Origin of the sequence: Bacillus cereus group sp. MYBK139-1 (assembly GCF_051916915.1) — a bacterium.
Classification (GTDB): domain Bacteria; phylum Bacillota; class Bacilli; order Bacillales; family Bacillaceae_G; genus Bacillus_A; species Bacillus_A pacificus.
In genome coordinates this window covers 1,671,453-1,729,123 of sequence record NZ_JBQAHO010000001.1, presented here as the reverse complement: position 1 = coordinate 1,729,123, position 57,671 = coordinate 1,671,453, and the positions used below count along the sequence as shown (strand labels likewise).

Sequence of the window (57,671 nt, the reverse complement as noted above, 5' to 3'; positions counted from 1 at the left end):
ATCACCAAGCGATGCAGACACTTTATTCTATCACGTTGAAAAAGCAAGATGGTGTTGACTATCCAGTGCCAGTATTAGAGCGAGAATTAACGATGAAAGAGACAGAGCCACCAGTTCAAAATAAATAGACTGAATTTTCTGTTGTTTTTTGTATAAAGAGGGGATCCCCTCTTTGTACGTATTTTTTTCATACTTAAAGCTTTAAAGGGGGGATTTCATGACACATTTGCTAGAAACGAAAAATCTTAGTGTATCTTTTGGCGAGCATCATGTTATTAAAGATGTAAATTTAACTGTACAAAAAGGAAAGCTCATTTCTATTATCGGGCCAAATGGTGCGGGTAAGACAACATTATTTAATTTACTAAGTGGACAGATTTCACCCACAACAGGTGAAGTGTATTTTAAAGGGCAAGATATTACAAAACTATCGATTTCAGATCGAACACGCTTAGGAATCGGTCGCTCTTTTCAGCTTACAAACATATTCCCAGAATTAACGGTACTTGAAAATGTCCGTTTAAGTGTTCAATCATTCGTACAAGATTACTATAGTTTTTTCCCGAGTCCAGCAAAATTAAAGCAACAAGTTGGAGAGGCGAGACGTTTCTTAAAAACAGTATTACTTCAGGAGAAAGAGAATGTATTAGCAAAAGATTTGGCACATGGAGAGAAAAGAAAGCTAGAACTTGCGATGTTATTAGCTTTAAAAACGGATGTGTTATTACTTGATGAGCCGACGGCAGGTATTTCGGTTGAGGAAGTCCCAGCTATATTACAAGTGATTGAAAATATTAAGAAACATCCAGAGAGTACAATTGTACTTATTGAACACAAAATGGATATGGTACTAGGTTTGTCAGACCATCTAATCGTTTTATTTCATGGAGAGTTATTGGCTGAAGGTTTACCCGAAGAAATTATGAAAGATGAGCGTGTACAAAGTGCTTATTTAGGGGGATTATATAGTGGCACTATTACAAGTGAATAATATAGAGACGTATTTAGATCAGTTTCATATTTTACAAGGGGTATCGCTTACTGTTGAGAAAGGGACAATTACTGTACTGTTTGGGAGAAATGGGGCAGGAAAGACTACGACGTTACGTTCGGTTATGGGGTTTCACCATATCGCACATGGTGAAATTTATTATGATCATACACAAGTAAATGGACTATCTACGCATTTAATTTCAAGAAAAGGAATAGGGTATGTACCAGAAAATCAAGGTATTTTTCACGATCTGACAGTAGAAGAAACATTCGCTCTTGCTAGAGGAAAGGGCGAAGAAGCAGAAGAGAAAATCGAGTGGATGCTTGAATTATTTCCAGATTTAAAGCAGTTTTGGCATAAAAAAAGCGGGCTCTTAAGCGGAGGACAAAAGCAAATGCTAGCAATTTCAAGAGCGTTTATTAATAGTGATGGTTTATTACTTATTGATGAGCCGAGTAAAGGCTTGTCCCCCATTATGATAGAAAAGTTAATGATAGCCATTTTAAAAATGAAAGAGAAAACAACAGTTTTACTCGTTGAACAAAATTTTATGATGGCTAGTCAAATTGGTGATTATTTTTATATTATGGATAACGGAAAAATTGTTCATAACGGTTTTATGCATGAATTAAAAGAGGATAAGGAAATGTGTCACAAATATTTAGGAATCTCTTAACATGAATCCGGGGTGAGAAGGATGGATGTGTTAATCAATTTATTTGTAAATGGGATTTCAACAGGGATGCTCATTTTTTTATTAGCATCAGGTCTTTCACTTATTTTCGGTTTAATGAGTGTTCTAAACTTCGCACATGGTGGTTTATTTGCGTGGGGAGCATTTACAGGTGTTTGGCTATTTAATATGACAGGGAGTTATGTATTAGCTTTAATTGGAGCAATAGCTATGGGAATGTTCCTTGGATTTATTTTAGAAAGATTCCTTATTAGACCGGTATACGGAAATCATGTTCGACAGCTTCTTGTTACACTTGGAGGAATGCTTGTACTTAGTGAATGTATTAAAGTATTTTGGGGACCAAATCCAATTGGGGCAAAGTTACCGTTATGGCTACAAGGAAGTTTTACGTTCGGAGGCGTTATATTAATTAAATATCGTCTATTCGTTATCATAATTGGGGTTATCATATACATTGCCTTATTATTATTGCTCAAAAAAACAAAGATAGGTCTTATGATACGCGCAGGTGTAATAGATAAAGAGATGGTTCAAGCGCTCGGTATTAACGTAAAAGCGATATTTTCTTTCGTCTTTTTATTAGGCGCAGGAATGGCAGCGTTGGGAGGCTTCTTATTAGCACCGTATTCAGGCGTTATTTTCGCCGAGATGGGTATGCAGTATGCAATTTTAGCGTTCATAGTAGTAATCATTGGAGGGTTAGGAAGCGTACAAGGTTCAGCCATCGCTTCTTTAATTGTCGGATTAGCTGGTGCTTTTACAGCGTATTTTATACCGGATTTATCACTTGCAATCAATATGTTAATGCTACTATTTTTCTTAATCGTGAAGCCAAATGGACTTGTTGGTGAAAAGGGGTGAAATGGTGAACAGCACATCAAATCGAATTAAAGTATACTTCGGAGTATGTATGCTCATTTGTTTAAGTGTATTTCCATTCGTAAATGATTCACGGAGCTTGTTAATTTTGTTCACTCAAATCTTCATCTTTGCTATTTTTGCAATGAGTTTTGATGTATTGCTTGGATATACCGGAATTGTATCGTTCGGCCATTGTATGTTCTTTGGAATCGGAGCATATGGCGTAGCGCTTTTATTTGATCGGCAAGGAGTATCTATAACAAACTTTTTAATAGGACTAGTAGCTGCAATCATCATTTCAGCAATTGTTAGTTATATAATTGGCTTGCTTTCTTTACGGCTGAAAAGTCATTTTTATGCAATGTTAACACTTGCTATTTCACAGTTGTTTTTCGTACTTGCTGAAAAATGGCGTGGGCTCACTCACGGAGGGGATGGTTTTACATTTGGCGTACCAGACGTACTCCGTGATCGTTTTACGTTTTATTATGTAACACTTATATGTTTACTTATCATTTTTGTTCTCTTACGTCTTTTCACCAAATCTTCTATTGGAAAAGTATTAAAGGCAATTTCACAAAATGAGCAACGTGTTGAAGCACTAGGATATAAAGTTCTTCATTATAAAATTATTGCTAGCATTGTTGCAGGAGTAGTAGCTGCAATTAGCGGTGGTTTATTTGTTATCACTTTACGTTTTGTTAATACAACTGTATTTTCAATTGAAATGACATTAAATGCATTATTGATGACTATGATTGGAGGCGTTGGAACGTTAATAGGAGCCATTGCAGGAGCTGGAATTATTGAATCCCTAAAATATTATTTATCAGAACTAGCTACAGAGTATCCGATCTTTGAACGATGGACGATTATTCTTGGTGTATTGTACATTATCGTATTGCTAGTTTTCCCGAAAGGATTAGTTGGCACGGTTAAGGGACAGAAGAATATGAAACGGAATAAGAAGGAGAAAAGTGCAGAAGTGGAGCAAAATGTGTGAAAAATCAATTGTATAGAATATGAAAATCCCTCTTTTAGATTCGTAAAGGAGGGATTTTTATTGCTGTATGTAAATTTAGTTCGTTTATAGATATTATATTAATCAAATAGTTCATCGGGGATTTGTTTGAAAGAATTTTGATTCGTAAAGAAATGAACAGCTAATTTCTCAATTGGAACATCTTCAATTGGTACTAATTTATCATTTTTAATCGGTAAAAAGGCTATTCCTTTTCCGTCCTGAATAAACTCTTCTATAAGCGAATAAGAATCTAATTGTTGAAGTTGACGCTGAGATAAATTATTTTCTTTTAGAAATTGTATCGTCTTATTCCTAAAAGGGCACTTTTTGTCATTACTAACGAAGAAGAGTTCCTTTGAAAAGTCAATGGTACACTTTTCTTTCGGTTTTAATAAGCCGATAGAAATTAAAGTGGAAAATACTTTTTTGAACGATATGTCTGGGTAATCCTCATAAGTAATGACCATATCAACTTTTTGTTGCTGCAGTAATTTTTGCAAATGACTACTATTTTCTACATATATTTGATAACTCCTAAAATTTTCTTTAATGCGCTTGCTTACATAATTAGTCAAAATAGATTGTGATGTTGCGATTATATAAGAAGACCCACTCGTTTTAATTTTATCTTTTGCTTCTTCTACTAGCGTTAATATTTGATTTGTATAGTCTAATAAAATGTCACCAGAAGGTAATAAAGAAACGCCTTTGTTATCTCTATGTAGTAAAGGTGTTTCTAACTCTTGTTCTAATTTTTTAATTCGCTCAGTTACGTTCGGTTGAACATACCCTAACTCTTTCGCAGCTTTACTAATAGAACCTTCGCTAGCCACAGTTTTGAATATAATAAGATCATTTATTTCCATTTATCACAGCCCCTTATACGATATCATTATAAATGATACCAAACATAATTTATACCTATTTTACGTTAGTCAATCATCGGTTTATCATTGTGTATATAAGATGGAAAGTGAGTGATAAACATGATTGGAATGCAATATAAGGTCATTTTGCCAAAGGATTATGACATGGATATTATTAGAAAAAGGGTAGAGGATAATGGATATAAAACGGACGGGTTTCAAGAATTGAATTTCAAAGCGTATTTAATTACTGAGGCGGGTAAGGAAGGGAATTTCTATAACTGTTATGCACCTTTATATATTTGGAATGGTCATGAAGGAATGAACAAATTTATCTTTGATGGGTATTACGATAATATTTTACAATCTTTTGGATGGCAACAAATAAATATAGGTGTTCCATTAGTTGTTAATGTAAAGGGTAATTTTAAGAAATGTAGATATGTTGTTGAATATGAAGGAAGTATTTCTCCAAGTGAATCATTGAGTGGGATTCAATCTATCATTGTGGATCAAAAGGTAGAAAATTGTTTAGGAAATGTAATAGTATATAATCCAGATAAATGGGGATATAGTCAGTTTAATTTTTATGAAGAGAAGCCTGATATTACAGCGAATAAAGGTGTTACATTATATGAGATTTTGCACATTTCACGATGAAAACTTGTTGAAGTTAAATTAAGAAAAAGGAATGACAATGTATGCCTTTTGTGAACGTCTATTATCATGAAAATAAATTAAATAAAGAAGAAATCAAAAAGATAAGTGAATATATTCATCTTTCATTAATTGAACATTTTAACATCCCTGAAAATGATTTCTTTCAAATGTTTTTACCCTATCAACAAAATCACTTTTTATATAATCCATATTATTTATTAGAAAGAGGAGAAAAGAGAACAGAGAATATGATGTATGTTTCTATCACATGTGGACCGGGAAGAACAATAAAACAGAAAAGTGATCTATATCAGTCGATATCCTCGAAGGTTTCTGAATGTTCTAGTATAAAAAGTGCAAATATTTTTATTACGGTAAATGAGACATCTGCAGAAAATTGGTCATTTGGTCAAGGAATGGCGCAATTGATAAAAGTGAAGGGGGAGTGAAATGATGAATGAATCCATTGGATATTGTATTCAAGAGAAAATGAGAGAAATGGCACCTGTATTTGCACATTATAGTGAAGAGATACTGTTCGGGGAAGTGTGGCGAGATGACACTTTAACATTACGAGAAAGAAGTTTATGTACTGTGTCAGCACTAATCAGTCTTGGTAATACAGAACAATTACCATTTCATCTGAAGCTAGCTAAACAAAATGCGATTATGGAGAATGAGTTGGTTGCATTAATAACACATATGGCTTTTTATGTTGGTTGGCCCAAAGCAGCGGGAGCTTTACATATAGTAATGAATGAAATGGAAAGTTAAGAATAACGATAAGAAAGAATTCATTTAAACATGAATTCTTTCTTATCGTTATTTATGCAATAATTTAATGAGATATTTTTCACGTTTTCTCTTGCTTTTTTATCACTTGTGTAGTAAAGTGATAGTGAGATTCACGATAGGAAGTGATCAAACATGCGTGATAATACGATAGGATCATTAATATGGTTACGTTTAATACGATTTACGAACCAAAGTAATCAGATGTCAAATGAGTTTTTAAAACGTTTTGATTTAACGACTGCTCAATTTGATGTGCTTTTGCAAATACGTACGTATCAACCACTAACACAAATGGAGTTAGCTGAAAAGGTAACTGTTACACAAGGCGGTATTTCTCGAATGTTAACGCGTCTTGAAAAAGAAGGATATATTGTACGAAAACAAGATTGGAAAACGAAAACAATTAGTCTGACAGAGCAAGGGGAAGCGGCCTTAGAGAAAGCATTGCCAGAGCAACTTGCATTTCAATCATCGTTTTTTGATGATGTATTAAATGAAGAAGAGCAGAAAATGTTATACGAGCTAATGACGAAAGTTCATAAGCATAGTGAAAAAAAAGAATTACCGCAAGAGTAATTTTTTTTACAATATCAATTGACTAATCAAGTGATATTGTAAGCAATAGGGAAAAACATTTGACTTACAAATGTTTTTAAAAGAGAAACTAATAATACCTCATCAAAGGAGAGAGTAATGATGGAAAAATACCGTATGAATACAAGTAAAGGAATGGAGTTTGGATTATATTCAATTGGGGATCATGTTTTAAATCCACATAACGGAGAGAAAATTAGTGCTGAACAAAGAATTCATGAATTAATTAAAACAGCAAAGTTAGCGGATGAAGCTGGACTTGATGTATTTGCTGTCGGTGAAAGTCATCAAACGCACTTTACAACGCAAGCTCATACGGTTATTTTAGGAGCTATTGCGCAAGCTACGAAAAATATAAAAATTGCAAGTTCAGCAACGATAATAAGTACATCTGATCCGGTACGAGTATACGAGGACTTTGCTACACTTGATTTGATTTCTAATGGACGTGCAGAAATTGTGGCTGGTCGTGGATCCCGTATTGGGGGATATAGTTTACTTGGTTATGATGTGAATGATTATGAAGAGTTATTTGAAGAGAAGATGGATCTTTTATTAAAAATTAATAAAGAGGAACATGTAACATGGAATGGACAGTTCAGGGCACCGCTTGCGCATGCATCGGTTATTCCAAGAGCTAAAAATAATAACTTACCAATTTGGCGTGCAGTTGGTGGCCCACCAGCTAGTGCGATTAAAGCAGGACGTGCAGGTGTACCAATGATGATAACAACACTAGGTGGCCCAGCTATTAACTTTAAAGGATCAGTAGATGCTTACCGTGAGGCGGCTGCGCAAAGTGGATTTAATCCAGCGAGTTTGCCAGTTGCAACAACGAGTTTATTTTACACAGCAAAAAATTCACAAGATGCACTTAGTGAATACTATCCTCACATTAATGCTGGTATGCTTACGCTACGCGGTGGCGGGTATCCGAAACAACAATTTACAAATGCAATAGATTACCGTGACGCGTTAATGGTTGGTAGCCCACAACAAATTATCGAAAAAATGCTTTACCAATATGAATTGTTTGGGCAACAACGTTTTATGGCAGAAATTGATTTTGGTGGTGTACCATTTGATAAAATTGAGAAAAACATTGAATTAATTGCTACTGAAATTTTACCGGCTATTAGAAAACATACAGCAAAATAAATTAAAAAATACCGAGAGTCTAATGGATTCTCGGTATTTTTTAATTTATTTTAGTTTGAAAAAATGACAAAAAAGTGAATTTTTAATCTGAAAAGAGGAGGTTATTTCCTATTTTTGAATAACAATATTTCATGTTTGAATTTTAGAAATACATTTTTCTCTTGACAAAAAAATAACGAATTTATCCATTGGTTAATAGGACATTTTTTCGTAGAAAAGTCAAGTGTATAAAGAGAGAAACGATTATTTTATTGATGCAAAGATAAGTCTCATATTAAAAAAACACATTTTATCGATGAGAAAAATCTAATTCAAAAAAATACCAAAAGACATATTTCAGACAAAATGATGTCAATAATACGTCAAAAATCAGCTGAATTTACTATGCAGGTATATTATACAATTCGATTAACGAATAAAACACTACAGAAATAGTGAAAAGGTAAAAAATAGCATTACAATAGTTTGAAAAACTGAAACTTCATATTTTTCGACAATACATACAAAATGTTTTTGTCTTTTCATATTTCTTAATAATTGAGTTTGATAAGATTGCTCAATTAACTTTTATTATAAAAACTATGAAGGAAGTGATTGTAGTATGGAAACGCTCGAATTGGCACGAATACAATTCGCATCAACAACGATTTTCCATTACTTTTTTGTTCCGCTGTCTATTGGTTTAGCTTTTATCATTGCGTTAATGCAAACGTTATATGTGGTAAAGGGACAAGAAATTTATAAGAAGATGACGAAGTTTTGGACGCAAATATTCCTTGTTAACTTTGCAGTAGGTGTAGTAACTGGTATTCTACAAGAATTCCAGTTTGGCATGAACTGGTCAACCTATTCACGTTTCGTAGGTGATGTGTTTGGTCCATCACTTGCGATTGAAGGCTTATTAGCATTTTTCATTGAGTCTACATTTTTAGGTTTATGGGTATTCGGTGAGGATAAATTACCGAAGCGCATTCACCTTTTATGTATTTGGCTCCTTTCAATTGGAACAATGTTATCAGCATTTTGGATTTTAACTGCAAGTGCATTTATGCAATCGCCAGTAGGATATGAAATGGCAGCAGATGGACGTGCACAAATGAATGATTTCTTAGCGATTATCCAAAATCCACAATTATGGGTACAATTCCCGCATACCATTACAGCGGCAATTGCAACTGGTGCATTCTTTATTGCAGGTGTGAGTGCATGGAAAATAACGAAAGCGCAAGAAACTGAAGTGTTTAAAAAATCGTTCCGCATTTCTATCATTGTTGGAACACTTACAACGGCGCTAGTATTATTCTTCGGTCATGCGCAAGCACAACAATTAATTAAGACACACCCAATGAAAATGGCAGCAGCTGAAGCGTTATGGAATACGAGTGAAGATCCAGCGCCATTTACAGTATTTGCGAAAATTGATGCGGAGAAGAAAGAGAATTCGTTTGAAATTCAAATCCCGTATATGCTAAGTCTATTATCATATGATAAATTTAGCGGTCAAGTAGAAGGGATGAATCAAATTCAAAAGCAATATGAAGAAAAATATGGGCCTGGAGATTATATACCGCCAGTACACACGATGTTCTGGAGCTTTAGAGCGATGGTAATGAGTGGAACATTTATGCTTCTTCTAGGAGCGTACGGATGGTTCTTATCAAGAAAAGATCGTTTAGCTGAAAAAACTTGGTATTTAAAATTAATGGTGTATGCAATTTCACTACCGTTTATCGGTAATACAGTAGGATGGATTATGACTGAAATGGGACGTCAACCTTGGGTAGTTTTCGGTGTTATGAAAACTGAAGATGCTGTATCTCCAAATGTTACGTTCGGAGAAGTGCTATTCTCTTTAGTTTCGTTCACATCATTATATTTAATTATAGGTGGAATTACAGTTTACTTATTCGTTCGTATTATTAAAGGACATGAGAATAAGAAAGCGAAACAGGATTCTCAAAGCCATGATCCATTTGATAAGGAGGATGAGTATGTTATCTCTTAATGAGTTGTGGTTTATTATCATTGCAGTTTTATTCGTGGGCTTCTTTGTACTTGAAGGTTTCGATTTTGGTGTAGGTATAGTTTCAAGTTTTTTAGGAGAAAACGATTTAGAGAAAAGAATATATTTAAATACAATTGGTCCATTTTGGCACGCGAATGAAGTATGGCTTGTTTGTGCAGGTGGCGCTATGTTTGCGGCATTCCCGCATTGGTATGCAACTTTATTTAGTGGGTTTTACATTCCGTTTGTATTTATGCTTCTTGCTTTAATTATTAGAGGTGTTTCCTTTAAATTCCGTGCAAAAATAGATAATCATAAATGGAAAGGCTTTTGGGATTGGGGTATGTTTTTAGGAAGTTTACTACCGCCTATCCTTTGGGGAGTTGCCATTGCTAACTTTATGGTAGGTATTCCAATTGATGAGACGAAAAATGCTGTAGGTGGATTCTTACAATTACTTCATCCATTTGCATTACTTGGAGGAGTTATGTTCCTTCTGTTATGTATTGTTCACGGATTGCAATTCCTTACTATACGTACAACAGGTAAGTTAAGAGAACGTGCACGTATTGCCGCGTTGAAAATTGCACCACTCGCAATTATAGCACTTCTTATTTTTGCCGGTGTAGGGTTATGGAAAACAGATATTTTCACTGGTCATGGTACAGAGTGGATTATGGTTCCAATCGGAGCTTTTGTAGCGTTATGTGCGTCAACATTATTAAATAAAAGAAGAAGAGATGGTTGGGCTTTCTTTATGACAAGTTTAACAATCATTTTACTAAGTGCGAGTGTGTTTGCTGGCATGTTCCCACGTGTCTTAATTAGCTCGTTAGGGTCAATATACGATTTGACAATTTATAATGCAGCATCAGGAGATTATGCACTAAAACTGATGACGTATTTTTCAATTGCTATATTGCCATTTGTTTTGGGAAGTCAAATATGGAGTTTCTATGTGTTTAGACAACCTGTTAAGTCAGATAAAGATTTGGAGTACTAATGAAAAGAAAAAGAGGACTTCCGTCGTATCCTGGTAGCCGAGTTTTATATGTAGTGTTAACAATCATTAGCATGTTAGAAGCTTTTAGTATTATTGCACAAACAGTGTTTTTAGCGCGAGCTATTACGTTTTTATTTCAGGGAGAAGCAGTGCAATCTGTGTTAAATGAAACAGTTTATTTCGGAATCACGTTTGCAGTACGTCACTTGCTAGTGCGAATATCGCAAATATTAGTGGAACGTTTCGCTGAAAAAACAGGATCGCTACTGCGAAAACAATTAATAGAGGCGTATTTCACATTAGGTCCACGGTATGTTCAAACTGCTGGAACAGGTCATCTGGTTACCTTATCGATAGAAGGTATTGAGAAATTTAAAACATATATTGAATTAACAATTCCTAAAATGATTAGAAGTAGTATCGTACCGGGACTAATTGTACTATATGTTTTTACGTTAGATATTGAGTCTGGAATCATTTTAGTTGTAACGATTCCTATCGTAATTATATTTATGATCCTACTAGGATTAGCAGCGCAGAAAATGGCAGATAGCCAATATGAGTCATATCGAGTACTTTCTAATCATTTTGTAGATACGTTAAAAGGATTAGAAACATTAAAGTATTTAGGTCAAAGTAAACAGCACGAAGGAAAGATTGAAAAAGTAAGTAAAAGGTATAGAAAAGCAACGATGCGTACTTTGCGAGTTGCTTTTCTTTCTTCTTTTGCATTAGATTTCTTTACGAGTTTATCCATCGCATTTGTGGCGGTCGGATTAGGGATACGTTTAATAGACGGGACAATTATACTATTGCCAGCCCTTACGATTTTAATTTTAGCTCCGGAATATTTTCTGCCGATTAAACAAGTTGGAGCGAATTATCATGCTACGTTAGATGGACAACTTGCAATGGAGCAAATAGAAGAGATTTTACAGCGACAAAAAGAAATAGGTAAGAAAGAATCTAATGTAGATCTAATATGGAATTCCTCTAGTAACTTGAAATTACAAGATGTAAAAGTAAAGAATGATGAATCTGAAAAAGGTATATTAGAGGGAATTGATTTTACTTGGAATGGAAACGGTGCTATAGGTGTAATTGGTGAAAGTGGGGCAGGGAAATCGACGTTAATCGATGTATTAGCTGGATTTTTAACTCCTTCTGGTGGAAAGATGATCGTAAATGGTGTGGAAATTGACGGGTCTACTCGTGAAGAGTGGCAAAAGAATATTGCTTATATTCCGCAGCAACCTTATATTTTCCCGCTTTCATTAAAAGATAACATTTGTTTCTATGAAACAAATACAACTGATGAAGAAGTGGAAAGAGTTATGAATGAAGTCGGTCTTCGTTCACTCGTTACATCGCTTCCAAATGGAATGTATGAAAGAATTGGAGAAGGTGGGCGTATGCTGAGTGGCGGACAAGAACAACGTGTCGCTATGGCGCGTGCACTTTTAAGTAAAAAGCCAATTATTTTATTAGATGAGCCTACGGCACATCTTGATATTGAAACTGAATTTGAAATAAAGAAAGCAATGTTACGTCTGTTTGAAGGTAAGTTAGTATTTCTTGCAACACATCGTCTTCACTGGATGAAACAAATGGATCATATTCTTATTTTAAATAAAGGGAAAATGATAGAAAGTGGAACCTATGAAGAACTTGTAAAGAATGAGGCATTACATGTTCACAGGAAAGAGAGGGGATAGAGATGAGTAACTGGATTAAACCGTATATACAGCAAAACAAAGGTAGAATGACTGTAACTATTTTCCTTGGTCTGCTTGGAGTTAGTTCAGGTGCGATGCTACTTTTCATTTCAGGTTATTTAATCTCTAAATCTGCTCTTAGACCAGAAAATGTAATGGCTGTATATGTTCCTATCGTTGCAACACGTGCGTTTAGTATAGGGCAAGCGGTATTTCATTATGTAGAGCGTTTAGTTGGACACGATGTTGTACTACGCATATTAGAAAAGATGAGAACGAAACTATATGGAATAGTAGAACCACAGGCGTTATTTTTTCGTTCACGATTTCAAACGGGCGATATGTTAGGGATATTATCCGAAGATATAGAGCATTTGCAAAACTTATATTTACGTACAATATTTCCTAGCATATTAGCATTAGTTGTATATAGCATATTCGTACTTGTTATCGGTGCATTTGACGTAGTGTTTGCACTTATTGCAGCATGTATGTTAGCTATTATCGTTTTTCTTCTTCCGTTTGTATCATTACTTTTAATGAAGCAAAATCATGTTGCTTTAAAACAAGGAAGAAACCGTTTGTATCAACAACTAACAGACGCTGTTTTTGGATTATCTGATTGGCAGGCAAGTGGTAGAAAAGATGAATTTATTAATAAGTATGTAGAGCAAAATGCTCAGTTGTTAAAAACGGAAAAAAGAATGAAGCGTTGGAATCATATTCGGGACAGTATTATTCAATTAGTAGTGGGTATTGTAGTTATTTCAATGATTATATGGACTGGAAATGAGGCTGCGAGTGAACAAATTGCTCCTACCGTTATTGCGGCTTTCGTCTTAATGACGTTATCTGTCACAAACGCGTTAATTCCTCTGTCAGATGCTATCGATCGAATTCCATCATATGTAGAATCCGCTCATCGTCTCAATCAAGTAGAAGGTAATGGTGTTTTACAGGATGAAAAGGAATTACATGGAGATAAAGATTATGTTGCACCAAAACGTATAGACATTGAATTAAATCATGTATCGTATAGTTACCCACATAGTAATGAAATGATATTGAAAGACGTATCATTGCAAATAAAAGCAGGAAAGAAAATTGCCATTTTAGGAAGAAGCGGAACCGGAAAATCTACTTTATTAAAATTGTTAACAGGTGCGCTAAGCCCGTTACATGGTGAAGTTTTATTGAATAGTGAACATGCTCACACGAATCTTTTATCAAAATATATTTCTGTATTGAATCAAAAGCCGCATTTATTCGATACGACAATTGGAAATAATGTGCGAATCGGCAAACCAGAGGCAACTGATGAAGAGATATGGAAAGCTTTAGAGAAAGCACAATTAGCTTCTCATATTGCTTCTCTTCCAGATGGATTACAAACAAAAATGCATGAGATGGGAAAAAGATTTTCTGGTGGGGAAAGACAACGGGTTGCTTTTGCAAGAACGCTAATGCAAGAAGCACCAATCATTGTACTAGATGAACCTACAATCGGCTTAGATCCAAAGACAGAATTATCTTTAATTGAAACGATGTTTTCTGCAACGGAAGAAAAGACAGTAATTTGGATTACGCACCATCTTGTAGGAATGGAGCATGTTGATGAAGTAATATTCCTTGATCGTGGTCAAATTGTGATGCAAGGTAGTCATGAACAACTTCTGAAAGAAAACGAAAAGTATCGTATGCTTTATGAGTTAGACAAAGGAATATAATTTTATTAAGTATGTAATGGAAAAATAGCTACGCCTAATGGTGGAGCTATTTTTTTGTTTTGAAATGAATATTCTATTCTTGTTTATGATGGATGGCAAATGTATATGATCGTTACGAATGAAAAATGAATTTCATATTATACATATAATGGAGGGGATATATATGAAGGAGCAGTATAAAATTATTGTTTTAAGTGATGAATTATCAAAGGGGAAGATTCAAAATGCATTAGACAAAAATAAATGTAAAACAATCGTTCATGTTGTAGATGTTTCAGCCATTGTTCAAATAGAAAATTCTTTTCAATATATAATCATTTGGAGAGTGGACGCAGAAAAACTTACAAATGAATTGATAAATAGGGGCGTGCAAAGTACAAAAATTATTAATTTAACAAAATACATGTATGAATGGAGGAATAAATTAATTTCTATCTATCAAATAAATCCGGATCTTATGTCTTTATACATTTCTATGAAAAAAGCAAAGGGTGATCCGACGTATGAATTGTTTGCGACGGGCTTGTCTTATCCGCATTGTGGCATAAGTGCGGAGCTCCTCTCAAAAAAGTCAATAAAACTAACACTTCCATCGCAAGATTTATACTATGATTATTTAATAGCATCACAACTTCTATCAAACAATCACTCCTTTCAATATTGTTTGATAGGAATAGCTTATTTCTCGTTTTACTTTGACATGTCGTTATCATCTGAATCATATAGAATTCACAAAGTATATTATCCATTGTTTCAAGACGGCCATCATACTGTAGTTCATTCTCCTCTATCCACTGATGGATTCTCACATCTAGATACCCCGAAACCACTTTTTTCTATTTTTAATTTGCATTTTGAATATATTTTATTAGACGAACTAACAGATGAATCATTGATATTGCCTTGGATAAATGCTGAATGGAATATCACTCCTCTTCACATTCCTTTTGAAGAACACGGAAAAATAAGAGCAGCTTCACATGCTAAATTGTCATATCCTCATACTTTAGTTGAAAATAAAACAATTTTTAAAACATATTTAGAATTACTTTTAAAACATGATATAAAACCACTAATTGTTGTATTTCCTGTTACTTCACATTATTTCAATTGTAGTAGTAAGAAATTAAAAGAAGATTTTTATAACGTTATAAAAGATTTTCAATCTCAATATTCTTTTCAAATTATAGATTTATTTGATTCGCCATTATTTTGCGATGATGATTTTTATGATAGTGATCATATGAATAAAAAAGGTGCAAATAAAATGTCCGTGTTATTAAATATGTTTATTCAGGAACGAAAAGTATGATATTTCGTTTCATGTCTGCATAAAAGTATATAGGCTCCATTCGGTTAAAGTAATGTGATTTTTGTGTCGCGTATATAAATAATATGCGAAGAGGTGAGAGAGTAAAATGAGAACTCGTATTGAAAGAAATGAAGAGGTGGTAGATCAACTTCCGTTGGTAAGTGTATTAATTCCTACATATAATCGTCCACGCTACTTTGAAGAGGCGTTATGTAGTGTGTTGGAACAAACGTACCCTAATATAGAAATTATAGTTGGAGATGATAGTACGAATGATGAAACAGAAAAGGTGTTACAAAAATACTTATGTGATCATTCAAATATTACTTATATAAAAAACAGGTCAACTCTTGGACAGTTTGAAAATGCTCTAATGTTATTTCATGAAGCGAGCGGTGAGTATATAAATTTTTTAATGGACGATGATATCTTTCATGTGGATAAAATTGAAAAAATGATGAAGTATTTTTTCAATGATTTAGATAATGAAATTAAGCTTGTAACATCCCATCGTCAAGTAATTGATGAAAAAGGGAAAGAACTACGACATATTTATTCAACTGTCCGTTTATTTAAAGAGGATACGATTATAGAGGGAACAGAATTAGCAAATAGGGTAATTGTCGATCAAAAAAATTATATTGGAGAACCGACAACAGTTTTATTTCGTAAAAATGATTTACAAGAACCGTATGGGATTTTTGATAAGAGGAGGTATCTTTGTAACGTAGATATAGCTTCATGGTTATCTTTATTAAGTAAAGGAAAAGCAGTATATATAGCAGAGACACTGAGTTACTTTCGATTACATCCAGATCAACAGTTAAATGAATCTAATAAAATGATGGATGGATTAGAAGATTTTTCACATAGTATTCTAGCAGGAGAAAAATATGGTTTCTTATCTAACGAAAAAGAGTTAGATAAAGCGATAACTAATTTTCTAGATTATGCAAGAAGGATAGTTCCATCATCAATATTATATACATTAGACTATTATCAAAAAATTAAAGAAAAGAAAATAAACATGGAAAAGAAAAAACAACATATAAATAATAATTCTCCTTTACCGAAAGTAAGTATACTTATTCCTGCGTACAATAGGCCGTATTACTTGGAATTGGCGCTTAACAGCGCCCTGAATCAAACATATGAAAATATTGAAATTATTATTTCTGACGACAGTACAAATAATGAAGTCAATGCTATGATTCAACCGTATTTACGTGAATATGAGTGTATTACATATGTTAAAAATGAAACTCCGTTAGTTGCTGAAAACTTTAATAAGTGTATAGAACTTGCGAACGGGGATTATATAAACTTTTTATTAGATGATGACTTATTTCATCATGAAAAGATCGAGAGAATGATGAAATACTTTTTGACGTTAGAAAATATTTCATTTGTGACGTCATATCGTGAACTGATTGATGAGAACGGAGAGATATTACCACCTTCAACATTGAATATGAAAATCGCGAAAGAAACTACACTTTTTGAAGGAAAAGAATTAGGGAATTATATGTTAAAAAACTTAAAAAATATAGTTGGTGAGCCGACAACTGTTCTATTTAATCGAGATATGTTTGAAGGGAAGTTTGGGTATTTTAAAGGGAAGGCTTATTCTGCTATTAATGACATTGCAACTTGGTTAGATATGATGAGGAAAGGGAAAGTAGTTTATATAAAAGAGCCTCTTAGCTATTTTAGACAACATAGTGGACAAAATCAAAAACAAATGCATTTTATTTTAATGACAATTGAAGAGTGGATTGAATTAATTATAGATGCATATAATAGTGGGTTTTTAAGTTCTGAGAGGGATTATAAAGAGAGCCTATCCTATTGTTTAGAAAATACGGGATTTATAGTTAAGGATGCAGTAAGAAATGGAGAACTAGATCAAATTTATAATGAAAAGATTAAAAAAGGATTGAACAAGCTAGTTGCTCATCTGTTTGAGAAAGAATCTTGTTATTGTCAATATTGCAATCAACAATTTGAAAAATTTTTACCTTGGCCAGCAGATTATGATTTTCCGAAATATAAATTTGAGATGTGGAATAAAGATACAGGGATATGTCCAGTTTGTAGTTCAATGGATCGTGAAAGATTGTATCGTGCGTACATTGAAACGGAAACGGACTTGTTAAGTAGAAAATATACTATGCTTCATATTGCACCTGAAGCGAATTTAAGGGATTGGTTTAACGAGTATAAAAATATTACGTATGTATGTGGGGATATAGAACCAAAGGATCCATTAATGAAGGAAATTGATGTTACAAGTATTACATATGATAGTAATACGTTTGATGTAATTTTATGTAGCCATGTATTAGAACACGTTCTTGACGACGATAAAGCAATGCGAGAGTTATATAGGGTTTTAAAACCAAATGGATGGGGAATTATTCAAGTACCAATCGTAATGAATGTAGATTCTATTATAGAGAATAAATTAATTGTAACACCACAATTGAGAAAATTAGCTTTTGGTCAAGAAGATCATGTGAGAATTTATAATCAATCGGGATTCATTCAACGATTAACGAATGCAGGATTTAAGGTGGAATTATATAACATAGCTGAAAGACAAGGAATGAAAGGTGCGAGGAAATTTGGATTATCTGAAACAGATATGCTCTATATTGTCCGAAAATGATAGGAAGGAATAGATAGATATGGAGAATATTCCTTTTTTACGTGCTTCAACTGTACCAGTAATTGAGTATTTAGATGAATTGAAGGAAATTGATGCATCGCACATATATACGAATTATGGACCTATAAATCAACGTTTTGAACAAACAATTATGTCGGGATTTTTTCAGAACAGGGGAGCTGTTACAACAGTAGCAAACGCAACGTTAGGGTTAATGACGGCCATTCAACTTAAGAAAAGAAAAAAAGGAAAGTATGCCCTCATGCCTAGTTTTACATTCCCTGCAACTCCATTAGCGGCTATTTGGTGTGGTTTGGAACCTTATTTTATTGATATTGCAATAGATGATTGGTATATGGATAAAACAGTACTCTGGGATAAGATTGAAGAATTAAAAGAAGAGGTTGCAATTGTTGTCCCGTACGCAACTTTTGGCTCATGGATGAACTTAGAAGAATATGAAGAATTAGAGAAAAAGGGTGTTCCGGTTGTCGTAGATGCGGCACCGGGATTTGGATTAATGAATGGAGGGATGCATTACGGTCAAGATTTTAGTGGAATAATCGTATATAGCTTTCATGCAACAAAGCCTTTCGGAATTGGTGAAGGAGGGCTCATATATAGTAAAAACGAAGAAGATATACAACGTATTAAAAGAATGGGTAATTTCGGATTTGATACAAACCGTGAATGCACGATGATGGGGTTTAATTGTAAAATGTCTGAATATGCAGCCGCGATTGGGATTGCAACTATGAAAAAATGGGATGACAAATTAAAAGAACGCACCCGTATTTCTGAATGGTATAAACAGTTGTTACAAAGTAATGGGTTAATGAAAAAAGGGTGGAAACTCCAAAAGACAGAAGCAGTTATTCAGCAATTTATGCCTATTCTTTGTCCGGAAGAAGTTCGCAACAAACAAGTAATAGAAGACCTGAAAAAACAGAAAATAGAAGCTAGATTATACTTTTCGCCCTCTTGCCACCAACAAGTTCTTTTTAGAAACTATAAGTCTACAGATTTAACAAGAACGAATAAAATAGCAAAACAAATAGTAAGTTTGCCTTTATGGGAAGGAATGACGAAAGAAATAGTAGAACAAATTGTAATCTGTTTAGGACAGAAGGTGGTGTCGGCAGATGAATAGTTTTTATAGTCAAGAAGAGCTAAAGAAAATTGGATTTTTATCTGTTGGGAAAAATGTATTGATTAGTAAAAAAGCAAGTATATACAATCCAAGTGTTATATCAGTTGGTAATCATGTAAGAATTGATGATTTTTGCATTTTAAGTGGCAAAATCACAATTGGAAGTTATTCGCATATATCAGCGTATACAGCGTTATATGGAGGGGAAGTTGGAATTGAAATGCATGACTTTGCAAATATCTCAGCTAAAACCTTAGTATATGCAGTACTAGATGATTTCAGTGGGAATACATTAATGGGGCCAACCGTCCCGAATCAATATAGGAATGTGAAAACAGAAAAAGTTATTTTAAAAAAACATGCGATTATTGGTGCTAATTCTATTCTTTTTCCAAATGTAACTATAGGAGAAGGCACGGCAGTAGGTGCGATGAGTATGGTGAAAAAGAGTTTAGAAGATTGGTATATTTATGCTGGAGTTCCCGTAAGAAAAATAAAACCTCGTCAAAGAAAGATGCTAGAGTTAGAAATTGATTTTTTAAAAAACATTCCTTCTTAACAAAAAGAAGGAATGTTTTTTATTTTTATGGTGCAGCAGAGTGTGTATATAAACGTATTATGTTTTAAATTTTGCTGACCAAGGCAATACTGAGCCATAGTGAATGTAAAGTTGGAGGGCGAGCGTATATGTTTGATGAGGATGGGATTGTTTTAATTATGGAACCGGCTGATGAAAGCAATTTGAGGAGATTTATTTTTTCAGTACCAAAGTCAGTGTATGAAAAGAAAGTGCTTACATTACACTATGGAACAGCTATAGGACAAGGATATACGGATATAATTGAAGATATTATTAGCGTACATATAGAAGTAGATGTTGTAATGGTAATCGGGCATGTAAGAGGATAAATAGCTATTTGAAAAAAGGTTATAAGTAATGTAGCTAGAAGTTAGGATAGAGAAACTTACAGACAATTATAAAGATGAAGGGAGCCTAAAATGAAAATAAAATCAATTTTATTAGTATTTATAGTTACAATTGGTTTGATGGGATGTTCACTCGTTGAACAAGGAAAGAACTCCATAGATTATGCTCAAAAAGCGACAGATTATGTAAATGAAATAAGTGCATTTGCAAATGATGCACCAGCATTAGCTGAAAAAGCCGTTAATGATAGCGAAGCCCGGAAAGAATTAGAAACGAAGCTTAGTGAAATTAAACAAGATATACCCGTTTTTAATGAATTAACACCTCCTGATGTAGCAAAGGATCTTCATCAGCAAATCGTCGGATATAACGAAAAGTTAAATACGTTAATTGATACGGCGATGACAAAGATAGAAGAAGGGAAAGTGAATGTAGAAGAGTTTAAAAACTCTGAGCTTATGCAGACGGTAGATCAAGTTCGAGATTTGAAAGATAAGGTGCAAAATTTAGGTCAATAGTAAAAGGCTCCGTTTATCACAAACGGAGCCTTTTACTATTGGATACAATAAACGATTACACCAACGATAATAATCATGTTGCCGATGAGTTTACGTTTCGTTATTTTTTCTCCCAGGAAATACCAACCGAAAATTAATATGATGATATAACTTAAGGATTCTAATGCTGATGCTTGTTTTAATGCCATGCCCTTCATAGCGATAACATTTAATCCAGCGTTAATTACAAATAAAGAGTAGCCGATAATAACATAAGGATTCATATATTCTTTTATTCTAGAATCGTATTGTTGCAAAGTAGCTTTTTTTAATAATATTTGTGAGTAATTAGCTAAAATTATCCCGAAAATAAATAATAACATATAACTATTCATCTTTTGTCACCACCACAATTCCGACGATAATAATAGCTGCACCAAGTAAATGATTCCACTGAATCGTATCTCCAAATAGAAATACTGACCAAAGCATTGACCATAGTATAATAATCCCGCGATGTGAATATGCTTTTGATATTTCGAAATGTTTAATTACTTGTTGCCATAAAATTGCATATCCAAATAAAAGTATAACTAGCCCGAAATAAGCAATAAAAAATGAGATGGAAGCAATGGGAAATTTAGCCGCCCATTTCATGTAAACCATAATGATAGAATATATCAAAAAAGCTACATGTAAAAATAAGTAATTTTTAATAGTTGGTTTCATTTATTCACTCTCTTTTGCATATAAATATATATTTATACCTAATTTTTCTAATGATAGATATTGGAACGTATTTAGTTTAATCTTTCACATTCCAAATTATATAGTATCATGGCTTTTATTGTAAAACAATAAAAGCCATGTATTCATTTTTTCCAAGATTCTATAATATGTATCGTTTTATTTGTTGCATCCAACTCTACTTGAACACCGATAGGTAGGGTAATCATTGGATGTGTATGGCAACAATCGAAGTCTGCTAGAAAAGGAATTCTTTGATTTTGAAGTACTTCTAATAGTATTTCAAAAGGTTTTCGATTTGTACCACAATGATCAAATTGCTCATGTTTTCCAAGAATGATACCTGAAATTTTATCGAATACACCGTTAATTTTAAGGAATGAAAAGCTTCTTTCAATAGTAGCTGCATCTTTTGAACTGTCCTCAATAAAGAGAATGTCACCCTCTTGAATATGTGGCATATAAGGGCTACCCCAAATTCCTTGTATCGTGTTTAAATTCCCGCCAATAATACGTCCAGTAGCTTTGCCATCAATTACTGAAATCCAATCGTTTGGTCGAAGTTCTTTCTCCTTTGTCTTTTCTTCCCAATTAATAAATTCATCTGACCAAAATAATGGTTGTTTTATATGATAAGGAAGAGAATAATCATGTAGTAAAGTTTCAGCAAAATATTTGTATGTGCAATCAACAAAAGGTTCGAATTCGCCAAAAGAAGGGACGAGAGCTGGTCCATAAAATGTAGGGATTCCTGTTTTGGTGTAAATTCCTAGTAATAAAGCAGTTGCATCTGAGTACCCAATCATTATTTTAGGGTTATTTAGAAAAGCATTATAATCAATATAAGGTAATATTGAATTTGAATTCATGCCACCAATTGTTGACATGATACAAGAAACATTAGGGTTTCTTATTAAAGCATTCAGTTCCTCAGCACGCTCTTGTATACTACCCGAACGATAGAAATCATATCGACCTGTTAATGAACCTTCTAATATATAAAACCCTTTCTGTTGTAAGTAAGATTTTGCTCGTTCAAATCTTTTTGGAGAAGTGTAGGTTGCTGGTGAAGAAGGGGAGTAGATCCCGACTGTGTCTCCGTATTTTAATGATTTTGGAAGTAGCATTTGTATGAATCCCTTCTATTAATAGTTTTATTCATAAGGATTTATCATTGAATATTCTTATATTTCAGTATTGTTATTGTAACATACATGCATTGAAATAATAATTGCTGTAGATGAATAAATATGCTTTTTACCTTGACGATATAAAGGGAAAGTTGTTAAGGTTAAATGTGAGTGTATAAAAGGTTTGTTAAAGGAGTTTTGAAATGAAGCGGTTAAAATGGGGAAGGCTGACAGTCCTATTAGTCATTGTTTTAGGGATATGTTGGTTCTTATTCCAAGGAACTCAAAAGAGTGCAACAAGTACAGAGGGACAACCTTTACAAGTGGCAGAACTACCTAAAACAGGATTAGTTGAAAAAGTAGTCCCACCAAAGTACATACCACCGGAAATTGATGCAAAAGCAGCTATGATTATTGATGCGAGTAATGGAGATATTATTTATCAACATAATGAAAATGAGGCTTTTGCGCCAGCAAGTATGTCTAAGATGATGACAGCATATCTTCTATTAGAAAATGTACATAATGGGAAAGTTCGCTGGGAAGATCCGGTGAAAATGAGTGCGAAAGCGGCACAAACAGAGGGAGCGAGAATCCCAGTACAAGTTAATGACACATTAACTGTTAAAGATTTATATCATGCATTAATGATTGAGTCAGCTAATAATTCAGCTGTGGCTTTAGCAGAACATATGGCAAAATCGGAGAAAGATTTCGTTCAGCTTATGAATGCAAAAGCGAAACAGTTAAAAATGTCGGAACATGCTAAATTTGCAAATGCTTCTGGATTACAAGAGCCCGATGGAAGTGAAACAAAAATGACGGCTGGTGATGTAGCAAACTTGGCGTATCATCTTATAAAAGATTACCCAGAAATATTAGAAGTGACTCACTTACGTCAAAGTCAGTTAGCATTTAATAATATTAATGTTATAAGTACAAATGATATGTTAAACAAAAATAATAAAGCTTTATATATAGAAGGAATAGACGGATTAAAAACAGGATTTACAGATAGCGCAGGGTATTGTTTTACGGGTACAGCAAAACAAGGTGATACTCGTATTATTACAGTTGTTATGGGAACAAAAGGTAAAACAAAGCGTTTTACAGAGACGAATAAGCTAATGTCTTATGCATTTGGCTTAGTTAATTAAGTGAAATACTGAGTTGGATCATCATATAAGAAAGGCAATTTGTTGTTACGTACTATCGGTAACAACAAATTGCCTTTTATTTTTTAGCACTAATAAAGTAAAAAGGTAAAAAATGTGAGTGTTATTATTTGAGTTTATTATTGTTTGTTTATATTATAAAGTTAGAAACTTATTAATGATAAGTTTTGAGGGGCATATGATGTGTACATAGGAAAAAGCCTCAAATGAAAATTGGAGGGAATTATGATGGCAAAAGATTTTTACTCAGCAATTGAAGACAGAAGATCTATTTACGCAATTAGTAAAGAACAAGTAGTTTCTGATGAAAAAATTCAAGAAGTAATTTATCATGCTGTAAAACATACACCTTCAGCTTTTAACTCTCAGAGTGCTCGCGTTGTCGTCTTGCTTGGAGAACAACACGATAAGTTATGGGATATTACGAAAGAAACGTTACGAAAAATTGTACCTGAAAATAACTTCGCTTCTACGGAAGAAAAAATGAATGCATTTAAAAGTGGTTATGGAACAGTTCTATACTTCGAAGATAGTGAAGTGGTGGAAGAACTGCAAGAAAAATTTGCATTATACAAAGAGAACTTTCCAATTTGGTCTCAGCAATCCTCAGGAATGTTACAATTTGCAATTTGGACAGCTTTGGAAATTGAAGGGTTTGGTGCTACATTGCAACATTACAATCCATTAATTGATGAAGAAGTGAGAAAAGAATGGGGAGTTCCAGAAAATTGGAAGCTTATTGCGCAAATGCCGTTTGGTAAACCAGTTGTACCTGCAGGTGAAAAAGAATACCAGCCTTTAGAAAACCGTGTGAAAATTTATAAATAATGTAGGAACGAGCGGGGAATTGTTTATCCCCCACTAATTATTATTTGAACCAATCGGGGTTTTGCTACTTATAAAAAGGTGAACAGGGATACAACCTGTTCACCTTTTTATAAGTAGTAAGGATTTTTTTGATAGGAATTTTTCATCTGATCTTTTAATTCGTTTTTACGTGTTTCAACAGTTGATATTTTTTGTAAGGTAATAATTGAAACGAATTGAAAAAAAGCATAGTACAGTTCTATATTTTTATTGATAGGATTATCTATTATATTTTTCATAAATATACCTCCTTTTTGATTTCGCTATTTGCAGGCAATAAGGCTTCCATCTCAAAATTCAATGTTAAGTGGAGAATACCGACCTGTAAAAGTTCGATTGGTTTCCGGGTAGGGTGGATAATATTTGTATGGATTAAGGTACCACTGTATATATGATAATATAAATATCCTGAAAATTCCATATGTAGTGAAAAATAGTTAGTGGAATGTACATTTTCGTCAAATTAGAACAGAATTTTTGAAGTTAAATCTTACAAATCGTCAAATCTTTTAAAAGCGATAGATAGTATCAAAAATAGTTTTCTAAAAATATTATACTATTGATAAAAAAAGTGTTTTTTGTCATGATAAGAGTATACTTCATAGGAAGAACTATACTAGGAAATACATTCTTTGCATTGTGTTAGATGAATAGAATTTTTTTAAGTGGATAGAAAATATATACTAAGATAATGAATGGTATGTCGAATTTTCAATAAAATACATAAGAAATATAAAAAAGCATTGCAAAAAGAGTAAGTTTAATGGTAAAGTTCACATGAAGTTCACACGGATTTCACTTCGCTCGTTTAAAATGAACTCTGTGTGAAAAATAAAACTCTTGTTAAAAAATGGAACTTAATGAATATTTTACTTTGATAATATTGTAAAGTATTAAGTTTATAAGTTTTTTTTAAGAGGATAGTAGGGAAAGGAAGTAAAGACAACTTATGAAAAAAGTAATTGCAGGTTTAGCAGCAGCTTCAGTAGCAGGTGTTGCAGTTCCAGGTATGGATTCTGCTCATGCACAAGTTTCAAACGAAGCGCTAAAAGAAATTAATGGACAAACTCAAACACAAACGACTGTAACTGAAACAAAAACTGTAGAAACAAAATCCGACTTAAAATACACAGTAACTGCTGATGTATTAAATGTTCGTTCAGGTGCTGGTACAGGACATAGCGTTATTTCTAAAGTAAAACAAGGTCAAGTACTACAAGTAATTGGACAAGAAAACGGTTGGTTCAAAGTAACTGTAAACGGTCAAACTGGTTATGTAAGTGGTGACTTCGTAACGACTGGTGGTAAAACAGGAACTACTGTTCAACAAGGAACTGGTACTTACACTGTAAACGTTTCTTCACTTAACGTACGTACAGGCCCAAGTACATCTCATACAGTATTAGGCTCTGTAAATAAAGGTAAAACAGTACAAGTTGTTGGTGAAGTACAAGATTGGTTTAAAATCAACTTCAATGGTGGAACTGGATACGTAAGCAAAGACTTCGTAACAAAAGGTGGTTCTGCTGTATCTAACAAAACACAACAACCAACTACAAACAACAATACTACTACAGTTCAAACTGGTGGTTCTTATGTTGTTAACACTGGTGCTTTAAAAGTACGTACAGGCCCAGCTACATACAACGCTGTAATCGGTGGTGTAACAAACGGTACAGTATTAAACGTTACTGGCGCTGAAAATGGTTGGTACAAAATTAACCATAACGGCCGCACAGGTTACGTAAGTGCAGACTTCGTTAAGTTTGTAAAAGGCGGAGTAAACAACGTTACAAATAACAATAACGTTACAAATAACGTTCAACAACCAGGTAAAGACGTACAAAAACCAACAACTGGTGGAGATACATCTTCAATCGCTGGATTCGCTAGATCATTAAATGGTTCACCATACAGAACAGCTGGTACAACACCTGCTGGTTTTGATTGCAGTGGATTCATTCACTACGTATTAAATCAAACTGGTCATAAAGGCGCTCGTCAAACAGTTGCTGGATACTGGAGCTCTAAAACAAAAACTAGCAATCCACAACCAGGTGATTTAGTATACTTCCAAAACACTTATAAATCAGGTCCTTCTCACATGGGTGTTTACTTAGGAAACGGTCAGTTCATTAGTGCAGAAACTGATGCAACTGGTGTACGTATTAGTTCTGTAAGTAACTCTTACTGGAGCAAGCACCTATTAGGTTACACAAAAGCATACTAAGAAAAAGTAGATTATATACTTTTCGTATAGAGAAAAGGCTTTCCAGGGAAACTTGGGAAGCCTTTTTATAGTTTAATAAATTGGAAGGTAATAGTTTTTACTGTAACTTCCCGTTTAAAAATCGAGCGTATAGATCATGAAAGTAGTTGGGGCGGAATAAGTTTGCTGCATGTCCTGCTAGCGGTATTTCTTTATATAAAACGTTAGGAAGAATGGACTTTAAATCAAAAAGACAAGATTTATAGAGATGATCATGTTCGCCCATTACCCATAGAATAGGGTGGGGAAGTGATTTTAATTTAGATTTTAAATCGAATTCTAACCGATGACGTAATGATTGGGCAATAATTGATGAATGTAATTGCAATCCGAACCGATAATAAATATTTCTTGAAATGACTGCGAACGGATTTGCCTTTAGTATGCCACTTGGAAAAATGGTATTTGCGTATTGAGAGAGCCATTTAGAGTAATCGTCTCCTCGCTTCTCCCAAAACTTTTGAAATACGTTATATAAAAGGGAAGGGTTATTATAATGTCCACCAATATGACAAATGCTCAAAACTTTTTCTGGATGCATTTGTGCAAAAATGGTAGAGATATAACAGCCGTAGCTTAAAGCGCAAATATGAGCTTTTTGAATGCCTTCTTTTTCGTATAAATTCAATAATTGATCAACGAGACGCTGTAATGAAAATTCGATAGCTTCTCCTTTATCATCGCCGTGACCTAATAAGTCATAAGTAATAATGTTGTAAGAGGCGGAAAATCGTTTATGCTCTTTTTTAAAAGCACGACGATTGCCGACTAAACCATGAATAAAAATAATTGTTTCCTTTTTAGAATGTATATTTGTTTGCAAAAAGGATACTCCTTTCAATAACTGGAGATTTATATAGTATTGTAAATTAGTTATCTATCATTCACATAGAACAATATTAAGTACCAGGTAATAATATCAGATATTTATATCTGTTGTAAAGATGAGTTTTTATGTATATTTTGTAAAAACAGAAAAAGTGTGTTTACATTCAGTTTACATTTGTATTGTATTCTATTTTTAGAAAGAACAGTTTTGTTTAACACGAGGAGATGACAGAAATGGAAGTTAGAAATGAAATAAAGAAAAAAGGGAGTTGGAGGCAGTTTTTACGCCTTATTCAAGATACAAATCCTCCGAAAGGGATTCTTGTTTTTGCGTTATTCATGAGTTTGCTTTCTACGGGAGCGAGTTTATTTATTCCAATGTTAACAAAAGGATTAGTAGATAATTTTTCACTTTCGTCAATTAGTACAGGACAAATTGTTGGGCTAGTTGCATTCTTTATTATGCAAACTATAGCTGCAGGATTATCTATATATTTACTAAATTATATCGGGCAGAAGATTGTAGCCGGACTGAGAGAACGTTTGTGGAAAAAGGTACTTATATTGCCAGTATCTTATTATGATCAAAATAGAACAGGCGATACAATTAGCCGAATGACAAATGATACAGGTGTAGTGAAGACATTAATTTCTGAGCATTTGTCAAATTTATTAACAGGCGGTATTTCAATTGTCGGATCATTAATCGTATTATTTGTTTTAGATTGGAAAATGACACTTTTACTTTTAACGGTTATTCCATTATCAGTACTGATCTTAGTTCCACTAGGACGAAAAATGTATAAGATTTCAAAAGCACTTCAAGATGAAACAGCTTCTTTTACAAGTGTGCTAACGCAAGTATTATCAGAAATTCGTTTAGTGAAATCTTCGAACACAGAAAAAAGAGAATATGAAACTGGAAATAAAGGTATCGAGAAGTTATTGCAATTTGGTTTGAAAGAGGGAAAAGTGCAAGCGTTAATTTCACCAGTTATGTCGTTTGTTTTAATGGCATTGCTTGTTATTATCGTAGGATATGGTGGGATGCGAGTTTCTAGTGGTGCATTAACAACTGGGGAACTAGTAGCGTTTATTTTATATTTAGTTCAAATTATAATGCCGATGAGTCAATTATCTATGTTCTTTACACAATTCCAAAAGGCAATTGGTGCAACGGAAAGAATTAATACTATTTTAGAATACGAAGTAGAAGACCATGAAACGGGTGTGAAAGTCACAAATGCTAAGCAACCAATTGTTCTTGAAAATGTACATTTCGAGTATAACGAAGAAGAGCAAGTGTTAAAGAATATTGATTTCACAATTGAATCAGGAAAAGTAACAGCGATCGTAGGGCCAAGTGGTAGCGGGAAAACGACATTATTTTCACTATTAGAACGTTTTTATGAGCCAACTAGCGGTGCTATTAAATTAGGGAAAGATACAATTACGAACTATTCATTACAGTCATGGCGACGTCAAATTGGTTACGTTTCACAAGATAGTCCGTTAATTGATGGAACGATTCGAGATAACATTTGTTACGGCGTTGAGGGAGAAGTGACAGATGAAGAAATTGAAAAAGTAGCAGCGATGGCATATGTGGATGCATTTATTCATGACTTGCCAAAGGGATATGCAACAGAAGTTGGAGAACGTGGTGTGAAACTTTCTGGAGGACAAAGACAGCGAATTGCCATTGCCCGAGCGTTACTTAGAAATCCACAAATTCTTATGTTAGATGAAGCAACTTCTAGTTTAGATAGTAAATCAGAGTCTGTCGTTCAAAAGGCATTAAATAACTTAATGAAAGGCAGAACAACGTTAGTTATTGCACATAGACTTGCTACTGTAGTAGATGCAGATAAAATTATCTTTATAGAAAAAGGGAATCTTACAGGTAGTGGTACACATGATGAATTGTTACGCACACATGACATGTATCGTGAATTTGCAACGCAACAATTGAAAATTAAAGAGGGCGTATTATAAAATGAATCATCAGTGGGGCGTATACTCCGCTGATGATTTATTTTTAAAAGTTATAGAAAAGATGCTACGTAGAAAGGAGAGGTTTTCTTTGCTACCAAAAATTTTAATAGTAGATGACGATCCACATATTAGAGAACTTGTTTCTGTATTTTTAGAGCGGGAAGGATTTCAAACATATGAAGCAATTGATGGTCTAGATGCACTTCAAAAAATAGATGAAGTGAAAGTTGATATGGTTATTCTTGATATCATGATGCCGAATATGGATGGATTTGATGTATGTTTTGAATTAAGAAAATACTATGATATCCCTATTTTGATGCTAACTGCTAAAGGAGAAACATCTCAAAAAGTAAAAGGGTTTCATCTTGGTACGGATGATTATCTTGTAAAACCATTTGATCCGATAGAACTAGTAGTGAGGGTAAAGGCGTTATTGAAACGTTATCAAATTACTGTGTCGCAATCAATTCAAGTTGGAAATGTACTGTTAAACCGTAAAACATTTGAAGTTACAACCGGAGAACAAACGGTTACGTTACCGCTAAAAGAATTCGAATTGCTCTTTACTTTAGGTTCTAAAGCGGGAAGGACTTGTTCGAGAGAGCAATTAATTGAAGATGTATGGGGATATGATTTTGAAGGGAATGAGCGTACACTAGACGTTCATATAAATCGGTTACGTGAGAAGTTCCAAGAAGACAAGTCGAGATTTAGTATTAAAACGATAAGAGGCTTAGGATATCGCTTAGAGGTAAGTAAATGAGAAGAAGAGAGCGAATGAATAAGGTGAAGATATTGAAAATAATTGGAGCGGTACTAGCTCTCTTTTCTTTTCTCACAATAATTTGGTCTATAGCCTTTTATGTATCATCAAGTGTAATAAATGCTCTTGAAATACAAGTATCACCTTTTGTTACTTTTTTAATTAGTGATATGGTCGGCTTTGTATTTATTGTTCTTATTTGGGTGTTGATTGGAGTATTAATGAGACCGAAGCGAGAGGCGATGATTTGGACTATTATTGAACCGATACAAAAAATTGCAAAAGGGGACTTCTCCGTAAAAATACGAAATGAAGAGAAATATGATGGAGAAATTGGTGTGCTCGTAAAAAGTATAAATGATATGACAGATGAACTAAATGCGATGGAGAAAATGCGCCAGGAATTTGTTTCGAATGTTTCTCATGAAATACAGTCACCATTAACTTCTATAAAAGGATTTGCTAGAGCGCTACAAGATAACAATCTTTCCGAGGAAAAGAGAGAGCATTACCTTACCATTATTGAAACGGAAACGACGAGATTATCTAAACTAAGTCAAAATTTACTGAAGCTTACTCTTTTAGAGTCGGAAGAATATACACCAGAAAGAGTAACTTATCGATTAGATCAACAGTTAAAGCAAATTGTGTTAAATAGTGAACCGCTCTGGGCTGAAAAAGAAATTGAATTGGAACTTAATTTAGAGAAAGTACACATTACTGCTGACCAAGAAAGTATGAGTCAAGTTTGGATTAATTTAATTCATAATAGTATTAAATTTACTCCAAGTGGTGGCACAATTACAATTCAGTTAAAAGAATATGAGAAGGTAGTGGAAGTACGTATTCGCGATTCAGGAATTGGTATATCAAAAGAACAGAAGCAACATATTTTTGAGCGCTTTTATAAAGCGGATTCTTCACGAAATCGTGCTTATGGAGGAAGTGGCTTAGGTTTGGCTATCGTAAAAAAAGTACTCGACCTTCATCAAGGAGAAATAAAAGTCGAGAGTGAGGAAGGGAAGGGTACGGAATTTATTGTGTGTATTCCTAAGGATAAAGAGAAATCGTGTTAGGGGCATATCTTCTAACACTATTTTTCTTTATACATACACTTACCATTGCTGCAGCTACACTGATAAGCTTTTCCTTCACTATTCATACGGTATGAGTAATCAGATTCTTTATCTTTTTTAAAGTTAACGTATGCTTCTGCACCGTTTTTATCATCATCAATATCAACGAATTGAACATGGCGTATAGAATAATCTTTCTTTTTACTTAAACTTCTTTCTTGTAAGTTTGTATGAATACCGTCTACTAACTCGTCAAACAATGACCAGTTTCAATTAAGATTTTCAAATGACTCAGTATGTCTTCCTAAAATGCCGTTGCCTTGGATTATTTTATTATTATCGTATGTATAAGAGTATGTAAAATAAGGTTCGTCTTTATATACGACTTCTGCATAATAGCCGATCTTATAAAGAGGAGTATATTTTCCGGTTATGTTTTGTATTTCTTTTTGTTTATATCCTTTTATAGTATGGAGATATTCGCTAGTATCTTTTTCTATTACTTTATAATGTAGTGGATTACCAAATGTAAAGTACATGGCCAAAAATATGATACATAGTCCAACTGCGGTTAGTGACAAGAACCGTTTTTTCTTTTCATACGCATACACTCTCCTGTGTGGGATTTATTTCTATTTTACATGAATTATGGCAAAAACATGAGAATTATAAATAAGAACTTTCGATAGTTACCTACAAGTAACCTACGCACATGAAAGTGCATCATTGCCTTTTTACATAAACATAGATACAATTTTAATATAGTACATAACTGAGATGATTAAGGAGTGTTATACTTGGCAGAATTATTACAAGGCAAAAATGCTTTAATTACAGGAGCAGGTAGAGGGATTGGTCGCGCTGTAGCGATCGCATTAGCGAAAGAAGGCGTAAATGTCGGTCTTTTAGCTCGTTCAGAAGAAAACTTAAAAGCTGTAGCGAAAGAAGTAGAAGCAGAAGGCGTAAAAGCTGTTATTGCGACTGCTGATGTTTCTTCATATGAAGAGGTAACTACTGCAATTGAAACGTTAAAAAACGGTTTAGGATCTATCGATATTTTAATTAATAACGCTGGTATTTCTAAATTCGGTAAGTTTTTAGAATTAGACGTTGCTGATTGGGAAAAAATCATTCAAGTAAACTTAATGGGTGTATACTATGCAACTCGCGCAGCTTTACCAAGCATGATTGAACAACAATCTGGTGATATTATTAATATTTCATCTACAGCAGGACAAAAAGGTGCACCTGTAACAAGTGCATATAGTGCTTCTAAATTTGGTGTTCTTGGCTTAACAGAATCGTTAGCGATGGAAGTTCGCAAACATAACATTCGTGTAACAGCTTTAACTCCAAGTACAGTAGCAACAGACATGGCTGTTGATTTAGGATTAACTGACGGAAATCCGGATAAAGTAATGCAAGCAGAAGATATTGCAGAGTTTATCGTAGCGCAGCTGAAATTAAATAAACGTACATTTATTAAATCAGCAGGACTTTGGTCTACTAATCCGTAAGGGATACATGTATAAACAAAAGAAGGGATATCTATTTTGTAATGAAGTAGATGTCCCTTCTTTATTTTTTGTATATAAGACAGAATTTTCGGTATAATCAAAAGTGGATAGTAGAAAAGCATTGAAAAATTGAAGGGATGGTATTTTTATGAGTATGATTGAGAAATGGACGGCCGTTGATCAATATGTGAGTGATGTATTAATACCGAAAGATTCTATATTAGAAGAAGTTCTTCAAGTAAACGCTGCAGCTAATTTACCAGCACATGACGTATCGCCAACGCAAGGGAAGTTTTTGCAACTATTAGTTCAAATTCAAGGAGCTCGAAACATTTTGGAAATTGGTACTCTAGGTGGATATAGTACGATATGGCTTGCAAGAGGATTGTCATCGGGAGGCCGAGTTGTTACATTGGAAGCAAGTGAAAAGCATGCTGACATTGCGCGTAGCAATATTGAACGCGCTAATTTGAATGATAGAGTTGAAGTGCGAACAGGATTAGCTTTAGATTCTTTACAACAAATAGAAAATGAGAAGTATGAACCATTTGATTTTATCTTTATAGACGCTGATAAACAAAATAACCCTGCTTATTTTGAATGGGCACTGAAACTATCACGCCCTGGTACTGTAATTATTGGGGATAACGTAGTACGTGAAGGAGAAGTTATTGACAATACGAGTAATGACCCTCGCGTACAAGGGATACGTCGCTTCTATGAGCTAATAGCTGCTGAGCCACGTGTAAGTGCTACAGCGCTTCAAACAGTCGGAAGTAAAGGGTACGATGGATTTATAATGGCAGTCGTAAAAGAATAACGAAAGGAGATAAATAGAATGAAAAAGATATTTGAAAAGTTATAACATGTATCGTATATAACGCAGTTAGCTCGTGGACCTCCAACATACTTCAAAATATAAGTTTATATTAAAAATTGGAGGTTAGGAATAGATGAGAACTGAAAAAGAAATGCTGGATTTAATTATAAATACAGCAAAAGAGGATGAAAGAATTCGAGCTGTCATCATGAATGGATCGCGTGTAAATCCAAATGTGAAAAGAGATTGTTTTCAAGACTACGATATTATATATGTTGTAAAAGATATACGCTCTTTTACGTCTAATCATAATTGGATTCATAGGTTTGGAGAAATAATGATTGTACAAATGCCAGAAGAAATGTCATTAGTTCCACCAGATGGAGACGGGAAGTTTCCGTATTTAATGCAGTTCATGGATGGAAATCGGATTGATTTAACATTAGTTCCGGTTGATTTAATAAAAAAGTTCGTTGGACAAGATAGCTTAAGTAAATTACTTCTCGATAAAGATAATTGTATGGAAGAATTCCCGCCAGCAAGCGATAAAGATTACTTAATAAAAAAGCCTACAGAAAAAGAATTTTTAGGTTGCTGTAATGAATTTTGGTGGTGTAGTACGAATGTGGCAAAAGGATTATGGAGAGAAGAGCTTTCTTATGCGAAAGGAATGCTTGAAGGACCAGTACGAGATATGTTCATCGTAATGCTAGAATGGCATATTGGTATGAAAACAGACTTTACAGTTAATGCAGGGAAGTTTGGAAAGCATTTTGAGCAATATTTCGAAGGAGATATGTGGGAGCAATTTAAAAAGACATTTTCTAATGCAGAATATGAAAACATATGGGAATCATTCTTTGTCATGGGTGATTTATTTAGGGAAGTGGCGAATGAAATTGCTAGCGCTTATGGATATCAGTACCCGCAAGGTGATGATGACAGAGTGACGAGTTATTTAAAACATGTGAAAGCTTTGCCAAAAGATAGCACATCAATTTATTAACAATAATAAGCAGTAAGACTGTCCAAATTACGGACAGTCTTATTTTTGTTTATGAATAAGAATTTCTCTAACAAAGTGTAGAGGAATCACATATGAAATTTTAGGGAGGTTTTTATTATGTATTATTTTTATTCGCCACAAATGTTTGCTCCATATCAATGGGGACTAGAACGAGATGTTCCGTATACCTATATGCCATATAACTTATTTTATTACGGAAATTATATAAGCACATTGCCATACACATATACCCCTCAAAGCTATGAAGTACAAATGAAAGCAGATGAACGTGGATCGTGGACACCATTTTCATGGGTCGAAAAATATGCGTACGCATTTTCAGGACCGTACAATAAAGCGGAAGTCGCACTTACATTTGATGATGGACCGGATTTAGAATTTACGCCGAAAATATTAGATAAGTTAAAACAACATAATGTAAAAGCTACTTTTTTCTTACTTGGTGAAAACGCAGAAAAGTTTCCGAATGTCGTAAAGCGTATTGCGAATGAAGGGCATGTAATTGGCAATCATACGTATAGTCATCCAAATTTAGCGAAAGTAAATGAGGTGGAGTACCGTAATCAAATTATAAAAACGGAAGAAATATTAAAACGTTTAGTCGGCTATGCTCCTAAATTTGTACGTCCACCGTATGGTGAAATACTTGAAGATCAATTGAAGTGGGCAACTGAGCAAAATTTTATGATTGTACAGTGGAGTGTTGACACGGTTGATTGGAAAGGTGTAAGCGCTGATACGATTACAAATAATGTGTTAGGGAACTCATTTCCTGGTAGTATCATACTTCAGCATTCAACTCCAGGTGGGCATTTGCAAGGATCCGTAGAGGCGCTAGACAAAATTATTCCGCAGTTAAAAACGAAAGGGGCGCGTTTTGTAACACTTCCAAGTATGTTCCAGACATCAAAAGAAAGAAAATGAATGTGTTATAAATTAGGGAAAACAGGATTATGTCGTATAATGAAGGTGTAGGTTAGGAGGGGATATAATTGATGTATGCACTAATAAACATAGGAATGAGTATTTTAATAGGTATTATATTTATATTTGCGGCAATTATCCTTCAAAAAAATCCACCGACAGATATTAATGCGGCATATGGTTATCGTACGAAACGATCTATGAAAAATAAAGAATTATGGGATGCAGGTAATAGGTATAGTGCGGAAGTCATGAAGCAAAACGGATTCATCATGATGTTCATTGGAAGTGTTATTAGTGTACTGTTTAGATATCCACATACAATGATAGCGATTATGGTGATTATGCTGTTATTAATCGTTCGTTTATTTATACAAGTAGAGAGTAGATTGAAAATGCTTGAACAATAATGAAAAAATAGGACTCCTTGCAGTACGATGCTAGGAGTCCTATTTTATTTATAAACTCTTATTTTCTAGTAAGTCTTTTCCTTGTTCAACAACAAATTCATAGTATGCAAAATCATACGGATAAATATCATCAAAAGTTATCGTTAGCGGTTTATTGCTCAAAACAGAAGTAGCGGTAAAAGATGAAATCTCTCTTTTTAATAGCTGTAGAAAAGAAGTTGCATGTATTTTCATCACATCGTCTACTTCTTCACCTGGTGCGAATGGAAGTGAGTTAATGACATTGTGGAAATACATATGACAAAACTCGCGATCTGTAAGATTTGAAATTTCATAATCTATTTTAAAGATGCCCTTATATGCTAAATCATTCGTTTGAAAAGAAAGCCCCAATTCTTCTTCAATTTCACGAAGACCACCACTTTGTACATCTTCATCATGCATAATATGTCCAGCTGAAGTAATATCCCAAATGTTCGGAGCTTCTTTTTTATTTTTAGAGCGTAATTGGAAATATAAAAACATATCTTCCTCATCTTTTTCTACAAACCAACAATGAAATGTTTCGTGCCAATCACCGTCACGATGCACTTCATCACGTAATTTCTTCCCAAGTATATTTTTTTCAGTATCAAATATTGTTAACCACTCTGTCATTTAAATTCCCCTTTCTGCAAATTTTATTATACAATATCTGTATTGAATTTTGGGAAAATAAAGAAAAAGGAGAGGGTATAAGTGGGTATAGAGAGGACGGAAATAAAATCGATTATTTCAACAGAGGAAGAATTACGGAAAATATTGGGGCAACCAAGTGAGAGAGCGTTAAAGAAAGTTATTTCATCACTAGACCACCACTGTATAGATTTTCTATCCAAATCTCCTTTTCTAGTATTATCTACTGCAAATAAGTTAGGAGAGTGTGACGCCTCACCCAGAGGAGATGCATCTGGATTTGTATATGTGTTCAATAAAAATAAAATCATCATTCCAGAAAGACCAGGCAACCGCCGTATAGACTCCATTTTGAATATTATTTCAAATCCACGTGTAGGGTTACTCTTTTTTATTCCAGGTCTTGGGGAGACACTCCGAATAAATGGCCGAGCGTATATAACAAACGACGAAGAAATTTTGCAAGAAATGCAGGCAAATGGACGCAAGCCGCTACTTGGAATTGTTGTTGAAATAGAAGAGTGTTATATTCATTGTGCAAAAGCTTTTATTCGTTCTAATATGTGGGATCCAGAATCTTGGTTACATAAAAAAGAGTTACCATCAGCAGCGAAAATGTTGCTGGAGCACGCGAAAGTAAATACTTCTGAAGAGGATGTTGCACGTTCTTTAGAAGAAAGTTATACGAAAAGATTGTATTGAAAAATTTTATTGGTATAGTTTTTTGTGGGTATGTATGTGTTTTAGAATGGGATATTTATATGGGAACTGTTGATTTAAAAACTGGAGAAATAACAAAATAGGTAAATTGAGTGGCAGTTGCATAATGATATTGTGAAATATAATAAAAAAATTTCTTGAAAATAGTTAGTAAAAATAGGCTTGCTTTTTAAAAACTTCATAACTATAATAAATTAACAAATAGACATGAACGAAAAAGTAACGATAAGGACACGGAATCATTTTTACGGTTTACAGAGAGGGAAGTCAAGGGTGTGAGCTTCCTAGCACGAGAAATGATTTTACCACCTTTGAACTTCAATAGTGAACGAGTAATCTAGTAATTATTGACGGAATCAGCCGTTATCTGAACTTGAGCAATCTAGAGAGAAATATGTCTAGGTTGGAACAAGGGTGGAACCACGAAAACACATTCGTCCCTTTCCTAGGGATGAGTGTGTTTTTTATAGTTTTAAAGATTGAAAATTAAAAATAAATAAAAAATGGTATTGATTTTGTTTTTTATGCGAGTATAATGAGTTAACAAATAAACATGAACGAAAAGTAACGATAAGGACATGAAATCATTTTTACGGTTTACAGAGAGGGAAGTCAAGGGTGTGAGCTTCCTAACACGAGAAATGATTTTACCACCTTTGAACTTCAATAGTGAACGAGTAATCTAGTAATTATTGACGGAATCAGCCGTTATCTGAACTTGAGCAATCTAGAGAGAAATATGTCTAGGTTGGAACAAGGGTGGAACCACGAAAACACATTCGTCCCTTTCCTAGGGATGAGTGTGTTTTTTTATTACTTTGAAAGGAGGTGCTGTAACATGAAACGATTTGTACGTACGGAAATAACCACCACCTGCATGATTGAAAAGCAGAGCAAGGTGATTGATAAAGATAAAAAATAAAATTGTAGGAGGAGATTAGAAGATGAATAATGTTGTTAATGTTGTTAATGTAGGAGTGTTAGGATTAGGTACGGTCGGAAGTGGTGTTGTCCATATTTTGAAAGAACATTGTAAAAAAATTGCACTTGATACAGGGTATGAAGTGAAAGTGAAGACAGTTGTTGTACGTGATTTAGAAAAAGAACGTGATGTTTGTATTGATGGAATCGTAGTAACAAGTCATGTCGATGAAGTTCTAAATGATTCAAATATTGATATTGTAGTAGAGGTAATGGGCGGAATTGAAGAAGCGAAGCAGCATATTGTTAAGGCTTTACGAAATAAGAAACATGTCGTGACAGCAAATAAAGATTTAATGGCTGTATACGGTGCAGAACTTCTCCAACTGGCAAATGATAATGATTGTGATTTGTGTTATGAGGCAAGTGTAGCGGGCGGTATTCCGGTGTTAAGAGGGTTAACAGACGGATTAGCATCAGATCAGATTGAAAAAATAATGGGAATTGTAAATGGTACAACAAATTACATGTTAACAAAGATGAGTCAAAATGGATGGTCGTATGAAGAAGCTTTACAGGAAGCACAAAAATTAGGTTTTGCAGAATCAGATCCGACAGCGGATGTAGATGGGCTAGATGCGGCGAGAAAGGTAGCGATTCTTGCAAACTTAGGTTTTTCGATGAATGTTTCTTTAGATGATGTGCAAGTAAGAGGGATTCGAAAGGTCGAAAAAGAAGATTTACAAATGGCTGAAAAGTTAGGGTTTACAATGAAGTTAATTGGGAAAGCGGAGAAACAAGGATCAGCCATTCATTTAAGTGTAGAACCGACACTTTTACCAAGTCATCATCCATTGTCGAATGTAAATAATGAATTTAATGCGGTATATGTTCACGGTCAAGCAGTAGGAGAAGTAATGTTTTACGGACCAGGAGCTGGGAAATTACCGACTGGTTCTGCTGTAGTAAGTGATATTATTTCAATCGTTAAAAATATGAATCAAGTTCAGAAAAATAAAAGTGCGTTAAAAGAACCAGAACCGTATGAATTACAAGGGGATGAAGAAGTCGTTTCGAAATATTTCTTACGTATTTCATTACGAGATGAACCTGGGATGTTGCAAAAAATAACAGAATGTTTCGTTAATTATTCTGTAAGTTTAAAAGAAGTGATTCAATTACCTTTAAATCGTGAACTTGCAGAAGTCGTTGTTGTAACACATCAAACTTCAAAGTATCAATTCGAACGAGTTTTAGGAGCGATAGAAGATGTCGCAAGTGAAATAAACAGTTACTACATTATTGAGGAGGAAAAACAATATGTATAAAGGATTATTAAAACAGTATGCTTCTTATTTACCGGTCAATGAAAATACACCTGATGTGAGCTTAATGGAAGGTAATACACCGCTTATTCCGTTATTAAATATATCAAAACAATTAGGAATTCAGTTATATGGTAAGTATGAAGGAGCGAATCCGACAGGTTCTTTTAAAGATCGTGGTATGGTAATGGCAGTTGCGAAGGCGAAAGAAGAAGGTTCAGAGGCTATTATTTGTGCATCGACAGGTAATACATCAGCATCGGCTGCCGCATATGCGGCACGCCTTGGAATGAAATGTATTATCGTAATACCGGAAGGAAAGATTGCACATGGAAAATTAGCGCAAGCAGTTGCCTATGGTGCTGAAATCATTTCAATAGAAGGAAATTTTGATGATGCACTAAAGGCTGTAAGAAATATTGCTGCAGAAGAGCCAATCACATTAGTTAACTCGGTAAATCCTTATCGAATTGAAGGGCAAAAAACAGCAGCATTTGAAATTTGTGACCAATTGCAAAGTGCACCAGATGTTTTAGCGATTCCTGTTGGGAATGCCGGAAATATTACAGCGTACTGGAAGGGTTTCTGTGAATATGAGAAAGAAAAAGGATATAAGAAGCCAAGAATTCATGGATTTGAAGCGGAAGGAGCAGCTGCTATTGTAAAAGGGCATGTAATTGACGAGCCAGAAACAATTGCAACAGCGATTCGCATCGGTAACCCAGCAAGTTGGTCATATGCAGTAGAGGCTGCTGAGCAGTCTCACGGTGAAATAGATATGGTATCAGATGAAGAAATTTTACATGCGTATAGATTATTAGCAAAATCGGAAGGGGTTTTCGCTGAGCCAGGATCGAATGCTTCATTAGCTGGCGTAATGAAACATGTTCAATCTGGAAAAATCAAAAAAGGAGAAACAGTTGTTGCAGTTTTAACTGGGAACGGCTTGAAAGATCCTGATATTGCAATTTCTTCTAATACATTAGATATTGCAAGTGTTTCAAATAATATAGAACAAATTAAAGAGCATATTAAAGGGGTGATTATGTCGTGATACCATTAAGTATTCGTGTTCCTGCTAGTACAGCGAATGTTGGACCTGGATTCGATTCAGTAGGAGTAGCTTTGTCATTGTATTTGCATGTAGTAGTAAAAGAGAAATCTAATAAATGGAAAGTGATCCATTCTTTTGATGAGTCGATTCCGACAGACGATAAAAATTTAATCGTTAGTACGGCATGTAAAGTGAGTCCTTCTTTATCACCTTATATAATAGAAGTTACTAGTAATATCCCATTAACAAGAGGACTAGGAAGTAGTGCATCAGCAATTGTAGCTGGGATAGAGCTTGCGAATCAACTAGGCAACTTGAACTTAACGACTGATCAAAAAGTTCAAATTGCTACAAATTTTGAAGGTCATCCTGATAATGTTGCTGCTTCTATATTAGGAGGAACGGTAATCGGAGCACTTGATGGAAAGAATGTTTCGGTTGTAAGAATTGAAAGTAAGGAATTAGGCGTTATTTCTCTTATTCCAAATGAAGAGCTAAATACAGATGAAAGTCGATCTGTATTACCAGAAGTATTCCCGTTTCATGAAGCTGTTAAGGCTAGTGCAATAAGTAATGTATTAGTAGCTGCTTTATGTCAAAAGAAATGGGAAGTTGTAGGCGAAATGATGGAAAGGGATCATTTTCATGAGCCGTATCGTTTAGAGCTAGTACCGTTATTACCATCTATTCGTAAATGTGCAAAAGAATTCGGTGCATACGGTACAGCGCTTAGCGGTGCAGGACCATCTATTTTTATATTAACGCCTTATGAGAAACGTCAAGAAATTGCTGAGCAATTAGCGAGAGTATTTACGTCTATGAAAGTGTGTGAGCTAGAAATCGATCATAGAGGTATTACAGTAAATAAAGAAGAACATATAGAACTATAAAAAAGCTAGCATGGCTAGCTTTTTTTGTTGTAAATAGCTTTTCAGTTGGCATATAAAAGAAAAGTAATAATGTATAATTTAGTAAAGTGTGTATTCATTTGGAGGTGATCCTATGAAGCAAGAGTCACCGGAAGAAAAAAGAGAACGTATACGGCAAAGTGAATTGAAAAATAATCCTACTGGTTCTTTAAAGGATGGATTAAACAGAGCTGAAACAGGTAGTCCAGTTGATATGACAGGTGGTATGAATTGGAAAGGTACAGCCTTAGTAATTTTAGTGCTAGCTTTAGGCTATATTATATACACGTATTTTTTTAGTTAAGAAATAAGTGTTACAACTTAGAATGATTTGCCTTTATCCCGCGTTAACGGACAGTAAAATTCCCATCTCAAAATTCAGTTGGAGCAAAGAAGTTAGGTGGGAGATTAACTGTCCGTAAACGTCCGATTGGTTCAACTAATAATCAGTGGGGGATGAACAAAACCCCCATTGATTAAAGTTTCACTTTATTTTTAATACGCAAATAGAGCTAGTTTATGCTAGCTCTATTTTTTTGCCACATTCCTGTAACAAAGCCCCTGTATATTCAGTGGTGGAGGTGCAGAAGATGAAAAAAATGATAGCAATATGTCTTCTTACAACGATGTCATTTTCGACTTTAGTCGGGTGTGATGTAAAAGATAGCAATACTGTTCAAGAGTCTAAAATAAAGAAAGCAACGTATAAAGAGTTTACTTATGATGTCAATCCAGAGACTTTCACGTTAACTGTAGAACATGATGGTGTAAAGGAACAGGCGTCACAGCCCTTGCCGAAAATGAAGGTGTCGAATGTAAAAAAAGATAAGGATCGTACATCTTGGGAATATCCAGATCAAAAAGTAAAAGTGAGTCTAGAGAAGAAAAAAGATCACTTAAATATCGAAGTGGAATCGACTGGTGCAGAAAGCTTTACTTGGCCGAAAGTACAAGCTGAAAATTATACACTTCCGTTATGGGAAGGGAAGCAAATTCCGAGTAATGATGGAAATTGGAAGAAGTTTTTAAAGGATGATGCATATTCATTTGCTGAATCATTTTCTATGAAGTTTTTCGCGTTAAATGGTTCTAAATATTCGATTGTATATATTGCGAACAATATGTTTAATAATGAATTAAAATTTCATTCGGATCCGAAAATAGGATTTGATTTTACACATGAATTCCCGCGTATAAATAAAAGTAAAACATATGGATTTCAATTATATGTGACAAATAATGATGCAGTCAGTATTGCTAAACTGTATAAGGATAATATTGCTGGAAAAGGTGAATTTAAAACATTACAAGAAAAGGCTAGAAAAAATAAAGAGATTGAAAAACTTTATGGTGCGGCTCATTTTTATTTTTGGAATCAAAATGGTTTGTCTGACAGTAATGTAAATTGGGCGAAGATAAGAGAGCAAATAAATAGTCCTGTATTTAGCCATATAAAAGAACTTATCCAAAAGAATAGTTCGGAGTCTGGGGAATTGAATGTATTAGATCAAGTAAGTAAACAAGATTTCATTGATAAGTATCAAAAAAATGTTATTTTACGTTATATAAACGAAGTGTTATCTATGAAAGAATTTTATAAAGAGGATATTTTTCAAAACGTTAATCAGGAAGCTAGTGTGCTATTAAAGAAAGGCGTAGGTCACTTAACGAATACAGAATTGTATAGCTTAAATAAGCATTTATTAAAGTCGCTACTTGGTGATGCGGTTGAAGAGGTAAGTAAATGGGGTAATGCAGATGGAACGGACATACTAAAGGAAATGAAAGAGGCAGGAATAGAAAAAGCGTGGATTGGTCTGCCGAACTGGGAACAAGGATTTATGCAACCTAATTTCGTGACAAAAGCTAAGGAAATGGGGTATTTAGTTGGTCCGTATGACTCATATCATTCCATTCACGAAAAAAGTGATAAAAATTGGAACACAGCATCCTTTAATGACCCATCATTATACGAAGAGGCTACTGTAACGAAGAAAAATGGAGAAAAGGTGCAAGGGTTTTTAGGGAGAGGGCGAAAATTAAATCCAACTTTATCTCTGCCTAGTGTAAAAGAACGCATGAATGATATATTACAAAATGGTCCTAAATATAATTCATGGTTTATTGATTGTGATGCGACAGGTGAAATTTACGATGACTATTCAGCGAAACATATAACGACACAAGAGCAAGATTTAAAAGCAAGACTGCAACGAATGGATTATATTGCACAAGAAAAAGGTATGGTAGTGGGTTCTGAGGGTGGAAATGATTTTGCAAGTAGCACGATTGCATTTGCTCATGGTATTGAAACGCCTGTAATTAAATGGGACGATGAAGATATGAGGAAAAACAAAACAAGTCCGTATTATGTAGGCGGATATTGGTCACCGAATCAAAATGTTCCAGAAAAATATGCAAAACAAGTACCGTTAAAAGAAGAGTATAAACAAGTGTATTTAAATCCTGTATATTCAGTACCGTTATATAAATTAGTATACAATGATTCTGTAATTACAACGCATCACTGGGAATGGGGAAGCTTGAAAGTAAAAGATGAGGTCGGAAACCGTATGCTATACGAATTATTGTATAACGTTCCTCCGTTGTACCATTTAGATGAAGTAGAGTGGAATAAGCATAAACAAGAAATTACGCAGCACCTGAAAGTTTGGAATGAAGTTCATGAAAAGGCAGTAAAAGAAGAAATGACGGACTTTGCATATTTGTCAGAAGATAAGTTAGTACAATCAGCTTCGTATGGAAAAAATATTAAAATTATTGTGAATTTCTCAAATGAAGAGATAGAAATACAAAAGACGAAAATAAAAGCAAAATCAGCTTTCATTAATAATCATGGGAAGAAAACAATGTATACACCGTTTGAGAAAAAATAATATGAAATGTACATTACTATATTCGTACGGATTGTATTACTAATTTTGTTCTTTATTTTTGCTGCCCATTAAAGTCCGATTGGTGAGGGCTGAAGAAAACCCCACTGATTAAAGTTTCACTTTATCGGGGAATTGAACGATTCGAAATGAATGAATTTATAAATCGGTAACTTTGGAAAATGCGAAATGCGAAATGTTAAATATTTGAAGTTGAAAAATAGTGACTTGCCAAAAATAAGCACGAGAGTATAATGTGAAATGGAGTACATATTGGATTTGCGCAGTAACATTACAAAATTGTAAGGTAATTGAAAGGAAATTCAATATGAAGGTTAATAGACTTGCATTATAATTGGGAAAGAGAAAGAGAGGCGAATGGATATGAGCTCTGAATTAGAACAGAATACGAGAAGCAGTAAAAAACGTTCTAAAAGAAAGTCAATAAAATGGTTCATTTTAATTCCGTTTTTCCTACTTATTTTTGGTGGAGTAGGATATGGATCGTTAATATATAATAAAGCAAAAGCAGTAGTAAGTGATGCATATGCACAAATTGATAAATCATCGAAGCGTGATAAAGAAGTTGAACCTTTAAAGGATAACATTTCAATTCTAATCATGGGTGTTGATGGTAGTGAAATGAGAAAAAGTCAATACGGAGAAGCTGTTCGTACAGATGCACTCTTATTAGCGACAATTAATAAAGATGATAAATCAGTTAAATTAGTAAGTATTCCGCGTGATTCACGTGTATATATTCCATCTAGAAAGAAATTAGATAAAATTACACATGCACACGTATTTGGTGGTGTTGAAAGTACACGCGATACAGTGGAAAGATTTTTAAATGTTCCTGTTGATTATTATGTGAAGTTTAACTTTGAATCATTCGTACAAATTGTCGATTCACTTGGTGGTATTGATATTGATGTACCAGTTACTTTCACAGAACAAGATAGTAAAGACCAAGCTGGTATGATCCATTTAGAAAAAGGTTATCAACATTTAAATGGAGAACAAGCACTTGCACTTGCAAGAACGCGTAAAATTGACAGTGATGCAATGCGTGGTCAAAGACAACAACTTGTAATTGAAGCAATTGCTAAAAAAGCGATGTCTGTTCAATCTATTAGCAAAATGGGCTCTTTACTTGATGCGGTTGATAAAAATATGAAAACGAACTTAACTTTCGATGATATGCTTGCTATTACGAAAAATATGGCAGGATCTAATTTGGAAATGGAAAAAATGCAAGTGGAAGGTACGGATAAACGTATTGGAGGTATTTATTATTACATTCCAAATGAAAAAAATGTAAAAGATATTTCGAAAAAATTAAATGAACATTTAGGTGTAACACCAAAGCCAGCTCGAAATGAATAATAAAAAAAGATTGGCCTTTGCCAATCTTTTTTTATCGAGATGGATTAGCAATTTTTCTGTAACGATTTTTTATACTTAATTCATTTCAATTTATATAAACAAAAGGTGCAATTATACGATATACTAGAGGAGACGATTTGGCAATTAACTCCTAATGCTGAAGAGAAGTAAATGCAATTCATCAAAACTATAGAACGAATTGAATTGATAGGAGATTGAAATAGGCTAAAGCAAATTTTCTTGAATATTGTTCAAAATGCCATTAAATATTCACATAAAAATGGTAAAGTATATATTGAAGCGACTAAAAATGAAGGACAAGCAGTGATAAAGGTGAAAGACGAAGGGATTGGAATTGCTAAAGAGCATTTACCATATATAGAATAGTCATTTTACCAGATTAATAATCATGCTACAGTTGCGGGTCTTGGTTTAGCTATCGTTAAAAAAATGGTGGAGCTTCATGGAGGTACAATAAATATTATAAGTAAAGAAGGAATAGGAACGACCATTTTGATAAAACTCCCATTATAATACATATAAAGTTTGTTTTATATAGTGTAATAAAATAAATAGATGTATAATTATATTGGGTGATTTATATATAAGATTAATAGGGAGAGGAATTCGATAGAATGGAAAAAGCTTTTAAAATTAAACGAGTAGTATTCGTTTTAATAGCGATTGCAGCAGTAGCTATTGGGTATTTCATGTTTCAATCCATTACTTCACCAGCAAAGGCTGTTGCAAAACAAGAAAATGTAGTACAACTCGCAAGTGAACAACCAAAAGTAGAAATGAATAAAACGGCACCAAGTCGTTTTAATGGCAAGGAAAGAAAAGTTGCTTATCTTACATTTGATGATGGCCCAGGGAAATATACGGCTGAATTATTAAATACGTTAAAACAACATGATGCGAAGGCGACATTCTTTTTAATTGGAGCGAATGTAAAAGAGTTTCCAGATTTAGTGAAACGTGAAAATGCAGAAGGTCATTATGTAGGAATGCATAGTATGACGCATAATTTTGCAAAGTTATATAAAAATGGCGAGTATGTAAATGAGATGAAAGAAGATCAAAGTTTAATCGCTAATATTATTGGGAAATCACCTAAATTAACACGTCCACCATACGGTTCAATGCCTGGATTAAATGAAAATCTTAGAAATAAGGTGGTAGAAGGCGGCTTTAAAGTGTGGGATTGGACAATTGATTCATTAGACTGGAAATATAACAAAATGCAAGTTGATGCAGCTGCAGCACAAATTGCTCAAAATGTATTAACAAATGCAACAAAACCACAAGAAGTCATTTTAATGCATGACATTCATCCACAATCAGTTGCTGCTGTGCCAGCAATTTTAAAAGGGTTAAAAGAAAAGGGTTATGAGTTTGAAGCTTATCATGAAGAGAATCACTTCCCAGTGAATTTCTGGCATGATAACCGTATGTAATGGAGGAATGAACGTTGAAGTATGGAAAAGTAGCAGTAGTTGGAGCACTATCAGTCGGACTATTAACAGGTTGTTTTGGTGAAAAACCAGAAGAAAACTTATATACAGCTTTTGAAACAGCGGCGACACAAGAAAAATCATTGGTTGATGAAGCGAAAAAATTAGAGAAGTTAGAGAAGGAAGGCCAAGAACTATATTCTCAAATTTTACAAGAAGGTAAAGAGCATAATGACGCTGTTATGAAGAAAATAGAGCAAGCTACTGCAAATGTAGATGATCGTGAAAAAGCATTGAAAAATGAGAAAGAAATGCTAGAAAAAGCTCAGAAAGAAACAAAATCTGTTCAAGGAAATATAGAGAAGCTTGAAGATAAAAAGTTACAAAAACAAGCGAAAGCAGTAGAAGAGTCGTATAAAAACCGTTATGATGCATTCCAAAAGATGAATGAAAATTATACGAAGGCGTTGGCGACTGAAAAAGAACTGTATGAAAAATTAAAAGTAAAAGAAACGAAATTAAAAGAGATTGGTGAAAAAGTTAAAGCTGTTAATGAATTAACTGTGGAAGCACAAAAATCAAAAGAGCAATTTAACAATTTTACAAAAGAGTATAATGACAGTAAATTAGCATTCTACAAAGATGCAGAGATTAAGATTAAAGATCAGAAATAAAGAAGAATCTTAAACGTAATAAAAAGCCGGGGAAACATCGTCACAAATGTTTTTTCGGTTTTTTACGTTAAACGAATAGAAAAGACTGGAATTGATATCATAAAAGAGTTATAGTGAATTATTCTAAGGGAAACATTGTTAAGTAAGGAGAATGGAAATATGTCATATGAATTTTTACTCAAATTAGGTTTAGCACTCTTTTTAGGATTATTCATCGGGATAGATAGGCAACTAAAGAATAAACCACTTGGTGTGAAAACAAGTATGGTTATTTCTGTAGCAAGTTGTTTAATTACGATGGTTTCAATTGAATCTGTACATGTATATTCTGTTCCAGGGCATACCAATATGGATCCAATGCGTCTAGCTGCTCAAATTGTGAGTGGAATTGGTTTTCTTGGGGCAGGTGTTATTTTACGAAGAAGTAATGATGTTATTTCTGGATTAACGACTGCCTCTATGGTGTGGGCTGCTTCAGCTTTAGGTATTGCGATTGGAGCAGGATTTTATCTGCAAGCGACGGTTGCTATGATTTTAATCATTTTAGCAATTAATGTACTTCCGCAACTTGTGAAAATTGCAGGACCGTATTCATTAAGACAAAAGGACTTATCTATTAAAATTACTGTAAAAGAGCATCATGAGTTAGATGGTATATTTAAGCAGATTAAAAATTTAGGAATGCATGTAAAACGCGTGAAGATTAAGGATATAGATAGTGGAGCATTTCAGCAATTAGAGATGGTTATTTTAGCTCCAGAAGACTTGTATACGACGGAGTTATATAGTTCCCTAAAAGAGATTGATCGAGTAGTTTCAGTTGAAGTGGAAAGTAGATAATGGTGATAAAAAAGAGTGAAGTGAATTTACTCTTTTTTAATTTGGATTTTTAAGGAAAAAAATTGATATAATGGTGAATAACAAGGGGGGAGAAATGATGGAAATACATATTAGAAGAGCGATAAAAGATGATATACCAGGTATAGCAAAGGTCCACGCTGATAGTTGGAAAACGACATATAAAGGCATATTCCCTAACGAGATTTTAGAAAATATAACATATGAGCAACGGGAAAAACAATGGGAAAATATTTTTCAAAAAGAATGTAATCATCAATTTAGATTTGTAGCAGAGACGTTAAATGGAGAAATAGTTGGATTCATCGATGGAGGAGCAGAAAGAACTGGTGCATATAATTGTGATGGAGAATTATATGCGATCTACCTTTTACAAGAGTATCAAGGAATGAAAATAGGACAAAAGTTATTTCAAGCTTTACTATCTGAATGTATAAAAAATGATATGCAATCACTTTTAGTATGGGTTGTTACGAATAACCCTTCTAAAACGTTTTATGAAAAATTTAATCCAGAAAAAATTGATACAAAATTTTTAGAAAGATTACAGGTGGAAGAGACAGCGTATTGTTGGAAAGATATTAATAATATTATTATGTAAAGTATATGTTTGAGAGAGGTATACCAATTAAAGTATACCTCTTTTGTTTCACTCGAATGGTTTGGACATAATGCGAAAGATATATGAAAAGAAGAAATGGAAGTACTAACAAATAGAAATTTAGAAGTAGTAACTTCTTAATGCCAACTACTCCCACTGAGATAAAGCCTTTCAGTGGGGGGGGCTTACTGCCCATTAAAGCGGGATAAAATGATCTAAGAGTCTCTCATTGTAGAGACTCTTTTTTAAAATACGAATAACCAAAAATTACCATGTATTTAAATTAAAATTTAACACAATTTATATATAAATAAGGAGGTGATTGGTAATGGCTAGAAATCGTAATTCTAATCAATTAGCATCACATGGAGCACAAGCGGCTTTAGATCAAATGAAATATGAAATTGCACAAGAGTTTGGTGTACAACTTGGCGCTGATACTTCTTCACGTGCAAACGGTTCTGTAGGCGGTGAAATTACAAAACGCCTTGTAGCGATGGCAGAACAACAACTTGGTGGCGGATATACTCGCTAATTGTAGAAGGTTATAGGAGAAAGGAAGGATTCTTCCTTTCTTTTTTTTTCAATTAATTGGTATGGATATATTGTGAACTGGATTCAAAGAATAGAAATAATACTATATTTCCCCCAATTTCTTTTGTTGTAAATGGGAAGTAGTAAAAATGTAATAGCCCTGGTGGAATGAAAAGTTACGTTCCAGCAGGGCTATTATATGGTAAGAAATATATGATGAAAGGTTTCGAAGCCAACATGTTAAAAAAAGAAAACTGTTGTTTGATTGCGCTTGCATCAGTTCCACTAGTTATGACATTAGGGAATTCAATGCTCATCCCAATCCTGCCGACTATTGAAAAGAAATTACATATTTCATCATTTCAAGTATCCATGATTATTACAATTTATTCTATCGTAGCCATTCTACTTATACCGATTGCTGGTTATTTATCAGATAGATGGGGACGAAAGATGGTAATGGTTCCGAGTTTGCTGATTGCGGCTATAGGAGGAGCGATAACTGGTTGGGTATCTTGGAAAGTGGATAATCCCTACACTTGGATATTGATTGGTAGAGCGATTCAAGGTATTGGTGCTGCTGGTGCAATGCCAGTTGTTATACCGTGTGTTGGTGATTTATACAAGGATGAAAAACAAGTTAGTACAGGTTTAGGAATCATAGAAACATCCAATACATTTGGGAAAGTTCTGAGCCCTATTTTAGGGTCTGCTCTTGCTGCCATTGTATGGTTCTTACCCTTTTGGGCGATTCCAGTTTTATGCGTAGTATCAATTGTTTTATTACTTGTTCTAGTAAAGGCAAAGAAACAAGAAGGAGAAGTACCACCACTTAAAGAGTTTATAAAATCAATTCTTACTACGTTTCGTGAAAAAGGAAGATGGTTAATTGCCATTTTTGCATTAGGTGCAATTATTATGCTTATTTTATTCGGAATTCTCTTTTATTTGTCAACTATACTGGAATCAAAGTATGACATTCATGGTATATGGAAAGGGTGTGTGCTTGCGATCCCATTACTTGTACTGTCAATTAGTTCCTATATGGCTGGTAAAAAAATCGGAGATAATCAAAATGTGATGAAGAAGTGTATTTATATTGGTTTTTTAATGGCAGCTGCATCAGTCATCATTCCTTTATTTATAAAAGGGATTTATTTACTACTTCTTTGTCTCGTTATTATGGGGATAGGAATTGGTATGGCGCTCCCATGTTTAGATGCTTTAATTACACAAGGAATTGAAAAGGAGCAAAGGGGAACGGTTACGTCATTTTATAGTTCAATGCGCTTTATCGGTGTAGCAGCTGGACCACCTCTATACTCTTTTTTCATGAAAGGTGCTGACCATGAAGTATTTTATTTAACAAGTATATTCGCTGGGATCGGTGCTGCTATAGCAATCATTTGGATTAAACCAGCAAAAGATGCAAAGAACGTAAAAAAGAAACCAGAACCTACTTCATAATTTGTAAGAGAATTGCATGATGTTTTCAGTAACATGCAATTCTCTTTCGTTCATTAGGAATAAATAACTTGTTTTAACATATAAAGTGCAACACTCCATATGATGAGACCAGAAAATTTATTTAATAATACGATTGTCTTTCCGGTTGAGTCTAGCCTTTTTAGAAATTTCCCCGCTAAAGCTAAGCTTATAAACCAAATCCAAGAAACGATAATAGTTGCAAGTGTGAAAGCCCATTTTTCATTTCCTATGTATTGAATAGAATTGGTTCCAATTACACCGATCGTATCTAAAATTGCATGTGGATTTAATAACGAAACCGATGCGGCGAAAAGGATTTGCTTTTTTAAGGGCATACTTTTTTCTTGTTTTACATCGTTGGAAGGGTTACTTCTCCAAATAACAAAGCCCATGTATAGGAGAAAGAAAAATCCAATTATATATAACGAGTTAGTTAGCCAAGAAAAAGTAAGGAGTACAAGGGAAACACCTTGTACCGCTATCAATATGAGTAACGTATCACATATAGAGGCAGTTAATACGACAGGGGCTGCCCTCCAAATGTTTGGTTGGCTCGCACCTTGGTTAAAAACGAAAACATTTTGGACGCCTAACGGAATAATAAGACCAAATGCAAGAATGATACCATGAATAATTGCTTCACCCATCATATTACCTCCTATTTAAATTCATTATGATAGTGTATATTGTATAGAAGAAATGAAAATTTGTATCCATCCATATGGTTGGGGAGGTTACCAACCAAAAAGAATGTAAGGTGATATGATGGAAAGAATCGTTTGGAAACCGAATATGTCTCTAGCGACGCCTCTATACAAACAAATAGAAATGTATATAAAAGAAAGAATCGTTAATGGAGAATGGACTGTTGGAACGAAATTACCTTCACAAAGAGAATTGGCATATACATTTGGTGTGAATCGAAGCACAATTGTAATGGCTTTCGATGAACTAGTTGCCAAGGGGTACATTGAAGGGAATGGCAGGAAAGGAACAATTGTTGTAAATAATAATGTGAATGCCTCCACATACACACCCCCGCCTAATTGGCAGTCTTATGTAGAAACAGGACTTCATTATCCGAATCTGCCTGCTATTCAAGAAATAAATCAAGCTGAATTTGATCCGCATGTAATTCGTTTAGGAACAGGTGAGCTCGCGCCAAGTCTTTTACCTGAAAAAAAGATGAGAGATATTATAAATAAACTTTTAGGATCCAAGATGATACTTGGCTATGAAGAGCCGAAAGGAAATCTCTCTTTAAGGAAGAAGGTTGCAGACTATTTAAAAGGACATGGTATATATGTAACGCCTGATTCTATATTAATTGTTTCAGGAGCAATTCAAGCTTTGCAACTTATTTCTATGGGGCTTCTTCCAAAAGGGGCATCCATCTTATTAGAAAAACCATCCTATTTATATTCGCTTAATGTTTTTCAATCCGCAGGAATGCGTCTCATTGGAATACCAATGGATGAGAATGGTTTACATACATCATATATTTCGAAATATAAGAAACAATTTAATGCATCTATTTTATATACAATCCCGTCTTATCATAATCCGACGAACTTTAGTATGAATACGAAGAAACGAATAGAAATGATGGAAATATGTAATGAAATTGGGTTGCCAATTATAGAGGACGCAGTGTATCAAGACTTATGGTTTGATGAGCCAGTTTCAAAGCCTTTAAAAGCATATGATAAAAATGGAATTGTACTACATATCGGGAGTATGTCTAAAGTTATTAGTCCAGGATTAAGAATTGGATGGATTGTTGGATCTGAGCCTGTTATTCAAAGATTGGCAGACATAAAAATGCAAACAGATTATGGATCGAGTTCTATATCCCAGCAAATTGCAGCGGAATGGTTTACAAATGGATCGTATGATGAACATTTACAGTTTGTAAGAACTAAGTTGAAAAAACGCAGAGATTTTATGTTACAAATGTTAGAGAAATATTGCCATGATATAGCAACTTGGTATGAACCAGCAGGTGGTTTTTATATTTGGTTACATATGAATATCTCCGTTTCAAATCGTAGCTTATTTGATAAAGCTTTGAAAGAAAAGGTTTTATTAAATCCAGGTACTTTGTATGATAGAAATGCAAATCAATTTTTGCGTCTATCATATTCATACGCAACGTTAGAAGAAATTGAAATGGGGATAAAAAAACTTGTACGTTTAATGAAAAAGTAAGAGGAGAATATAATGAAACAATATGTAATTTGTCAAATTATCAATGGAAAAAAATATTTAGCTGCTTATGCGGAGACGAAGCAGGAAGCAATTGAAAAAGCAGAATTGTTAGGATTACGAACGGGAAATCGATACACCGTTATTACTGCAGAGGAAGCAGAAGGGTTAACTTATCCTTAAACAACGTATAATAATGATGCAGAAAGTAAATAAGCTTAGTAATATATTATTACTAGGCTTATTTTTTGAAAGCGTTACGTGTTCTCGTATAAAAGATAATAATATTATGAGTCAAGTTGACGGAAATAACGATTTGATTTTCGATCCTGATTTCCGTTTCTATAGTTATCAATATATTGTCTGAAGTTCCACGATTGTAAAAACTTATTTGCGGCGTTATAACCAGAATTGTATAGCCACTCTTTTTCTTCCATTGTTAACTCAAAGTTTGTACTAGTAATGGACCCTGTTGGGATTGTAATTGTTCTTGCTTTTGATTCCTTGTCTAAATGACGTAAATCATGGGCTTGCATCATTGTTTTAAAAAGTCCTTTGAACATGGAGATAGGCTCGTTGTAGTGGGCTGGGTCAGCTTGAATCTCATCTTTTACGAAATGAAACCCAAAAGTCGGCCAGCGGGGAGAAGTAGGAGAGTCGAAAATCCAAATTGGATAATTGCTTAAAATTCCTCCGTCAACCATATAACAAGGTTGCTTCCATTTTGGGGTTCTCCATTTTACCGGTTCAAAAAAGAAGGGGATTGTACTACTCATTCTTACAGCTTTAGCAATAGAGAAGCGATAATTTAAAAATCCGTAGTTTGGTAAGTCATCGGGAAAGATAACCATTTTACCATTACTTATATCAGAAGCGATAATTTTAAGCTTATTTAAATCAGGTAAATCTGTAAATAAGTGAACTCCTTTTTTTCGCAGTAATTCTTCAATCCATTCTTCTATAAAAATATTAGAGTAAATACCAAGAGTAGTCCATGCGCTTAATCCTTTTCCGATAAATGGGATTCTGTCAATAAAGGTTTTCTTCGTAAATTTATTATAATCAATATTTGTTATAATCGTTTTTAGCTCTGAGCAAGAGTATCCTGCTGCTAGGAGCGCAGCGATAATCGAACCAGCTGATGTTCCAGCTACACGTTCCCATTCATAGCCTTTTTCAGCTAACGCGCAAATTGCCCCCACATGCGCAATTCCGCGTACACCGCCTCCTTCAAAAACACCATCAATCTTCATAAAGCATACTTCCTTTCACATAAAAAATTTGAAAATGGCAAAAAAGCACGTATTGTACGTGCTTTTTTACAATAGTTTTTAAATTTACTAGCAGCCTACAAAGCCGCCCCAACAGCTAGCTCCGATGATGATTAGAAGGATGAATAAAACGATTAATAAAGCGAAACCTCCATAACCACATCCACCACAACTACCGCCGTAACCGCCGTAACCGCCGTAACCGTAACCGCCGCAACTATATCCGTAACCCATGTGGAATTCCTCCTTATATTAAAAATAAAAATGAACGAGGGGAAAATGTACTGGAAGAAATAATGAACTATCGTGTTTGTAGGAACAATGTATACTATGCTTTTTTAAACTTGTTCGCGTATGAAGGAAGAGCCCGTTTTTTCGGAGGCTTGTTGTTTTTATAAAGAATGGAGTATAATTTTTGTGCGATGATATAAATAAGTATGTAAATATAAGGAGAATGTATGAATAAACAAATTGAAGTATTAATTGATAAATATGGGCTGACGCATTTAAAAGAGGAACTTATGAATACTGTATTTCCTTGTATAAAAGTTGTGCCAAAGCAGGAGGAAACAGTAGCGATAGGTAGTTCGAAAATGGGAGGGGTTCCTGACTTGCCATTTACATTTGAATATCCAACGCATAAAGGAAATCCGTTACAGTTTATTGCACAATTTAATTTAAAGGATTTACAAAATGTTGGTATGGTTCATGATCTTCCTAAGACAGGGATGTTATATTTCTTTAGCGTTGAAAATTACTTTGAAGAAGATGTGAATCCAACCGAAGCGGGACGTGTGTTTTATTATGATGTTCCTGTTGAGCAATTACGGAGAGCGGATGAATTGCAAACGAATTATAACCAGTGTGCGACTACTTTTGAACTGACATATAAATTGCCAGAGCTTTTCATTGAAGATGAGGATGATTCAGATCGTTTCTTACAATTACTTGAAGAGCTAATCCCAGATAACTACGATAACCATCAAATATTTGGTGAGCCATTTTCTGTACAAGATGAGGTATTGTACGAAACTGGACAGTATATGGAAATAGACCCACAGCAAATGACGCTTTTATTCCAAATTGACTCAGATACTAAAAATTGTAATATGATGTGGGGAGATTTAGGGATGCTTTATTTCTGCATTGGAAATGAAGACTTGAAAAATCGACGTTTTGAAAATGCATGTTGTGTATTACAAACTTGTTAAGGAAGAAGGTTGTTCTTATAAAAAGAACAGCCTTTTTACAATGTTAAATATGCATAATCTCATATGACCTATACGAAAAAGTATTGTATACTCTGAAACTATACGATACTTTTTCGTATAGTTATAGAATGTAAGGAGTGACATGATGGGAAAGACAAGTAAGTATGTGACAGCTGCCGCACTTTGTTCAACGATAGTAATGGGAGGCTTACAGGCTTCATCTGTATCTTATGCAGCTACGAATTCAACTGTAGCGACATCACAATCAGATGCAAAGTTGTTAAATGATTTTAGAAAAGAATTAAAAAAACAGGTTGATAATCGAGAAGAAAATATTACAATCACATATAAAACGAAAGATAGAAATGCTAGAAATGTGATGGACCAATTGTATGGCGAGTTTAATAAAATTGTAGATGCAGACGAGTATGTAAAATATAATGTAGCCTCTACTAAATATTCTATTAAAGGGCTACCAGGAAGCTATACGTTTACACTGCAAGTTAAGTACCGTGAATCAAAAGAGCAAACACAATATGTAAAATCTCAGGTGAAAGCAATTATAGGCTCGATTGTAAAACCAGGAATGGATGAGCATGAGAAAGTAAAAGCTATTCATGATTACGTTGTAAAACATGTATCGTATGATACGTCTTATGGAGCATATACAGCATATGAAGCGTTAGCGAATCGTTCTGCTGTTTGCCAAGGATATACGTTATTAACATATGAATTGCTAAAAGAAGCGGGTATTCAAAACCATATTGTAACAGGTACAGGAAATGGACAAGCTCACGCATGGAATTTAGTAAACATTGAAAACAAATGGTATCATCTTGATACTACATTCGATGATCCGGTACCGGATAAAGCTGGGCGCGTAACATATTCATATTTTAATATGTCTGATGAGCAATTAAGTAAAGATCACGACTGGGATCGTAGTAAATATCCAGCAGCAACTACAAGTTATTTTAATGAATTAACAAACAAAATAAAAACGGGTAGTTCAAAGACTGCGGCGTATGAACAAATGTTAAAAGAAACAAATTTAAAATATATGTCTACACAATACGGGGCAGAAAATTACAGTGAATTTAAGAAAAAACTACAGCAACAATTCGCTTCTAAGCCAGAAAAGGTAGAAGTACGATATAAGCAATCTATGGATGGAACAATGCAAGATATAAAGAAAGTGTTAAATGAAATAAATTGGCCAAAAGGTGCAAAGCGTGTATCTTATCAAGTAGCACCATATAGTGCGATGGCAGATTATTCATTAGCGAC

General features: G+C 34.1%; 58 protein-coding genes, 2 pseudogenes and 2 other annotated features (2 of these 62 cut by a window edge). Of the genes and pseudogenes, 49 read left to right on the top strand and 11 right to left on the bottom strand.

Annotated features, from left to right (window positions below; all coding sequences use genetic code 11):
- From ACTFRS_RS08860 to ACTFRS_RS08840, 5 genes are all read left to right on the top strand, one after another.
- Window positions 1–128: the end of a substrate-binding domain-containing protein gene (locus ACTFRS_RS08860; RefSeq protein WP_139867669.1), read on the top strand. The gene continues 1,090 nt to the left of window position 1, outside the view; 128 of the gene's 1,218 nt are visible here — the last part of the coding sequence; its start codon lies beyond the left edge, outside the window; it ends in the stop codon at window positions 126–128.
- An 89-nt stretch (window positions 129–217) separates the two neighbouring features.
- Window positions 218–991, top strand: coding sequence for an ABC transporter ATP-binding protein (locus ACTFRS_RS08855; protein WP_000149327.1), 774 nt, complete (start codon window positions 218–220; stop codon window positions 989–991).
- Window positions 969–1,670 carry a branched-chain amino acid ABC transporter ATP-binding protein gene (locus tag ACTFRS_RS08850; protein WP_139867667.1) on the top strand — a complete coding sequence of 234 codons (702 nt, stop codon included), beginning with the start codon at window positions 969–971 and terminating at the stop codon, window positions 1,668–1,670. The genes ACTFRS_RS08855 and ACTFRS_RS08850 overlap by 23 nt, the downstream gene beginning before the upstream one ends.
- A 21-nt stretch (window positions 1,671–1,691) precedes the next feature.
- Window positions 1,692–2,552, top strand: a complete 861-nt coding sequence (locus ACTFRS_RS08845) for a branched-chain amino acid ABC transporter permease (RefSeq protein ID WP_242293703.1) — start codon at window positions 1,692–1,694, stop codon at window positions 2,550–2,552.
- A gap of 49 nt (window positions 2,553–2,601) precedes the next feature.
- Window positions 2,602–3,555, top strand: a complete 954-nt coding sequence (locus ACTFRS_RS08840; RefSeq protein ID WP_440024590.1) for a branched-chain amino acid ABC transporter permease — start codon at window positions 2,602–2,604, stop codon at window positions 3,553–3,555.
- 98 nt (window positions 3,556–3,653) lie between these two features.
- On the opposite strand, the gene ACTFRS_RS08835 is transcribed toward ACTFRS_RS08840, so the two are convergent.
- On the bottom strand, window positions 3,654–4,442 hold the full coding sequence (locus ACTFRS_RS08835) for a LysR family transcriptional regulator (RefSeq protein WP_139867663.1): 789 nt from the start codon (window positions 4,440–4,442) through the stop codon (window positions 3,654–3,656).
- 120 nt (window positions 4,443–4,562) lie between these two features.
- Here ACTFRS_RS08835 and ACTFRS_RS08830 point away from each other — a divergent pair, with 120 nt between their 5' ends.
- From ACTFRS_RS08830 to ACTFRS_RS08760, 15 genes are all read left to right on the top strand, one after another.
- Window positions 4,563–5,102: a DUF4865 family protein gene (locus tag ACTFRS_RS08830; RefSeq protein WP_139867661.1), complete on the top strand. Its 540-nt coding sequence runs from the start codon at window positions 4,563–4,565 to the stop codon at window positions 5,100–5,102.
- Between the two features lie 41 nt (window positions 5,103–5,143).
- Window positions 5,144–5,551, top strand: coding sequence for a tautomerase family protein (locus ACTFRS_RS08825; RefSeq protein ID WP_139867659.1), 408 nt, complete (start codon window positions 5,144–5,146; stop codon window positions 5,549–5,551).
- Between the two features lies 1 nt (window position 5,552).
- Window positions 5,553–5,876, top strand: a complete 324-nt coding sequence (locus ACTFRS_RS08820) for a carboxymuconolactone decarboxylase family protein (protein ID WP_139867657.1) — start codon at window positions 5,553–5,555, stop codon at window positions 5,874–5,876.
- A 153-nt stretch (window positions 5,877–6,029) separates the two neighbouring features.
- Window positions 6,030–6,473: a MarR family winged helix-turn-helix transcriptional regulator gene (locus ACTFRS_RS08815; protein ID WP_001205518.1), complete on the top strand. Its 444-nt coding sequence runs from the start codon at window positions 6,030–6,032 to the stop codon at window positions 6,471–6,473.
- Window positions 6,474–6,593: 120 nt separating this feature from the next.
- The gene (locus ACTFRS_RS08810) at window positions 6,594–7,649 is read left to right on the top strand and encodes an LLM class flavin-dependent oxidoreductase (protein ID WP_000417590.1); all 1,056 of its coding nucleotides are present in this window, start codon (window positions 6,594–6,596) and stop codon (window positions 7,647–7,649) included.
- Between the two features lie 601 nt (window positions 7,650–8,250).
- Window positions 8,251–9,654, top strand: coding sequence for a cytochrome ubiquinol oxidase subunit I (gene cydA, locus ACTFRS_RS08805; RefSeq protein ID WP_000448882.1), 1,404 nt, complete (start codon window positions 8,251–8,253; stop codon window positions 9,652–9,654).
- Window positions 9,641–10,657, top strand: a complete 1,017-nt coding sequence (gene cydB, locus ACTFRS_RS08800; RefSeq protein WP_440023735.1) for a cytochrome d ubiquinol oxidase subunit II — start codon at window positions 9,641–9,643, stop codon at window positions 10,655–10,657. Before cydA ends, cydB begins: the two co-directional genes overlap by 14 nt.
- Window positions 10,657–12,372, top strand: a complete 1,716-nt coding sequence (gene cydD, locus ACTFRS_RS08795; RefSeq protein WP_439194542.1) for a thiol reductant ABC exporter subunit CydD — start codon at window positions 10,657–10,659, stop codon at window positions 12,370–12,372. Before cydB ends, cydD begins: the two co-directional genes overlap by 1 nt.
- A gap of 2 nt (window positions 12,373–12,374) precedes the next feature.
- Entirely contained in the window at window positions 12,375–14,099 is a 1,725-nt protein-coding gene (cydC, locus tag ACTFRS_RS08790; protein ID WP_139867651.1) for a thiol reductant ABC exporter subunit CydC, read from the top strand.
- A gap of 163 nt (window positions 14,100–14,262) precedes the next feature.
- The gene (locus tag ACTFRS_RS08785; protein WP_139867650.1) at window positions 14,263–15,411 is read left to right on the top strand and encodes a hypothetical protein; all 1,149 of its coding nucleotides are present in this window, start codon (window positions 14,263–14,265) and stop codon (window positions 15,409–15,411) included.
- Window positions 15,412–15,517: 106 nt separating this feature from the next.
- Window positions 15,518–18,079, top strand: a complete 2,562-nt coding sequence (locus tag ACTFRS_RS08780) for a glycosyltransferase (RefSeq protein ID WP_440023736.1) — start codon at window positions 15,518–15,520, stop codon at window positions 18,077–18,079.
- Between the two features lie 19 nt (window positions 18,080–18,098).
- Window positions 18,099–19,229 carry an aminotransferase class I/II-fold pyridoxal phosphate-dependent enzyme gene (locus ACTFRS_RS08775; RefSeq protein WP_440023737.1) on the top strand — a complete coding sequence of 377 codons (1,131 nt, stop codon included), beginning with the start codon at window positions 18,099–18,101 and terminating at the stop codon, window positions 19,227–19,229.
- Entirely contained in the window at window positions 19,222–19,788 is a 567-nt protein-coding gene (locus ACTFRS_RS08770) for an acyltransferase (RefSeq protein WP_139867643.1), read from the top strand. Before ACTFRS_RS08775 ends, ACTFRS_RS08770 begins: the two co-directional genes overlap by 8 nt.
- A gap of 128 nt (window positions 19,789–19,916) precedes the next feature.
- A complete protein-coding gene (locus ACTFRS_RS08765) occupies window positions 19,917–20,138 on the top strand; it encodes a hypothetical protein (RefSeq protein ID WP_440023738.1) in 222 nt (73 codons plus the stop codon).
- Between the two features lie 90 nt (window positions 20,139–20,228).
- On the top strand, window positions 20,229–20,675 hold the full coding sequence (locus tag ACTFRS_RS08760; protein WP_242294142.1) for a DUF6376 family protein: 447 nt from the start codon (window positions 20,229–20,231) through the stop codon (window positions 20,673–20,675).
- Between the two features lie 35 nt (window positions 20,676–20,710).
- On the opposite strand, the gene ACTFRS_RS08755 is transcribed toward ACTFRS_RS08760, so the two are convergent.
- The 3 genes from ACTFRS_RS08755 to ACTFRS_RS08745 form a co-directional block, all read right to left on the bottom strand.
- Window positions 20,711–21,049 carry an EamA family transporter gene (locus ACTFRS_RS08755; RefSeq protein ID WP_048557532.1) on the bottom strand — a complete coding sequence of 113 codons (339 nt, stop codon included), beginning with the start codon at window positions 21,047–21,049 and terminating at the stop codon, window positions 20,711–20,713.
- On the bottom strand, window positions 21,042–21,383 hold the full coding sequence (locus ACTFRS_RS08750; protein ID WP_000805122.1) for an EamA family transporter: 342 nt from the start codon (window positions 21,381–21,383) through the stop codon (window positions 21,042–21,044). Before ACTFRS_RS08750 ends, ACTFRS_RS08755 begins: the two co-directional genes overlap by 8 nt.
- A 143-nt stretch (window positions 21,384–21,526) precedes the next feature.
- On the bottom strand, window positions 21,527–22,528 hold the full coding sequence (locus ACTFRS_RS08745; protein ID WP_440023739.1) for a S66 family peptidase: 1,002 nt from the start codon (window positions 22,526–22,528) through the stop codon (window positions 21,527–21,529).
- Between the two features lie 206 nt (window positions 22,529–22,734).
- Here ACTFRS_RS08745 and ACTFRS_RS08740 point away from each other — a divergent pair, with 206 nt between their 5' ends.
- Window positions 22,735–23,688, top strand: a complete 954-nt coding sequence (locus ACTFRS_RS08740; RefSeq protein ID WP_440023740.1) for a D-alanyl-D-alanine carboxypeptidase family protein — start codon at window positions 22,735–22,737, stop codon at window positions 23,686–23,688.
- Window positions 23,689–23,931: 243 nt separating this feature from the next.
- Complete coding sequence (locus tag ACTFRS_RS08735; protein WP_001993708.1) at window positions 23,932–24,534, top strand: nitroreductase family protein; 603 nt, start codon at window positions 23,932–23,934, stop codon at window positions 24,532–24,534.
- Between the two features lie 107 nt (window positions 24,535–24,641).
- Here the strand turns inward: ACTFRS_RS08735 and ACTFRS_RS08730 are convergent, their stop codons facing one another.
- Window positions 24,642–24,812: a hypothetical protein gene (locus ACTFRS_RS08730; RefSeq protein WP_061182306.1), complete on the bottom strand. Its 171-nt coding sequence runs from the start codon at window positions 24,810–24,812 to the stop codon at window positions 24,642–24,644.
- Between the two features lie 710 nt (window positions 24,813–25,522).
- Here ACTFRS_RS08730 and entFM point away from each other — a divergent pair.
- Window positions 25,523–26,803 (top strand): enterotoxin EntFM, encoded by a 1,281-nt coding sequence (gene entFM / locus ACTFRS_RS08725; RefSeq protein ID WP_440023741.1) that lies wholly within the window; start codon window positions 25,523–25,525, stop codon window positions 26,801–26,803.
- A gap of 97 nt (window positions 26,804–26,900) precedes the next feature.
- Here entFM and ACTFRS_RS08720 read toward each other — a convergent pair whose 3' ends face one another.
- On the bottom strand, window positions 26,901–27,665 hold the full coding sequence (locus ACTFRS_RS08720; protein WP_001194311.1) for an alpha/beta fold hydrolase: 765 nt from the start codon (window positions 27,663–27,665) through the stop codon (window positions 26,901–26,903).
- A 239-nt stretch (window positions 27,666–27,904) separates the two neighbouring features.
- Here ACTFRS_RS08720 and ACTFRS_RS08715 point away from each other — a divergent pair, with 239 nt between their 5' ends.
- The 3 genes from ACTFRS_RS08715 (at window position 27,905) to hitS (ending at window position 31,507) form a co-directional block, all read left to right on the top strand.
- Window positions 27,905–29,665, top strand: a complete 1,761-nt coding sequence (locus ACTFRS_RS08715; RefSeq protein ID WP_440023742.1) for an ABC transporter ATP-binding protein — start codon at window positions 27,905–27,907, stop codon at window positions 29,663–29,665.
- 88 nt (window positions 29,666–29,753) lie between these two features.
- Window positions 29,754–30,431, top strand: a complete 678-nt coding sequence (gene hitR / locus ACTFRS_RS08710) for an envelope stress response regulator transcription factor HitR (protein ID WP_439194549.1) — start codon at window positions 29,754–29,756, stop codon at window positions 30,429–30,431.
- A complete protein-coding gene (gene hitS, locus ACTFRS_RS08705; protein WP_440023743.1) occupies window positions 30,428–31,507 on the top strand; it encodes an envelope stress sensor histidine kinase HitS in 1,080 nt (359 codons plus the stop codon). Before hitR ends, hitS begins: the two co-directional genes overlap by 4 nt.
- A gap of 17 nt (window positions 31,508–31,524) precedes the next feature.
- On the opposite strand, the pseudogene ACTFRS_RS08700 reads toward hitS, so the two are convergent.
- A pseudogene (locus ACTFRS_RS08700) lies at window positions 31,525–32,046 on the bottom strand (DUF3139 domain-containing protein).
- Between the two features lie 258 nt (window positions 32,047–32,304).
- Between ACTFRS_RS08700 and ACTFRS_RS08695 the strand changes: the two are divergent.
- From ACTFRS_RS08695 to ACTFRS_RS08675, 5 genes are all read left to right on the top strand, one after another.
- Window positions 32,305–33,024 (top strand): 3-ketoacyl-ACP reductase, encoded by a 720-nt coding sequence (locus ACTFRS_RS08695; protein WP_000818985.1) that lies wholly within the window; start codon window positions 32,305–32,307, stop codon window positions 33,022–33,024.
- Between the two features lie 148 nt (window positions 33,025–33,172).
- Window positions 33,173–33,844 carry an O-methyltransferase gene (locus tag ACTFRS_RS08690; RefSeq protein ID WP_440023744.1) on the top strand — a complete coding sequence of 224 codons (672 nt, stop codon included), beginning with the start codon at window positions 33,173–33,175 and terminating at the stop codon, window positions 33,842–33,844.
- Window positions 33,845–33,977: 133 nt separating this feature from the next.
- Complete coding sequence (locus ACTFRS_RS08685) at window positions 33,978–34,850, top strand: aminoglycoside 6-adenylyltransferase (protein ID WP_001258521.1); 873 nt, start codon at window positions 33,978–33,980, stop codon at window positions 34,848–34,850.
- Between the two features lie 117 nt (window positions 34,851–34,967).
- Window positions 34,968–35,795, top strand: coding sequence for a peptidoglycan-N-acetylglucosamine deacetylase (locus ACTFRS_RS08680; RefSeq protein ID WP_440023745.1), 828 nt, complete (start codon window positions 34,968–34,970; stop codon window positions 35,793–35,795).
- A 71-nt stretch (window positions 35,796–35,866) separates the two neighbouring features.
- Window positions 35,867–36,205 (top strand): SdpI family protein, encoded by a 339-nt coding sequence (locus ACTFRS_RS08675; protein ID WP_139868132.1) that lies wholly within the window; start codon window positions 35,867–35,869, stop codon window positions 36,203–36,205.
- A 48-nt stretch (window positions 36,206–36,253) separates the two neighbouring features.
- On the opposite strand, the gene ACTFRS_RS08670 is transcribed toward ACTFRS_RS08675, so the two are convergent.
- Window positions 36,254–36,862, bottom strand: coding sequence for an NUDIX hydrolase (locus ACTFRS_RS08670; RefSeq protein ID WP_440023746.1), 609 nt, complete (start codon window positions 36,860–36,862; stop codon window positions 36,254–36,256).
- Between the two features lie 81 nt (window positions 36,863–36,943).
- Between ACTFRS_RS08670 and ACTFRS_RS08665 the strand changes: the two genes are divergently transcribed.
- The 14 genes and pseudogenes from ACTFRS_RS08665 (at window position 36,944) to ACTFRS_RS08600 (ending at window position 51,676) form a co-directional block, all read left to right on the top strand.
- On the top strand, window positions 36,944–37,582 hold the full coding sequence (locus ACTFRS_RS08665) for a pyridoxamine 5'-phosphate oxidase family protein (RefSeq protein WP_139867621.1): 639 nt from the start codon (window positions 36,944–36,946) through the stop codon (window positions 37,580–37,582).
- Window positions 37,583–37,813: 231 nt separating this feature from the next.
- Window positions 37,814–38,045: a binding site (T-box leader), on the top strand.
- Between the two features lie 113 nt (window positions 38,046–38,158).
- Window positions 38,159–38,390: a binding site (T-box leader), on the top strand.
- A 154-nt stretch (window positions 38,391–38,544) separates the two neighbouring features.
- Window positions 38,545–39,849 (top strand): homoserine dehydrogenase, encoded by a 1,305-nt coding sequence (locus tag ACTFRS_RS08660; RefSeq protein WP_139867619.1) that lies wholly within the window; start codon window positions 38,545–38,547, stop codon window positions 39,847–39,849.
- The gene (thrC, locus tag ACTFRS_RS08655) at window positions 39,842–40,900 is read left to right on the top strand and encodes a threonine synthase (protein WP_000276440.1); all 1,059 of its coding nucleotides are present in this window, start codon (window positions 39,842–39,844) and stop codon (window positions 40,898–40,900) included. Before ACTFRS_RS08660 ends, thrC begins: the two co-directional genes overlap by 8 nt.
- Complete coding sequence (thrB, locus tag ACTFRS_RS08650) at window positions 40,897–41,790, top strand: homoserine kinase (RefSeq protein ID WP_139867618.1); 894 nt, start codon at window positions 40,897–40,899, stop codon at window positions 41,788–41,790. Before thrC ends, thrB begins: the two co-directional genes overlap by 4 nt.
- Window positions 41,791–41,902: 112 nt before the next feature.
- On the top strand, window positions 41,903–42,112 hold the full coding sequence (locus ACTFRS_RS08645; protein ID WP_113712372.1) for a DUF6366 family protein: 210 nt from the start codon (window positions 41,903–41,905) through the stop codon (window positions 42,110–42,112).
- A gap of 286 nt (window positions 42,113–42,398) precedes the next feature.
- Window positions 42,399–44,705 (top strand): glycoside hydrolase, encoded by a 2,307-nt coding sequence (locus tag ACTFRS_RS08640; RefSeq protein WP_139867616.1) that lies wholly within the window; start codon window positions 42,399–42,401, stop codon window positions 44,703–44,705.
- Window positions 44,706–45,086: 381 nt separating this feature from the next.
- Complete coding sequence (locus ACTFRS_RS08635; RefSeq protein WP_139867614.1) at window positions 45,087–46,088, top strand: LCP family protein; 1,002 nt, start codon at window positions 45,087–45,089, stop codon at window positions 46,086–46,088.
- A gap of 81 nt (window positions 46,089–46,169) precedes the next feature.
- Window positions 46,170–46,622, top strand: a pseudogene (locus tag ACTFRS_RS08630) (sensor histidine kinase); the annotation flags it as partial.
- A 101-nt stretch (window positions 46,623–46,723) separates the two neighbouring features.
- Window positions 46,724–47,545, top strand: coding sequence for a peptidoglycan-N-acetylglucosamine deacetylase (locus tag ACTFRS_RS08625; protein WP_139867612.1), 822 nt, complete (start codon window positions 46,724–46,726; stop codon window positions 47,543–47,545).
- A gap of 14 nt (window positions 47,546–47,559) precedes the next feature.
- On the top strand, window positions 47,560–48,216 hold the full coding sequence (locus ACTFRS_RS08620; protein WP_139867610.1) for a YkyA family protein: 657 nt from the start codon (window positions 47,560–47,562) through the stop codon (window positions 48,214–48,216).
- Window positions 48,217–48,375: 159 nt separating this feature from the next.
- Window positions 48,376–49,056, top strand: a complete 681-nt coding sequence (locus ACTFRS_RS08615) for an MgtC/SapB family protein (RefSeq protein WP_000119508.1) — start codon at window positions 48,376–48,378, stop codon at window positions 49,054–49,056.
- Window positions 49,057–49,150: 94 nt separating this feature from the next.
- Entirely contained in the window at window positions 49,151–49,675 is a 525-nt protein-coding gene (locus ACTFRS_RS08610; protein WP_139867608.1) for a GNAT family N-acetyltransferase, read from the top strand.
- 328 nt (window positions 49,676–50,003) lie between these two features.
- The gene (locus tag ACTFRS_RS08605; protein ID WP_000113545.1) at window positions 50,004–50,210 is read left to right on the top strand and encodes an alpha/beta-type small acid-soluble spore protein; all 207 of its coding nucleotides are present in this window, start codon (window positions 50,004–50,006) and stop codon (window positions 50,208–50,210) included.
- Between the two features lie 236 nt (window positions 50,211–50,446).
- Entirely contained in the window at window positions 50,447–51,676 is a 1,230-nt protein-coding gene (locus ACTFRS_RS08600) for an MFS transporter (RefSeq protein WP_139868130.1), read from the top strand.
- A gap of 53 nt (window positions 51,677–51,729) precedes the next feature.
- Here ACTFRS_RS08600 and ACTFRS_RS08595 read toward each other — a convergent pair whose 3' ends face one another.
- Window positions 51,730–52,344 (bottom strand): LysE/ArgO family amino acid transporter, encoded by a 615-nt coding sequence (locus tag ACTFRS_RS08595; RefSeq protein ID WP_139867606.1) that lies wholly within the window; start codon window positions 52,342–52,344, stop codon window positions 51,730–51,732.
- Window positions 52,345–52,459: 115 nt separating this feature from the next.
- Here ACTFRS_RS08595 and ACTFRS_RS08590 point away from each other — a divergent pair, with 115 nt between their 5' ends.
- Window positions 52,460–53,905 carry a PLP-dependent aminotransferase family protein gene (locus ACTFRS_RS08590; protein WP_440023747.1) on the top strand — a complete coding sequence of 482 codons (1,446 nt, stop codon included), beginning with the start codon at window positions 52,460–52,462 and terminating at the stop codon, window positions 53,903–53,905.
- Between the two features lie 12 nt (window positions 53,906–53,917).
- Window positions 53,918–54,085: a DUF3933 family protein gene (locus ACTFRS_RS08585; protein ID WP_049112887.1), complete on the top strand. Its 168-nt coding sequence runs from the start codon at window positions 53,918–53,920 to the stop codon at window positions 54,083–54,085.
- A 104-nt stretch (window positions 54,086–54,189) separates the two neighbouring features.
- On the opposite strand, the gene ACTFRS_RS08580 is transcribed toward ACTFRS_RS08585, so the two are convergent.
- Together ACTFRS_RS08580 and ACTFRS_RS08575 are read right to left on the bottom strand one after the other, a co-directional pair.
- On the bottom strand, window positions 54,190–55,155 hold the full coding sequence (locus tag ACTFRS_RS08580; protein WP_000686819.1) for a patatin-like phospholipase family protein: 966 nt from the start codon (window positions 55,153–55,155) through the stop codon (window positions 54,190–54,192).
- Window positions 55,156–55,242: 87 nt separating this feature from the next.
- Window positions 55,243–55,407, bottom strand: coding sequence for a YjcZ family sporulation protein (locus tag ACTFRS_RS08575; RefSeq protein WP_073540752.1), 165 nt, complete (start codon window positions 55,405–55,407; stop codon window positions 55,243–55,245).
- A 224-nt stretch (window positions 55,408–55,631) separates the two neighbouring features.
- On the opposite strand from ACTFRS_RS08575, the gene ACTFRS_RS08570 reads away from it, so the two are divergent.
- Both ACTFRS_RS08570 and ACTFRS_RS08565 read left to right on the top strand, forming a co-directional pair.
- Window positions 55,632–56,384, top strand: a complete 753-nt coding sequence (locus ACTFRS_RS08570; RefSeq protein WP_139867602.1) for a YwqG family protein — start codon at window positions 55,632–55,634, stop codon at window positions 56,382–56,384.
- A gap of 145 nt (window positions 56,385–56,529) precedes the next feature.
- Window positions 56,530–57,671, top strand: partial view of a transglutaminase domain-containing protein gene (locus ACTFRS_RS08565; RefSeq protein WP_431084977.1) — the 5' portion only. The gene runs 19 nt beyond the window's last position; 1,142 of the gene's 1,161 nt are visible here — the first part of the coding sequence; the start codon lies at window positions 56,530–56,532; the stop codon falls past the right edge of the window.

Coding starts and splice junctions, on each gene's coding strand:
- ACTFRS_RS08855 (WP_000149327.1), top strand. CDS start 218: ATGACACATTTGCTAGAAACGAAAAATCTTAGTGTATCTTTTGGCGAG.
- ACTFRS_RS08845 (WP_242293703.1), top strand. CDS start 1,692: ATGGATGTGTTAATCAATTTATTTGTAAATGGGATTTCAACAGGGATG.
- ACTFRS_RS08840 (WP_440024590.1), top strand. CDS start 2,602: ATGCTCATTTGTTTAAGTGTATTTCCATTCGTAAATGATTCACGGAGC.
- ACTFRS_RS08835 (WP_139867663.1), bottom strand. CDS start 4,442: ATGGAAATAAATGATCTTATTATATTCAAAACTGTGGCTAGCGAAGGT.
- ACTFRS_RS08830 (WP_139867661.1), top strand. CDS start 4,563: ATGATTGGAATGCAATATAAGGTCATTTTGCCAAAGGATTATGACATG.
- ACTFRS_RS08825 (WP_139867659.1), top strand. CDS start 5,144: ATGCCTTTTGTGAACGTCTATTATCATGAAAATAAATTAAATAAAGAA.
- ACTFRS_RS08820 (WP_139867657.1), top strand. CDS start 5,553: ATGATGAATGAATCCATTGGATATTGTATTCAAGAGAAAATGAGAGAA.
- ACTFRS_RS08815 (WP_001205518.1), top strand. CDS start 6,030: ATGCGTGATAATACGATAGGATCATTAATATGGTTACGTTTAATACGA.
- ACTFRS_RS08810 (WP_000417590.1), top strand. CDS start 6,594: ATGGAAAAATACCGTATGAATACAAGTAAAGGAATGGAGTTTGGATTA.
- cydA (WP_000448882.1), top strand. CDS start 8,251: ATGGAAACGCTCGAATTGGCACGAATACAATTCGCATCAACAACGATT.
- cydB (WP_440023735.1), top strand. CDS start 9,641: ATGTTATCTCTTAATGAGTTGTGGTTTATTATCATTGCAGTTTTATTC.
- cydD (WP_439194542.1), top strand. CDS start 10,657: ATGAAAAGAAAAAGAGGACTTCCGTCGTATCCTGGTAGCCGAGTTTTA.
- cydC (WP_139867651.1), top strand. CDS start 12,375: ATGAGTAACTGGATTAAACCGTATATACAGCAAAACAAAGGTAGAATG.
- ACTFRS_RS08785 (WP_139867650.1), top strand. CDS start 14,263: ATGAAGGAGCAGTATAAAATTATTGTTTTAAGTGATGAATTATCAAAG.
- ACTFRS_RS08780 (WP_440023736.1), top strand. CDS start 15,518: ATGAGAACTCGTATTGAAAGAAATGAAGAGGTGGTAGATCAACTTCCG.
- ACTFRS_RS08775 (WP_440023737.1), top strand. CDS start 18,099: ATGGAGAATATTCCTTTTTTACGTGCTTCAACTGTACCAGTAATTGAG.
- ACTFRS_RS08770 (WP_139867643.1), top strand. CDS start 19,222: ATGAATAGTTTTTATAGTCAAGAAGAGCTAAAGAAAATTGGATTTTTA.
- ACTFRS_RS08765 (WP_440023738.1), top strand. CDS start 19,917: ATGTTTGATGAGGATGGGATTGTTTTAATTATGGAACCGGCTGATGAA.
- ACTFRS_RS08760 (WP_242294142.1), top strand. CDS start 20,229: ATGAAAATAAAATCAATTTTATTAGTATTTATAGTTACAATTGGTTTG.
- ACTFRS_RS08755 (WP_048557532.1), bottom strand. CDS start 21,049: ATGAATAGTTATATGTTATTATTTATTTTCGGGATAATTTTAGCTAAT.
- ACTFRS_RS08750 (WP_000805122.1), bottom strand. CDS start 21,383: ATGAAACCAACTATTAAAAATTACTTATTTTTACATGTAGCTTTTTTG.
- ACTFRS_RS08745 (WP_440023739.1), bottom strand. CDS start 22,528: ATGCTACTTCCAAAATCATTAAAATACGGAGACACAGTCGGGATCTAC.
- ACTFRS_RS08740 (WP_440023740.1), top strand. CDS start 22,735: ATGAAGCGGTTAAAATGGGGAAGGCTGACAGTCCTATTAGTCATTGTT.
- ACTFRS_RS08735 (WP_001993708.1), top strand. CDS start 23,932: ATGATGGCAAAAGATTTTTACTCAGCAATTGAAGACAGAAGATCTATT.
- ACTFRS_RS08730 (WP_061182306.1), bottom strand. CDS start 24,812: ATGAAAAATATAATAGATAATCCTATCAATAAAAATATAGAACTGTAC.
- entFM (WP_440023741.1), top strand. CDS start 25,523: ATGAAAAAAGTAATTGCAGGTTTAGCAGCAGCTTCAGTAGCAGGTGTT.
- ACTFRS_RS08715 (WP_440023742.1), top strand. CDS start 27,905: ATGGAAGTTAGAAATGAAATAAAGAAAAAAGGGAGTTGGAGGCAGTTT.
- hitS (WP_440023743.1), top strand. CDS start 30,428: ATGAGAAGAAGAGAGCGAATGAATAAGGTGAAGATATTGAAAATAATT.
- ACTFRS_RS08690 (WP_440023744.1), top strand. CDS start 33,173: ATGAGTATGATTGAGAAATGGACGGCCGTTGATCAATATGTGAGTGAT.
- ACTFRS_RS08685 (WP_001258521.1), top strand. CDS start 33,978: ATGAGAACTGAAAAAGAAATGCTGGATTTAATTATAAATACAGCAAAA.
- ACTFRS_RS08680 (WP_440023745.1), top strand. CDS start 34,968: ATGTATTATTTTTATTCGCCACAAATGTTTGCTCCATATCAATGGGGA.
- ACTFRS_RS08675 (WP_139868132.1), top strand. CDS start 35,867: ATGTATGCACTAATAAACATAGGAATGAGTATTTTAATAGGTATTATA.
- ACTFRS_RS08670 (WP_440023746.1), bottom strand. CDS start 36,862: ATGACAGAGTGGTTAACAATATTTGATACTGAAAAAAATATACTTGGG.
- ACTFRS_RS08660 (WP_139867619.1), top strand. CDS start 38,545: ATGAATAATGTTGTTAATGTTGTTAATGTAGGAGTGTTAGGATTAGGT.
- thrC (WP_000276440.1), top strand. CDS start 39,842: ATGTATAAAGGATTATTAAAACAGTATGCTTCTTATTTACCGGTCAAT.
- ACTFRS_RS08645 (WP_113712372.1), top strand. CDS start 41,903: ATGAAGCAAGAGTCACCGGAAGAAAAAAGAGAACGTATACGGCAAAGT.
- ACTFRS_RS08640 (WP_139867616.1), top strand. CDS start 42,399: ATGAAAAAAATGATAGCAATATGTCTTCTTACAACGATGTCATTTTCG.
- ACTFRS_RS08635 (WP_139867614.1), top strand. CDS start 45,087: ATGAGCTCTGAATTAGAACAGAATACGAGAAGCAGTAAAAAACGTTCT.
- ACTFRS_RS08625 (WP_139867612.1), top strand. CDS start 46,724: ATGGAAAAAGCTTTTAAAATTAAACGAGTAGTATTCGTTTTAATAGCG.
- ACTFRS_RS08615 (WP_000119508.1), top strand. CDS start 48,376: ATGTCATATGAATTTTTACTCAAATTAGGTTTAGCACTCTTTTTAGGA.
- ACTFRS_RS08610 (WP_139867608.1), top strand. CDS start 49,151: ATGATGGAAATACATATTAGAAGAGCGATAAAAGATGATATACCAGGT.
- ACTFRS_RS08605 (WP_000113545.1), top strand. CDS start 50,004: ATGGCTAGAAATCGTAATTCTAATCAATTAGCATCACATGGAGCACAA.
- ACTFRS_RS08600 (WP_139868130.1), top strand. CDS start 50,447: ATGTTAAAAAAAGAAAACTGTTGTTTGATTGCGCTTGCATCAGTTCCA.
- ACTFRS_RS08595 (WP_139867606.1), bottom strand. CDS start 52,344: ATGGGTGAAGCAATTATTCATGGTATCATTCTTGCATTTGGTCTTATT.
- ACTFRS_RS08590 (WP_440023747.1), top strand. CDS start 52,460: ATGATGGAAAGAATCGTTTGGAAACCGAATATGTCTCTAGCGACGCCT.
- ACTFRS_RS08585 (WP_049112887.1), top strand. CDS start 53,918: ATGAAACAATATGTAATTTGTCAAATTATCAATGGAAAAAAATATTTA.
- ACTFRS_RS08580 (WP_000686819.1), bottom strand. CDS start 55,155: ATGAAGATTGATGGTGTTTTTGAAGGAGGCGGTGTACGCGGAATTGCG.
- ACTFRS_RS08575 (WP_073540752.1), bottom strand. CDS start 55,407: ATGGGTTACGGATATAGTTGCGGCGGTTACGGTTACGGCGGTTACGGC.
- ACTFRS_RS08570 (WP_139867602.1), top strand. CDS start 55,632: ATGAATAAACAAATTGAAGTATTAATTGATAAATATGGGCTGACGCAT.